This is a genomic window from Cribrihabitans neustonicus (assembly GCF_048820895.1).
Classification (GTDB): Bacteria; Pseudomonadota; Alphaproteobacteria; order Rhodobacterales; family Rhodobacteraceae; genus Cribrihabitans_A; species Cribrihabitans_A neustonicus.
Genome location: NZ_JBMERQ010000003.1, coordinates 331,910 through 389,373 on the forward strand (window position 1 = coordinate 331,910; position 57,464 = coordinate 389,373).

The 57,464-nt window shown below is 66.4% G+C and carries 47 protein-coding genes (1 of these 47 cut by a window edge); 30 read left to right on the forward strand and 17 right to left on the reverse strand.

Annotation, left to right across the window (positions count from 1 at the left end):
- Positions 1–453: 453 nt before the first annotated feature.
- Genes mraZ through mraY form a run of 7 tightly spaced genes read left to right on the forward strand, consistent with a single transcriptional unit; the run spans position 454 to position 8,100 of the window.
- Positions 454–957, forward strand: a complete 504-nt coding sequence (gene mraZ / locus ACOHWE_RS11085; protein WP_083792689.1) for a division/cell wall cluster transcriptional repressor MraZ — start codon at positions 454–456, stop codon at positions 955–957.
- A 3-nt stretch (positions 958–960) separates the two neighbouring features.
- Positions 961–1,953, forward strand: coding sequence for a 16S rRNA (cytosine(1402)-N(4))-methyltransferase RsmH (gene rsmH, locus ACOHWE_RS11090; RefSeq protein WP_420666359.1), 993 nt, complete (start codon positions 961–963; stop codon positions 1,951–1,953).
- The gene (gene ftsL, locus ACOHWE_RS11095) at positions 1,950–2,315 is read left to right on the forward strand and encodes a cell division protein FtsL (protein ID WP_420666360.1); all 366 of its coding nucleotides are present in this window, start codon (positions 1,950–1,952) and stop codon (positions 2,313–2,315) included. Before rsmH ends, ftsL begins: the two co-directional genes overlap by 4 nt.
- A complete protein-coding gene (locus ACOHWE_RS11100) occupies positions 2,312–4,096 on the forward strand; it encodes a peptidoglycan D,D-transpeptidase FtsI family protein (protein ID WP_420666361.1) in 1,785 nt (594 codons plus the stop codon). The genes ftsL and ACOHWE_RS11100 overlap by 4 nt, the downstream gene beginning before the upstream one ends.
- Positions 4,097–4,112: 16 nt before the next feature.
- Entirely contained in the window at positions 4,113–5,600 is a 1,488-nt protein-coding gene (locus ACOHWE_RS11105; protein ID WP_420666363.1) for a UDP-N-acetylmuramoyl-L-alanyl-D-glutamate--2,6-diaminopimelate ligase, read from the forward strand.
- Positions 5,597–6,997, forward strand: coding sequence for a UDP-N-acetylmuramoyl-tripeptide--D-alanyl-D-alanine ligase (locus tag ACOHWE_RS11110; RefSeq protein WP_420666365.1), 1,401 nt, complete (start codon positions 5,597–5,599; stop codon positions 6,995–6,997). Before ACOHWE_RS11105 ends, ACOHWE_RS11110 begins: the two co-directional genes overlap by 4 nt.
- Before the next feature lie 20 nt (positions 6,998–7,017).
- Positions 7,018–8,100 (forward strand): phospho-N-acetylmuramoyl-pentapeptide-transferase, encoded by a 1,083-nt coding sequence (gene mraY / locus ACOHWE_RS11115; RefSeq protein ID WP_420666366.1) that lies wholly within the window; start codon positions 7,018–7,020, stop codon positions 8,098–8,100.
- A gap of 71 nt (positions 8,101–8,171) precedes the next feature.
- On the opposite strand, the gene ACOHWE_RS11120 is transcribed toward mraY, so the two are convergent.
- Positions 8,172–9,086, reverse strand: a complete 915-nt coding sequence (locus ACOHWE_RS11120; protein WP_420666368.1) for a glutaminase — start codon at positions 9,084–9,086, stop codon at positions 8,172–8,174.
- A 130-nt stretch (positions 9,087–9,216) separates the two neighbouring features.
- Here ACOHWE_RS11120 and murD point away from each other — a divergent pair, with 130 nt between their 5' ends.
- Positions 9,217–10,614 (forward strand): UDP-N-acetylmuramoyl-L-alanine--D-glutamate ligase, encoded by a 1,398-nt coding sequence (murD, locus tag ACOHWE_RS11125; protein ID WP_420666369.1) that lies wholly within the window; start codon positions 9,217–9,219, stop codon positions 10,612–10,614.
- Positions 10,615–10,855: 241 nt separating this feature from the next.
- Here the strand turns inward: murD and ACOHWE_RS11130 are convergent, their stop codons facing one another.
- Entirely contained in the window at positions 10,856–12,037 is a 1,182-nt protein-coding gene (locus tag ACOHWE_RS11130) for a BaiN/RdsA family NAD(P)/FAD-dependent oxidoreductase (RefSeq protein WP_420666371.1), read from the reverse strand.
- A gap of 162 nt (positions 12,038–12,199) precedes the next feature.
- Between ACOHWE_RS11130 and ftsW the strand changes: the two genes are divergently transcribed.
- The 14 genes from ftsW (at position 12,200) to ACOHWE_RS11200 (ending at position 29,151) form a co-directional block, all read left to right on the forward strand.
- Complete coding sequence (gene ftsW / locus ACOHWE_RS11135; protein ID WP_420666372.1) at positions 12,200–13,372, forward strand: putative lipid II flippase FtsW; 1,173 nt, start codon at positions 12,200–12,202, stop codon at positions 13,370–13,372.
- A gap of 131 nt (positions 13,373–13,503) precedes the next feature.
- Positions 13,504–14,595, forward strand: a complete 1,092-nt coding sequence (locus tag ACOHWE_RS11140; protein ID WP_420666374.1) for a UDP-N-acetylglucosamine--N-acetylmuramyl-(pentapeptide) pyrophosphoryl-undecaprenol N-acetylglucosamine transferase — start codon at positions 13,504–13,506, stop codon at positions 14,593–14,595.
- Positions 14,596–14,599: 4 nt separating this feature from the next.
- Positions 14,600–15,997, forward strand: coding sequence for a UDP-N-acetylmuramate--L-alanine ligase (gene murC / locus ACOHWE_RS11145; RefSeq protein ID WP_420666375.1), 1,398 nt, complete (start codon positions 14,600–14,602; stop codon positions 15,995–15,997).
- A gap of 62 nt (positions 15,998–16,059) precedes the next feature.
- Positions 16,060–16,308: a DUF2484 family protein gene (locus ACOHWE_RS11150; RefSeq protein ID WP_420666377.1), complete on the forward strand. Its 249-nt coding sequence runs from the start codon at positions 16,060–16,062 to the stop codon at positions 16,306–16,308.
- 111 nt (positions 16,309–16,419) lie between these two features.
- Complete coding sequence (murB, locus tag ACOHWE_RS11155) at positions 16,420–17,361, forward strand: UDP-N-acetylmuramate dehydrogenase (RefSeq protein WP_420666379.1); 942 nt, start codon at positions 16,420–16,422, stop codon at positions 17,359–17,361.
- A gap of 306 nt (positions 17,362–17,667) precedes the next feature.
- Positions 17,668–18,558 (forward strand): D-alanine--D-alanine ligase, encoded by an 891-nt coding sequence (locus ACOHWE_RS11160; RefSeq protein WP_420666452.1) that lies wholly within the window; start codon positions 17,668–17,670, stop codon positions 18,556–18,558.
- Positions 18,546–19,442, forward strand: a complete 897-nt coding sequence (locus tag ACOHWE_RS11165) for a cell division protein FtsQ/DivIB (protein WP_420666381.1) — start codon at positions 18,546–18,548, stop codon at positions 19,440–19,442. The genes ACOHWE_RS11160 and ACOHWE_RS11165 overlap by 13 nt, the downstream gene beginning before the upstream one ends.
- A gap of 1 nt (position 19,443) precedes the next feature.
- Complete coding sequence (gene ftsA / locus ACOHWE_RS11170; RefSeq protein WP_420666383.1) at positions 19,444–20,778, forward strand: cell division protein FtsA; 1,335 nt, start codon at positions 19,444–19,446, stop codon at positions 20,776–20,778.
- 372 nt (positions 20,779–21,150) lie between these two features.
- Positions 21,151–22,896, forward strand: a complete 1,746-nt coding sequence (gene ftsZ / locus ACOHWE_RS11175; RefSeq protein WP_420666385.1) for a cell division protein FtsZ — start codon at positions 21,151–21,153, stop codon at positions 22,894–22,896.
- Positions 22,897–23,108: 212 nt separating this feature from the next.
- A complete protein-coding gene (lpxC, locus tag ACOHWE_RS11180; RefSeq protein ID WP_420666387.1) occupies positions 23,109–24,044 on the forward strand; it encodes a UDP-3-O-acyl-N-acetylglucosamine deacetylase in 936 nt (311 codons plus the stop codon).
- 254 nt (positions 24,045–24,298) lie between these two features.
- Positions 24,299–25,150: an outer membrane protein assembly factor BamD gene (locus tag ACOHWE_RS11185; protein ID WP_420666389.1), complete on the forward strand. Its 852-nt coding sequence runs from the start codon at positions 24,299–24,301 to the stop codon at positions 25,148–25,150.
- A 27-nt stretch (positions 25,151–25,177) separates the two neighbouring features.
- A complete protein-coding gene (gene recN / locus ACOHWE_RS11190; protein ID WP_420666391.1) occupies positions 25,178–26,827 on the forward strand; it encodes a DNA repair protein RecN in 1,650 nt (549 codons plus the stop codon).
- Positions 26,828–26,952: 125 nt separating this feature from the next.
- Positions 26,953–28,635, forward strand: coding sequence for a chloride channel protein (locus ACOHWE_RS11195; protein WP_420666393.1), 1,683 nt, complete (start codon positions 26,953–26,955; stop codon positions 28,633–28,635).
- A 324-nt stretch (positions 28,636–28,959) separates the two neighbouring features.
- Complete coding sequence (locus tag ACOHWE_RS11200; protein WP_420666395.1) at positions 28,960–29,151, forward strand: hypothetical protein; 192 nt, start codon at positions 28,960–28,962, stop codon at positions 29,149–29,151.
- A gap of 425 nt (positions 29,152–29,576) precedes the next feature.
- On the opposite strand, the gene ACOHWE_RS11205 is transcribed toward ACOHWE_RS11200, so the two are convergent.
- The 3 genes from ACOHWE_RS11205 to cobT all read right to left on the reverse strand — a co-directional run bounded on the left by ACOHWE_RS11205 (position 29,577) and on the right by cobT (position 33,946).
- Positions 29,577–29,918, reverse strand: a complete 342-nt coding sequence (locus ACOHWE_RS11205; protein ID WP_420666397.1) for a DUF427 domain-containing protein — start codon at positions 29,916–29,918, stop codon at positions 29,577–29,579.
- Positions 29,919–29,981: 63 nt separating this feature from the next.
- Positions 29,982–31,772: an aminopeptidase P family protein gene (locus ACOHWE_RS11210; protein ID WP_420666399.1), complete on the reverse strand. Its 1,791-nt coding sequence runs from the start codon at positions 31,770–31,772 to the stop codon at positions 29,982–29,984.
- Positions 31,773–32,068: 296 nt separating this feature from the next.
- Complete coding sequence (gene cobT, locus ACOHWE_RS11215; protein WP_420666401.1) at positions 32,069–33,946, reverse strand: cobaltochelatase subunit CobT; 1,878 nt, start codon at positions 33,944–33,946, stop codon at positions 32,069–32,071.
- Between the two features lie 65 nt (positions 33,947–34,011).
- On the opposite strand from cobT, the gene ACOHWE_RS11220 reads away from it, so the two are divergent.
- Entirely contained in the window at positions 34,012–34,284 is a 273-nt protein-coding gene (locus ACOHWE_RS11220; protein WP_420666403.1) for a hypothetical protein, read from the forward strand.
- Between the two features lie 194 nt (positions 34,285–34,478).
- On the opposite strand, the gene cobS is transcribed toward ACOHWE_RS11220, so the two are convergent.
- From cobS to ACOHWE_RS11235, 3 genes are all read right to left on the reverse strand, one after another.
- The gene (gene cobS, locus ACOHWE_RS11225; protein ID WP_420666404.1) at positions 34,479–35,465 is read right to left on the reverse strand and encodes a cobaltochelatase subunit CobS; all 987 of its coding nucleotides are present in this window, start codon (positions 35,463–35,465) and stop codon (positions 34,479–34,481) included.
- 715 nt (positions 35,466–36,180) lie between these two features.
- Positions 36,181–36,588 (reverse strand): BLUF domain-containing protein, encoded by a 408-nt coding sequence (locus ACOHWE_RS11230; RefSeq protein WP_420666405.1) that lies wholly within the window; start codon positions 36,586–36,588, stop codon positions 36,181–36,183.
- A 484-nt stretch (positions 36,589–37,072) separates the two neighbouring features.
- Positions 37,073–37,696 carry a DnaJ domain-containing protein gene (locus tag ACOHWE_RS11235; protein ID WP_420666406.1) on the reverse strand — a complete coding sequence of 208 codons (624 nt, stop codon included), beginning with the start codon at positions 37,694–37,696 and terminating at the stop codon, positions 37,073–37,075.
- Between the two features lie 106 nt (positions 37,697–37,802).
- Between ACOHWE_RS11235 and ACOHWE_RS11240 the strand changes: the two genes are divergently transcribed.
- Positions 37,803–38,057, forward strand: coding sequence for a BolA family protein (locus ACOHWE_RS11240; protein ID WP_420666408.1), 255 nt, complete (start codon positions 37,803–37,805; stop codon positions 38,055–38,057).
- A 16-nt stretch (positions 38,058–38,073) separates the two neighbouring features.
- Here ACOHWE_RS11240 and ACOHWE_RS11245 read toward each other — a convergent pair whose 3' ends face one another.
- The 3 genes from ACOHWE_RS11245 to gatB form a co-directional block, all read right to left on the reverse strand.
- Positions 38,074–38,643, reverse strand: coding sequence for a DUF4177 domain-containing protein (locus tag ACOHWE_RS11245; RefSeq protein WP_420666409.1), 570 nt, complete (start codon positions 38,641–38,643; stop codon positions 38,074–38,076).
- A 167-nt stretch (positions 38,644–38,810) separates the two neighbouring features.
- The gene (gene pepT, locus ACOHWE_RS11250; RefSeq protein WP_420666411.1) at positions 38,811–40,058 is read right to left on the reverse strand and encodes a peptidase T; all 1,248 of its coding nucleotides are present in this window, start codon (positions 40,056–40,058) and stop codon (positions 38,811–38,813) included.
- 499 nt (positions 40,059–40,557) lie between these two features.
- Entirely contained in the window at positions 40,558–42,069 is a 1,512-nt protein-coding gene (gene gatB, locus ACOHWE_RS11255; protein ID WP_420666413.1) for an Asp-tRNA(Asn)/Glu-tRNA(Gln) amidotransferase subunit GatB, read from the reverse strand.
- Between the two features lie 220 nt (positions 42,070–42,289).
- On the opposite strand from gatB, the gene ACOHWE_RS11260 reads away from it, so the two are divergent.
- The gene (locus ACOHWE_RS11260; RefSeq protein ID WP_420666415.1) at positions 42,290–44,638 is read left to right on the forward strand and encodes a Tex family protein; all 2,349 of its coding nucleotides are present in this window, start codon (positions 42,290–42,292) and stop codon (positions 44,636–44,638) included.
- A gap of 125 nt (positions 44,639–44,763) precedes the next feature.
- On the opposite strand, the gene ACOHWE_RS11265 is transcribed toward ACOHWE_RS11260, so the two are convergent.
- From ACOHWE_RS11265 to pepN, 3 genes are all read right to left on the reverse strand, one after another.
- Entirely contained in the window at positions 44,764–46,062 is a 1,299-nt protein-coding gene (locus ACOHWE_RS11265; protein ID WP_420666417.1) for a hypothetical protein, read from the reverse strand.
- 191 nt (positions 46,063–46,253) lie between these two features.
- Complete coding sequence (locus ACOHWE_RS11270; RefSeq protein ID WP_420666418.1) at positions 46,254–46,712, reverse strand: hypothetical protein; 459 nt, start codon at positions 46,710–46,712, stop codon at positions 46,254–46,256.
- The gene (gene pepN / locus ACOHWE_RS11275; RefSeq protein ID WP_420666419.1) at positions 46,705–49,272 is read right to left on the reverse strand and encodes an aminopeptidase N; all 2,568 of its coding nucleotides are present in this window, start codon (positions 49,270–49,272) and stop codon (positions 46,705–46,707) included. Before pepN ends, ACOHWE_RS11270 begins: the two co-directional genes overlap by 8 nt.
- 123 nt (positions 49,273–49,395) lie before the next feature.
- On the opposite strand from pepN, the gene ACOHWE_RS11280 reads away from it, so the two are divergent.
- The 3 genes from ACOHWE_RS11280 (at position 49,396) to ACOHWE_RS11290 (ending at position 52,539) form a co-directional block, all read left to right on the forward strand.
- Entirely contained in the window at positions 49,396–49,602 is a 207-nt protein-coding gene (locus ACOHWE_RS11280; protein WP_420666421.1) for a flagellar basal body-associated FliL family protein, read from the forward strand.
- A gap of 254 nt (positions 49,603–49,856) precedes the next feature.
- Complete coding sequence (locus ACOHWE_RS11285; protein WP_420666423.1) at positions 49,857–52,004, forward strand: malate synthase G; 2,148 nt, start codon at positions 49,857–49,859, stop codon at positions 52,002–52,004.
- Between the two features lie 106 nt (positions 52,005–52,110).
- The gene (locus ACOHWE_RS11290) at positions 52,111–52,539 is read left to right on the forward strand and encodes a GlcG/HbpS family heme-binding protein (protein WP_420666424.1); all 429 of its coding nucleotides are present in this window, start codon (positions 52,111–52,113) and stop codon (positions 52,537–52,539) included.
- A 363-nt stretch (positions 52,540–52,902) separates the two neighbouring features.
- On the opposite strand, the gene ACOHWE_RS11295 is transcribed toward ACOHWE_RS11290, so the two are convergent.
- A complete protein-coding gene (locus ACOHWE_RS11295) occupies positions 52,903–53,385 on the reverse strand; it encodes a fasciclin domain-containing protein (protein WP_420666425.1) in 483 nt (160 codons plus the stop codon).
- A 157-nt stretch (positions 53,386–53,542) separates the two neighbouring features.
- Here ACOHWE_RS11295 and ACOHWE_RS11300 point away from each other — a divergent pair, with 157 nt between their 5' ends.
- Both ACOHWE_RS11300 and ACOHWE_RS11305 read left to right on the forward strand, forming a co-directional pair.
- Positions 53,543–54,163 (forward strand): helix-turn-helix domain-containing protein, encoded by a 621-nt coding sequence (locus ACOHWE_RS11300; protein ID WP_420666427.1) that lies wholly within the window; start codon positions 53,543–53,545, stop codon positions 54,161–54,163.
- Between the two features lie 124 nt (positions 54,164–54,287).
- Positions 54,288–55,067, forward strand: coding sequence for a gamma-glutamyl-gamma-aminobutyrate hydrolase family protein (locus tag ACOHWE_RS11305; RefSeq protein ID WP_420666429.1), 780 nt, complete (start codon positions 54,288–54,290; stop codon positions 55,065–55,067).
- Between the two features lie 33 nt (positions 55,068–55,100).
- Here the strand turns inward: ACOHWE_RS11305 and ACOHWE_RS11310 are convergent, their stop codons facing one another.
- Positions 55,101–55,568, reverse strand: a complete 468-nt coding sequence (locus ACOHWE_RS11310; protein ID WP_420666454.1) for an SRPBCC family protein — start codon at positions 55,566–55,568, stop codon at positions 55,101–55,103.
- Between the two features lie 130 nt (positions 55,569–55,698).
- Positions 55,699–57,464 carry the 3' portion of a xanthine dehydrogenase family protein molybdopterin-binding subunit gene (locus tag ACOHWE_RS11315; RefSeq protein ID WP_420666430.1) on the reverse strand. 475 nt of this gene lie beyond the right edge of the window, so the window shows 1,766 of its 2,241 coding nt (coding positions 476–2,241); its start codon lies beyond the right edge, outside the window; it ends in the stop codon at positions 55,699–55,701.

Consider the following 57,464-nt stretch of genomic DNA (forward strand, 5'->3'; position numbering starts at 1 on the left):
TATGGGAAAAAAAATCGGGAGGCAATCGGCATCTATATGTTGTGTCGCAGCTTAAATGCGCGTCAACACTGGCCAAATTGTTGCAGAATTTGCCCCGAATCTCTTGCAGAATCTGTGCGATCCTGACACCGGCTTACCGATTCTGTGCAAAAAACAGTTGCGGGGCCATCAATTCCCATAGTATCCCTTATTCATCGGATGAGACGAGGGACGGGGCGCACAAAAGACCCCAGCCAAAAACAACAAAGCAGGTTTCATACAGGCCTTCGCTTTCATCAGACAAGAAGAGATCCGGCGCGCGGGCGAGCAGACATCCCCCCAGGTGGCGCGCGCAGTCGGACATCCCGCACGGCGGGTCAAGGCGGCGGGTTGATCGGTGGCAGCAGATCAACCCGCCGCTTTTTATTCTGGGGAATGTTAAGGCGCGCGGGGCGCGGGAAAGGGGCAGAAAGCTTGGGCCGCAGGTTCAGAGGCGAGAGCCACCACAAGGTGGACAGCAAGGGGCGGGTGTCTATCCCGGCCTCTTTCCGCCGTGTGCTGGAGGCTTCTGACCCCAATTGCGACCCTGGCGGCAACCCCGAGCTGGTGATCGTCTACGGTGACCACCGCCGCCAGTTCCTGGAGTGCTATACGATGGAGGCGATCGAGGAGGTCGACGCCAAGATCGCGGCGCTGCCACGTGGCTCCAAGGGCCGCAAGATCCTCGAACGCATGTTCAACGGCCAATCTTTGCCGACCACCGTCGATGAAACCGGCCGCCTTGTCCTGCCCGCGAAACTGCGGCAGAAGATCGGTCTTGAGGGCGAGGCCTTCTTCATCGCCTCCGGCGACACCTTCCAGATCTGGAAGCCCGAGACCTACGAAGAGGTCGAGATGGCCGAAGCGGAGAAGCTGATGGAAGAGCTTCCGGAAGACTTCGACCCCCTTGAATTTCTAGACGGCGCCGGAGGCGCATAGATCATGACGGACCGCCCCTCTGCTCCTTCCGGTCCCCACATCCCCGTTCTGCTGAGGCCGCTTCTGGCGGCGGTGGCGCCGGTGTCGGGCCGCTGGCTCGATGGCACCTTCGGCGCCGGCGGCTACACCCGCGGCCTTCTGGAAGCCGGCGCTGAACAGGTGATCGGCGTCGACCGCGACCCGCTTGCCTTTGAACTCGCCAAGCCCTGGGCCGGGGAGTATGGCGAGCGGCTGGTTCTGCAGCAGGGCGTGTTCTCGCGCTTGGACGAGTATGCGCAGGACCTCGATGGCGTGGTGCTGGATCTCGGTGTCTCCTCCATGCAGCTGGATCTGGCAGAACGCGGCTTCTCTTTCATGAAAGACGGGCCGCTGGACATGCGCATGTCACAGTCCGGGCCTTCAGCAGCGGACCTGATTGCCGAACTCACCGAAGCCCAGATCGCCGACATCCTGTTTCACTACGGCGAGGAACGCGCGAGCCGCCGCATCGCCAAGGCCATCGTCCGCGAACGCGAGATCGAACCGATCACCACCACCCTGCGCCTTGCGGGCATCATCGAAAGCTGCCTGCCGCGCCCCAAGCCCGGCCAGTCGCACCCGGCGACCCGCAGCTTCCAGGGCCTGCGCATTGCGGTGAACGCCGAATATGACGAGCTGTTCGAAGGGCTCCTGGCGGCCGAACGCGCGCTGAAGCCCGGCGGGCTCCTTGCCGTGGTCACATTCCACTCGGTCGAGGACCGGATGGTCAAGCGCTTCTTCCAGCACCGCGCAGGCAAAACCGGCCGCGCCAACCGCTATGCGCCGGAACAGCAAGAGGTCCCCGCCCAGTTTGAGCTGGTGACCCGCAAGGCGGTGGGGCCGGATGAGGACGAGTTGGCCGAAAACCCGCGCGCGCGCTCCGCCCGGCTGCGCGTCGGCCGCCGCACCAATGCCGAGCCCGGCCCGATCACCGCCAAGGAACTGGGCATGCCGCAGTTGAAAGAGGCCCGGAAATGAAGACCTTGCTCTATGCTGCCACCGCGCTCGCCGTTTTTGGCCTCGCGTTCTGGGCCTACCGTGAGAACTACGCCACCCAGCAGGTGCTGAAGGAAACCCGCGCGCTGCAGCGCCAGATCGGCGCCGCGCAGGTGCGGCTGAGCGTTCTGCGCGCCGAATGGGCGTACCTCAACCGCCCGGCGCGGCTGCGCGACCTTGCCGAGATCAACTTCGACCGGCTGGGCCTGCTGCCGCTGCGCCCGGACCAATTCGGGCGCGTGGACGAGGTGACCTATCCCGAACCGCCAGAGTTGGAAATTGATGGGGGCATCGAGGTTTCCTCTGCCAATGCAGCCCTCAGCGCTGGGAGCCAGCTGCCATGATCCGCACCCCGCTGCGCCCGCTCGCCCGCGTCCTTCACGCCCGCGCAACCGGCGCAAACCCGGATGCGATCGAAAAGGAAAACATCAGCCTGCGCCATCAGGAGATGCAGGCCCGTGCGCGTCAGCGGGCCGAGGGGCGGCTCTTGATGCTGGGGCTGTTCTTCCTCTGTGCCTTCGGCGCGATCGCCGGGCGGATGGGGATCATGGCAGTCTCCGAGCCGGCCGAGCCGGTGGCCCGCGCCCCGGGCAGCATCATCGCCATGCAGCGCGCCGATATCGTCGACCGCAACGGCACGCTGCTGGCGACAAACTTCGAGACCCACTCGCTCTACGCCCAGCCGCCGCAGATGATCGACCCGGTGGGGGCGGCGGATAAACTGGTGGAGATCTTCCCCGACCTTGACCGCGAGCGCCTGGTCAAAGACTTCACCGGCAAGCGCAAGTTTCTGTGGGTAAAGAAGAAGATCAGCCCAGAGCAGAAGCAGGCAGTGCATGATATCGGCGATCCTGGCCTGATGTTCGGCCCGCGCGAAATGCGGCTTTATCCCAACGGCAGCCTGGCCGCGCATGTGCTGGGCGGCGCCGGTTTCGGCAAGGAAGGCGTGAGCGCCGCCGAGGTGATCGGCGTTGCCGGGGTGGAGCGGCAGTTCGACGACTACCTGCGCGACCCGGCCAATGCGGGCCAGCCGCTGCAACTGTCGCTTGACGTTTCGGTGCAGGCTGCGGCGGAGCAGGTGCTGCATGGCGGTATGAAGCTGATGAACGCCAAGGGCGCCACTTCGATCCTCATGGATGTGCACACAGGGGAAGTGATCTCAGTGGTGTCGCTACCGGATTTCGACCCCAACAACCGCCCGCGTCCGCCGGCCTCGGGCTTTGACCCTTCGGTCAGCCCGCTGTTCAACCGCGCGGTGCAGGGCGTCTACGAGCTGGGCTCTACTTTCAAGATCTTCACCACCGCGCAGGCCATGGACCTCGGCCTGGTGGAAGAGGACACCATCATCGACACCCGCGGCCCGCTGCGCTGGGGCCGCTTTGCGATCCGTGATTTCCGCAACTACGGCAACGAAATGTCGGTGACCAAGATCATCGTCAAATCCTCCAACATCGGCACCGCACGGCTGGCGCAGCAGATCGGAGTGGAGCGGCAGAAAGCCTTCCTCGAAACGCTGGGCATGCTGGAGCCGACACCGTTCGAAATCACCGAGGCGCAGGGCGGCAAGCCGCTGCTGCCCGCGAACTGGTCCGAGCTGTCGGCGATGACGATCTCCTACGGCCATGGCATCTCGACCACGCCGATGCACCTGGCGGCGGGCTATGCCGCGATTGCCAATGGCGGCCGTTACGTACGCCCGACGATTCTGAAACAGAACGGCCCGCAGGCCGGCGAGCGGGTGCTGAGCGAGGCCTCGGCCGAGGCCGCGCGCAGAATGTTGCGTAAGGTGGTAACCAGCGGCACAGCCAGCTTTGCCGAGGTTCCGGGCTATCAGGTCGGCGGCAAGACAGGGACTGCCGATAAGCCGAGACCCCGCGGCGGCTACTACGAGGACAAGGTGATAGCCACTTTTGCCTCTATATTCCCGGCGCATGACCCGAAATACGTGCTGATCGTGACGCTCGATGAGCCCTCGATCATCGCCCATGGAGAGGAACGCCGCACTGCGGGCTGGACTGCCACGCCGGTCGCGGCGGAGATGATCGGCCGCGTCGCACCGCTCCTGGGGCTGCGGCCGCAAGTTGAACCCGCAGAGGTGACTGGTATAACCCTTACCTCGAACTAGACAGGTGAGGGCCGCCATGAGCAGCACGAGACCAGACCAGCCTCTGAGCCAATTGGGGCTGACCGCCCGCGGCGGCGCCGACCCGCAGATCAGCGGGATTGCAGTGGACAGCCATCAGGTCCGCCCAGGCTTTCTTTTTGCTGCCCTTCCGGGCAGCCGGCAGCATGGTGCCAAGTACATCCCGGCGGCGCTGGAGAGGGGTGCGACCGCGGTGCTGACCGATGCCGCGGGCGCAGAGATCGCCGCCATGGTACTGGGCGAAAGCCACGCCGCGCTTGTGGTGGTCGAAGACCCGCGCCAGGCGCTCGCCTATGCCGCGGCGCTGTGGTTCGGGGCGCAGCCGCAGACCGTCGTCGCAGTCACCGGCACCAACGGCAAGACTTCGGTGTCCAGCTTCGTGCGCCAGATCTGGATGGAGCTGGGCCACAAGGCCGTCAACATGGGCACCACAGGGATCGAGGGCGCCTGGAGCTACCCGCTCTCCCATACCACTCCGGAGCCGGTTACCCTGCACCGCGCGCTCGCGGCGGCGGCGGAGGAAGGCGTCACCCATGCGGCAATGGAGGCGTCGTCGCACGGGCTCGACCAGCGGCGGCTGGACGGGGTGCAGCTGGCTGCGGCGGGCTTCTCCAATTTCACTCAGGACCACCTCGACTACCACGAAACATTTGAGGCCTATTTCGCTGCCAAGTCCGCGCTGTTTTCGCGGGTCTTGCCGGACGAGGGCGTGGCCGTCATCAACATGGCCGATCCCCGCGGCGCCGACATGCGCGCGGTGGCAGAGGCACGCGGCCAGGAGATCATCACCGTGGGCCGCGGCGAGGGCGATCTCAGCCTCTTGGGCATGCGCTATGACGGCACCGGCCAGGACATCCGCTTTGCCTGGCACGACCGGCCGTTCCAGCTGCGGCTGAACCTCATCGGAGGGTTCCAGGCGGAAAACGTGCTCCTGGCCTGCGGGCTGGTGATCGCCGGAGGCGAAGACCCTGAGCGTGTGTTTGAGACTTTGCCGCATCTCACCACCGTGCGCGGCCGGATGCAGCTTGCCGCCGAGCGGGGCAATGGCGCCGCAGTCTATGTAGACTATGCCCATACGCCAGACGCGGTGGCCAGCGCTTTGCGGGCGCTGCGCCCGCATGTGCTCGGCCGGCTCATCGCTATCGTGGGTGCAGGCGGCGACCGCGACGCCTCAAAACGGCCGCTGATGGGGCAGGCCGCGCATGAAAACGCCGACGTGGTGATCGTTACCGACGACAACCCGCGCAGCGAAGACCCGGCCGCCATCCGCGCGGCGGTCAAGGGCGGCGCGCCCGAGTGCGTGGAGATCGGCGACCGCGCCGAGGCGATCCTGCGCGGCGCGGGTATGCTGGGGCCGGGCGATGCGCTCATCATCTGCGGCAAGGGGCACGAAACCGGCCAGACAGTGGGTGACAGCGTGCTGCCCTTTGATGACGTGGAGCAGGCCAGCATTGCCGTGGCGGCGCTCGACGGGAGGATCGCATGACGCTTTGGACCGCGGCCGAGGCCGCTGCCGCCACTGGCGGCCGCGCGCAGGGCAACTGGACCGTATCGGGCCTTTCGATCGACACCCGCACCATCGAACCGGGCGACATGTTCATTGCCCTCAAGGCCGCACGCGACGGGCATGATTTCGTCGCCCAGGCGCTGGAGAAGGGCGCTGGCGCCGCGCTGGTGTCCCGCATTCCCGGGAACCTGCCCGCGGATGCGCCGCTGCTGATCGTGGACGACGTGCAGGCGGGGCTTGAAGCCCTGGGCCGCGCCGCCCGCGCCCGCACGCAGGCGAAGGTCGTTGCCGTCACCGGCTCGGTCGGCAAGACCTCGACAAAGGAGATGCTGGCGCGGATGCTGATGGACCAGGGCCGCACCCACGCGGCGGTGGCCAGCTACAACAACCACTGGGGTGTGCCGCTGACGCTGGCGCGGATGCCGCGCGATACCGAGTTCGCGGTAATCGAGATCGGCATGAACCACCCTGGCGAGATCGCGCCGCTGTCCCGCTTGGCCCGCCCGCATGTGGCGATGGTCACCACCGTGGCGCCGGTGCATCTGGAAGCATTCGACGATGTCGCGGGTATCGCCCGGGAGAAGGCCGCGATCATGGAAGGGCTGGAGCCCGGTGGCCTGGCCGTTCTGAACGCCGATATTGCCGAGGCCGGCGTGCTGCGTTCTGTGGCCGATGACCTTGGCGCCGCGGTGCGCTGGTTCGGCAGGAACGCGGAGGACTGCATCCTGCACTCCGCCGGAATCGAGGGCGGCGAAACCGTGGCCCGCGCCACCGCGGGCGGCAGGGAAGTCGAACTGCGCATCCAATCGCTTGGCGCCCATTTCGCGATGAACGCCCTTGGCGCGCTGGCCTGTGTCCAGGCCCTTGGAGCGGACCCCGTGAAGGCCGTCGGGAGCCTTGCGATCTGGTCGCCGGTCAAGGGCCGCGGCGTGCGCGAGGCCGTCCAGACCGAGGACGGAGACATCATCCTGCTGGACGACAGCTACAACGCCAACCCGGCTTCGATGGCGGCGGCGCTGGCGGTTCTGGCAGCCACCCAGGGCGAGGGCCGCCGCATTGCCTACCTCGGCGATATGAAAGAGCTCGGCCCGCAGGAGCTCGCGCTTCACGCGGGGCTGGCAGAGCTGGACGCCATGCAAAGCATCGACTGCATCCATTGCATCGGCCCGCTGATGCGGGCGCTGCACGAAGCCCTGCCGGAAGACAAGCGCGGCGCGTGGTACGCCACCAGTGCCGATGCGCTGCCGGACCTCGCCCGGAAACTCGCGGGCGGCGATATCGTGCTGGCCAAAGGCTCGCTCAGCATGGCGCTGGCGCGGATCGTTGACGGCATCCGCGAATTAGGCCATGGCAACGGCGCAGCAGAAAAAACATAAGAATTGAGAGAGGGCCGCAGATGCTCTATTGGCTGACCGCTTTGTCGGACGGGGGCGATTTTTTCAATCTGTTCCGCTATATCACTTTCCGCGCTGGCGGTGCCTTCATGACCGCGCTGGTGTTCGGCTTCCTGTTCGGCAAGCCCTTGATCAATGTGCTGCGCAAGCGTCAGGGCAAGGGGCAGCCGATCCGTGACGATGGACCGGAAGCGCATTTCACCAAGGCGGGCACCCCGACCATGGGGGGCTTGCTGATCGTGGGCGCGCTCGTGACCGCGACGCTGCTGTGGGCGCGCTGGGACAACCCGTTCGTCTGGCTGGTGCTGTTTGTCACCCTGGCCTTCGGCCTCATCGGTTTTGCCGATGACTATGCCAAGGTCTCCAAACAGAACACGGCGGGCGTGCCAGGCAAGCTGCGGCTTGCGCTTGGCATCCTGATCGCGGTGATCGCGGCGGTTTGGGCGGCTTACAATCACCCGGAGAACCTGCAGAATCAGCTGGCGCTGCCGGTGTTCAAGGATACGCTGATCAACCTCGGCCTGCTCTACGTGCCGTTCTCGATCTGCGTCGTCGTAGGGGCGGCCAACGCGGTAAACCTGACCGACGGGCTGGACGGGCTGGCGATCATGCCGGTGATGATCGCGGCCGGCACCTTGGGGGTCATCGCCTATGCGGTGGGACGGGTCGACTTCACCGAGTACCTGGACGTGCATTACGTGCCCGGCACCGGCGAGATCCTGATCTTCTGCGCCGCGCTCTTTGGCGGCGGGCTGGGCTTCCTGTGGTACAACGCACCGCCAGCGGCGGTGTTCATGGGGGACACCGGCTCGCTGGCGCTCGGCGGCGCGCTGGGGGCGATTGCGGTGGCCACCAAACACGAGCTGGTGCTGGCGATTGTCGGCGGGCTTTTCGTGGTGGAGGCGCTGTCGGTGATCGTGCAGGTGCTCTACTACAAGCGCACCGGCAAGCGCGTGTTCCTGATGGCGCCGATCCATCACCACTACGAAAAGAAGGGCTGGGCCGAGCCCACCATCGTGATCCGCTTCTGGATCATCTCGCTGATTCTCGCGATGATCGGCCTCGCGACCCTGAAGGTACGCTGAGGCGCCAACAGGGGCGGTGCCATGCGCCGCCCTTGCGCTCCTTCCGGCAGCGCCCCGGTGCGCGCCCTGCTTCAGAACACCGACCAGTCCATCTCCCGCGCCAGCCACTCCATCGCCTCGGTGCCAAGCTTGGAGTTGCCGTTGTGATCCAGCCCAGGGGACCACACCGCCACGCTTGCCTTCCCCGGCACGATGGCGAGGATGCCGCCGCCGACGCCGCTCTTGGCGGGCAGGCCGACGCGGTAGGCGAACTCTCCCGAGCCATCGTAATGGCCGCAGGTCAGCATCAGCGCATTGAGCCGCCGGACCCGGCCCTGCGACACCAGGCTCGGCCCGTTCTCCGCTCCGATCAGGAAGCGCCCCGCCTTGGCGAGCTGCACCGCTGTCATCTCAATGGCACATTGGTGGAAGTAGGTGCCGAGCGTCTTTTCCGGTGTGTTCTTCAGATTGCCGAATGAGGCGAGGAAATTGGCGTGAGCGAAGTTTCGGTGGCCGTGGCGGGTTTCGGAACTTGCCACCGCTTTGTTGATGTGGATGTCCTCGTCTCCCGCCGCCGCGCGGATGAAGCCGAGGATTTCTGCCAGCGCGTCCTTGGGTTCCCGACCGGCCAGCAGCTCGTCTGTGGTGACGATGGCGCCTGCATTCACGAAGGGGTTGCGCGGGCGGCCGCGCTCGTGCTCGAGCTGGACGATGGAATTGAAGGCGGTACCCGAGGGCTCGCGCCCGACCCGCTGCCAGAGCTGGTCGCCGGAACGGCCGAGCGCAATCGCAAGGGTGAAGACCTTGGTGATGCTCTGCGCCGAGAACCGCTTATGCGCATCCCCGGCTTGGTACAGCTGGCCACCGGCCGTCGCCACTGCGATGGCAAACTGATCCGGGTTCACCTGGCCGAGTTCGGGGATGTAGCTTGCCACCTCGCCCCGGTCGGCCCGGCTGCGCATCTCCGCGCCGATCTGGTCAAGCAGCTTTTGCAAATGCGGTGCCACCCGCGGCTCCTCCCTTTGCCTGAGCAGGAAATCTCGGGCATGGGGCAGGGCTTGTCAATCTGAGGAGACTGGCAAAGCCGCGAGGGATCGGGTAGCGGTTCCGGCAAGAGTTTAAGTGGGAGTGCAGGCAATGATCCCGGTGAAAGGGTTTGAAGGCGCCAGGGTGGCGGTTCTGGGTCTTGGGCGCTCGGGGGTGGCGACGGCGCGCGCGCTTAGGGCAGGCGGGGCGGAGCCCATCTGCTGGGACGATAACCCCGCCGCGCGTGAGGCCGCGGAAGGCGAGGGTTTTGCCTGCGCGGACCTTCTGCACCAGGGCGCGTTCGACGCGGTGGCAGCACTGATCGTCTCGCCCGGTATCCCGCATCTGTACCCCAAGCCGAACCCGGTGGTGCGGGCCGCGCTCGAGGCCGGGGTGCCGGTCGACAATGACATCGGACTGTTCTTCCGCTCCATCGCGGAAGGTGACTGGGGCATGATGGAGCAGCCGCCCAAGGTGGTGGCAGTGACCGGTTCCAACGGGAAATCGACCACGGTGGCGCTGTTGCACCACATCCTGCAGCAGGCGGGCCGGGAAAGCCAGCTGGCGGGCAACATCGGCCGCGGCGTGCTGGACATTGACCCGCCGGGCGAGGGCGGCGTGGTGGTGCTGGAGCTGTCGAGCTACCAGACCGAACTGGCCCGTGCGCTGACGCCCGATGTGGCGGTCTTCACCAATCTCTCGCCCGATCACCTCGACCGGCACGCCGGCATGGGCGGCTATTTCGCCGCCAAGCGCAGGCTGTTTGCCGAGGGCGGCCCGGACCGGGCGGTGATCGGCGTCGACGAGGACGAGGGGCTATTTCTCGCGGGGCAGCTTTCCGAAGGCGCGGGCGATGACCGGGTGATCCGCACGTCGGTGACCCGGAAGCTCACCGGCGCCGGCTGGCAGGTCTTTGCGCGGAAAGGGTTTTTGAGCGAATACCGCAAGGGCCGTCAGGCGGCCTCGATCGACCTGCGCGGGATGACCGGCCTGCCGGGCGCGCACAACCACCAGAACGCCTGCGCGGCCTATGCGGCGGCGCGCACCCTGGGGCTGGCGCCCCGGGTGATCGAGGCGGGGCTTGCGGGCTACCCTGGCTTGCCCCACCGCAGCCAGACCATCGCCGACGCCGGCGGGGTGCGCTACGTGAACGATAGCAAGGCCACCAACGTCGACAGCGCGGTGAAGGCTCTGAGCGCTTTCCCCCGCATCCGCTGGATCTGCGGCGGGCTGGAGAAGGACGGCGGACTCGACGCGCTCAAGGGGCAGACCGGCAACGTGGTGAAGGCCTACGTAATCGGGCGCGAGGCGGCGGGTTTTGCCATGCAGCTTGAGGTCGAGGCCGAGGTCTGCACCACCATGGCGGCCGCGGTGGAGCGGGCAATGGCCGAGGCAGAGCCGGGCGACACTGTGCTGCTGGCCCCGGCGGCAGCCAGTTTCGATCAATACGACAACTTCGAGCGCCGCGGCGAGGATTTTGCAGCAGAGGTGCGGAAGCGTCTGGAGTAGAGGCGGCAGGATAGGGAAAGGAGCTTCAGGCTCACTAAAGCGGACAATCCGCTCCGAAGCCGCCTTCACTTGTCCCCTGCCTGCCAAGGCCATCTCCCGCCCGCAAGCCCAATGGCCGTCTCCCGCCGGGGCGGGGCCCCTCGGCAATTCCGCTTGCGCCCATCGTCTGTATCCGGAAGCCGATGTCCAGGCGAAGGCGGCTCTGAAGCAGTTAATCCTGAAGGTGGGCGGGACGATCCTGTCAGATGGTGGCCGCGATGGCAGTGCCCGCCGCATAGCCGGAGGCCCAGGCCCATTGGAAGTTGTAGCCGCCGAGCCAGCCGGTCACGTCCACCGCCTCGCCGATCGCATAGAGCCCCGGGACGGTCTTGGCTTCCATGCTGCGCGACGACAGCGCATCGGTATTGATGCCGCCCAGCGTGACTTCGGCGGTGCGGTAGCCTTCGGTGCCCGCGGGCAGCAGCGCCCAGTCCTCCAGCCTGTCACAGAGCGCCCTGAGCGACGCGTCGGACTGGTCGGCAAGCCGGCCGCTGAGGCCCAGTTCCGGTGCAAGGAACTCGACCAGCCGGGCGGGCAGGTGGCGGGCGAGCTCGGTAGTGAAATCACGGCCGCCCCCGGCTCGGCGCTGCTCGCGCAGGAGGTCGTAGAGCGGGATGTCCGGGATCAGGTTGGCCCGGATCTCCTCGCCCTCGCGCCAGTAGGAGGAAAGTTGCAGCACAGATGGCCCCGAGAGGCCGCGATGGGTGAATAGCAGCGCCTCGTCAAAACTGGCCTGCGCGTTCGACAGCCGCGCGGGCAGAGCCACGCCCGAAAGCGGTTTGAAGCGGCCGTCAGGGAAGGTGAAGGGCACCAGGGCGGGGCGGGTCTCGGTGACCTCCAGCCCGAACTGGCGGGCGAGGTCATAGGCCAGCCCGGTGGCGCCCATCTTGGGGATCGACTTGCCGCCGGTGGCCAGCACCAGGTTGCGGCAGGTGACGGTCTGCGGCTTGCCCTCGCGCAGGAGGCTGACCTTGAAGCCGTCTCCGCTGCGCTCGACGCGCTCCACCGAGGTTTGCAGCCAGAGACCGGCGCCTGCGTTCGTCATCTCCTTCACCAGCATCTGGATGATCTGCTTGGCCGATCCGTCGCAGAACAGCTGGCCCAGGGTCTTTTCGTGCCAGGCAATACTGTGGCGGTCCACCAGTCCGATGAAATCCCACTGCGTATAGCGCGCCAGCGCCGACTTGCAGAAATGCGGGTTGGCGGAGAGGTAGTTCTCCGGGGCCGCATACATGTTGGTGAAGTTGCAGCGCCCGCCGCCGGAGATGCGGATCTTCTCGCCCGGGGCCTTGGCGTGGTCAATCACCAGGGTGCGGCCGCGGGTATGGGCGGCGCACATCATGCCGGCCGCGCCGGCGCCGAGAATCAGGGTATCCATCTGCATGGCGGGCATCGACCACGGAACGGGGAACGGCGCAAGCGGCCCCTGTGCGATTTCCCGCCGCGCGGGGCGGAAGAGGCTGGCTTGATTATCTCTTTCCGGTTAGGCTTTCGTTCATAGACCCCGGCAAAGGGGCGGAACGAGGCAGATAGTGGCGGTATTTCCATGACTGAGATGGTCTATGGCGCGGTTCCCGTGCAGACGGGCGAGCCGATTCTCCCGAAATGGTGGCGGACGCTCGACAAGTGGACGATGTCCTGCATCCTGCTGCTCTTCGTGCTCGGCCTGCTGCTGGGGCTTGCTGCCTCTGTGCCGCTGGCGGCGCGCAACGGGTTCGACAATTTCCACTATGTGCAGCGGCAGGCGGTCTTTGGCATCACCGCGCTGGTGGCGATGCTCATCACCTCGATGATGTCGCCCGTGCTGGTGCGGCGGCTGGCAGTGATCGGCTTTGCCGCGGCCTTTGTCGCGCTGGCCTTCCTGCCGGTCTTCGGCACAGATTTCGGAAAGGGTGCAACACGCTGGTACTCGCTTGGCTTCGCCTCGCTGCAGCCGTCGGAGTTCCTCAAGCCCGGTTTTGTGGTGGTAGCCGCCTGGATGATCGCTGCGAGCCAGCAAATCAACGGCCCCCCGGGCACAGCGATGTCGTTTGGCCTATGTGTGACGGTGGTGCTGATGCTGGTGATGCAGCCGGACTTCGGTCAGGCCTGCCTGATCCTGTTCGGCTGGGGGGTGATGTATTTCGTGGCCGGGGCGCCGATGCTGCTTCTGGTCTGCATGGCAGCGGTGGTGGTGCTGGGCGGCGTGCTGGCCTATTCCAATTCTGAGCATTTCGCCCGCCGCATCGACGGCTTCCTGAACCCGGACGTGGACCCGACCACCCAGCTTGGCTATGCCACCAACGCAATCCGCGAGGGCGGGCTGTTTGGCGTCGGTGTGGGTGAGGGGCAGGTGAAATGGTCGCTGCCGGATGCCCATACCGACTTCATCGTCGCCGTGGCTGCCGAGGAATACGGCCTGGTGCTCGTGGTGGTCTTGATCGCGCTTTATGCGATGATCGTGGTGCGCTCGCTGTTCCGGCTGATGCGCGAGCGCGATACCTTCATCCGCCTTGCGGGCACCGGGCTGGTCTGTGTCTTCGGGGTGCAGGCGATGATCAACATGGGGGTTGCTGTGCGGCTCCTGCCCGCCAAGGGCATGACGCTGCCGTTTGTGAGCTACGGCGGCTCCTCTCTGATTGCGACCGGCATCGCGGTGGGGATGCTGCTGGCCTTCACCCGGGCACGGCCGCAGGGCGAGATTGCCGACTTCCTGGGCGGGCGCTCCCGCAGGACCTGAATGCGCCGCCGCGCGGGTGGCAAGGGTAGCGAACGGAACGGAATACGGAAAATGCCACCTGAGCTGGAACCGGGGCGGTGCCGTCGCGGTTGAGCACAGGTGCAGGCAAACAAAGAAAGAGACCATCACGGATGGCACAAAAACTGCTCTTGATGGCGGCGGGCGGCACCGGCGGACACATGTTTCCGGCGCAGGCGCTCGCCGAGGCGATGCTGAAGCGCGGCTGGCGGGTGAAGCTCTCGACCGACGCACGCGGCGCGCGCTATACCGGCGGCTTCCCCCATACAACGGAGATCACCCAGGTTTCATCGGCCACCTTCGCCCGCGGCGGGCTGGCCGCGAAGGCGCTGGCGGGGCCGAAGATCGTGGCCGGCGTGCTGTCGATGGCGCGTCAGATGCGCAAGGACCGCCCGGATGCGGTGATCGGCTTTGGCGGCTATCCCACGATCCCGGCGCTGGGGGCGGCGGTGCTGTTGAAGCTGCCGCGGATGATCCACGAGCAGAACGGTGTTCTGGGCCGGGTGAACCAGCTTTTTGCCAAGCGCGTCTCGGGCGTGGCCTGCGGCACCTGGCCCACGGACCTGCCCGCGGGCGTCGCGCATGAGCACGTCGGCAACCCGGTGCGCGCCGCCGTGGCCGAGCGCGCAGGCGCGGCCTACATCCCGCCCGGGGACTATCCGATGTCGGTGCTGGTAATCGGCGGCAGCCAGGGCGCGCGGATCCTTTCGGATGTGGTGCCCGCGGCGATGGCGGCGCTGCCGGAGCGCATCCGCGGGCACCTGCGCGTTTCCCACCAGGCACGCGAGGAGGACCGGCCCAGGGTGGCGGAGTTCTACGCCAGCCACGGCATCGACGCCGATGTGCAGAGCTTCTTCACGGACGTGCCCGCCCGCATGTCGGAGGCACAGCTGGTGATCTCGCGCTCGGGCGCGTCCTCGGTTGCGGATATCGCCGCAATCGGGCGGCCTTCAATTCTGATCCCCTTCGCTGCGGCCGCCGGCGACCACCAGACCGCCAACGCCCGCGGGCTGGCCGAAGCCAATGCTGCCGTTATGATCCCGGAAAGCGCGCTTGATGTTCCGGTCCTGGCGGAGCATATGGGCGCAATTCTGAGTAACCCGCAGGCCGCCGCGCAGATGGCGGCTGCCGCACTGAGAGCCGGCGTGCCGGATGCCACCGAGAGGCTGGTGGCCCTGGTCGAACGACTGGCCGAGGAAGGATAAGAGTATGAACCCTGCAACCAAACTGCCCGGTGATGTTGGCCCAATCCATTTCGTGGGGATTGGCGGTATTGGCATGTCGGGCATCGCAGAGGTGCTCTTGAACCTGGGCTACACCGTGCAGGGCTCAGATCTGAAGGCTTCCAAGATCACTGGGCGCCTGGAGGAGCTGGGCGCGCGCATCTTCGTGGGTCAGCGGGCGGAGAATCTCGAGGGCGCCGCGGTTGTGGTGATCTCCTCGGCAATCAAGCCGGGCAACGCCGAGCTGGACGAGGCCCGCCGCCGTGGTCTGCCGGTGGTGCGCCGGGCGGAGATGCTGGCTGAGCTGATGCGGCTGAAATCGAACATCGCGATCGCCGGCACCCACGGCAAGACCACCACCACCACGATGATGGCCGAGCTGATGGTGGCCGGCGGTTTCGATCCGACCGTGGTCAACGGCGGCATCCTCCACGCCTACGGCTCGAACGCGCGCATGGGGCAGGGCGAGTGGATGGTGGTGGAGGCGGATGAGTCCGACGGCACCTTCAACCGCCTGCCCGCGACCATTGCGGTGGTCACCAATATCGACCCGGAGCACATGGAACACTGGGGCGATTTCGACCGGCTCCGCGACGGCTTCCTCGAATTTGTCTCCAACATCCCCTTCTATGGCATCGCGGTCTGCTGCACCGATCATGCCGAAGTGCAGGCGCTGGTGGGGCGGATCTCGGACCGCCGCGTCGTCACCTACGGCTTCAACGCGCAGGCCGATGTGCGGGCAGTTAACCTCGCCTACAAAGGCGGCATCGCGCATTTCGACATCGTGCTGCGCGCCGAGGACCGGGTGATCGAGGGCTGCACCCTGCCGATGCCGGGCGATCACAACGTCTCCAACGCGCTGTCCGCCGTCGCCGTGGCGCGGCATCTTGGTATGAACAGCAGTGAAATCCGCACCGCGCTGGCCGAGTTCCGCGGCGTGAACCGGCGCTTTACCAAGGTGGGCGAGGTCGATGGCGTCACCATCATCGACGACTACGGGCACCACCCGGTGGAAATCGCCGCGGTGCTCAAGGCAGCGCGCCAGGCCTGCGACGGGCGGGTGATCGCGGTGCACCAGCCGCACCGCTACTCGCGCCTGTCGAACCTGTTCGACGATTTCTGCGCGTGTTTTAACGAAGCCGACGTGGTTGCCATCGCCGAGGTGTTCCCGGCGGGCGAAGATCCGATTGAGGGCGCCGGGCGCGACGACCTGGTGGCAGGCCTGATCCGCCACGGCCACCGCCATGCCCGCGCGATTCTCAGTGAGGAGGATCTGGAGCGGCTGGTGCGCGAACAGGCGCGGCCGGGCGACATTGTGGTCTGTCTCGGCGCCGGCACCATCAGCGCCTGGGCAAACGCGCTGCCTGCGCGGCTGGAGGCCTGACGGTTGCGGCGCCGCCGGGCGGGACATTCCACTCAAGCCCGCGGGGCAGGGGAGGCGGCGCGATGACCGCGTCGCTTATTCTGGCTGCGGTCTGGGCGCTGGCGGCCAATGTGCTTGCGATTCTGCCAAGCCGCGACAATCACTGGACCCGTGCATATGTGCTGATCGCGTTCGGAATTCCGCTCCTGGGCTATGTAACCTATGAAAACGGCCCCTGGTGGGGGCTGGCACTGCTGCTTGCCGGCATGTCGATATTGCGCTGGCCACTCATCTACCTCGGCCGCTGGCTGCGCGACACCTTCAGCCGCTGAGCCACCCTTAGCGGCCCGCGGCGCTGGCGTGCGTTGCCCCTTTATCTTGGCGCCCGGCTCGGCTAGGGAATAGGGCCGCAGAGGCTCTGCAAAAGAGGGACAGACAATACGATGGCGGCAATCTCCGGCAAGGAGCTGCCAGACGTCCGCGGGCGGCTGGCAGCGGGCAAACAGCTTTCCGAATTGACTTGGCTGCGCGTCGGCGGTCCTGCCGACCATTTTTTCCAGCCTGCGGATACCGAAGACCTGGCGCAATTTCTGCGCCATCTGGATCCGGATGTGCCGGTTTTCCCGATCGGCGTCGGCTCCAATCTCATTGTGCGCGACGGCGGGTTGCGGGCGGTGGTGATCCGCCTGGGGCGGGGTTTCAACGGAATCGAGGCCGAAGGCGATACCGTTGTGGCGGGCGCGGCGGCGCTGGATGCCCACGTGGCGCGGCGCGCTGCGGATTCGGGCATCGACCTTACTTTCCTGCGGACCATCCCCGGCACCATTGGCGGCGCGGTGCGGATGAACGCAGGCTGCTACGGCAGCTACCTGGCCGATGTCTTCCAGTCCGCCACTATCGTCACCCGCCAGGGCGAGATCCGCGAGATCACGGCGGAGGAGTTGCGCTTCCGCTACCGGCAGACCGATTTCCCGGACGGCGCAGTACTGGTTTCGGCGGTTCTGCGCGGCCCCAAGGGCGCCCCGGAGGCGCTGCACGCGCGCATGCAGGCGCAGCTTGAGGCTCGCGACGCCAACCAGCCGACCCGCGAACGCTCGGCGGGTTCCACCTTCCGAAACCCGGCGGGCTTTTCCTCGACCGGGCGGACGGATGACGTGCATGACCTCAAGGCCTGGAAGGTGATCGACGATGCCGGCATGCGCGGCGCCCGCCGCGGCGGCGCCCAGATGAGCGAGAAACACTCAAACTTTCTCATCAATACCGGTGGTGCCAGCGCCGCGGATCTTGAGGGGCTGGGCGAAGATGTGCGAAAAAAGGTTTACGAAGATTCTGGCATCACGCTAGAGTGGGAAATCATGCGGATTGGCGATCCGCTTCCCGAATAAGTATTGGAAACCAAAGGCATCGGCCGGCCTTCGCCCTGCGGCGCGCGGGCCGGGATGCGCGGCGGGGCAGCGGCCGTCTTAATCTTGGTAAAGGCAGTGTTAACGCCCCGGTAAGGAATTCGGCGCTACTGTGCCGGAACCCGGGCGCAAAGCGGCCGGAGTGCTGCGGCGGAGGCTTCCAGATTGCCTGGCTGCGGCGCAGGGAACCAAGGGCGGGTCCGAGGATCTGCTCCAACAATCAGGGGCGTCAAAGCCCCTAGCAAGAAGGCGCGAGTGGTGAGTAAGTCGAGCAAGACACTCCCGAAAGTGGCGGTGCTGATGGGCGGCCCTTCGGCCGAGCGCGAGGTGTCGCTGTCAAGCGGCCGGGAATGTGCGGCCGCGCTGCGGGGCGAGGGATTCGAAACCGTTGAGATTGACGCGGGCAGGGACCTCTGTACGCGGCTGCAGGACGCGAAGCCGGATGTGGTCTTCAACGCGCTGCACGGGCGCTGGGGTGAGGACGGCTGCGTCCAGGGCATGCTGGAATGGCTCGGCCTGCCTTACACCCACTCCGGCGTGCTGGCCTCGGCGCTGGCGATGGACAAGCAGCGCTCCAAGGAGGTCTACCGTGCCGCCGGGCTTCCGGTGGTGGAGAGCGGGCTTTTCGCGAAGGAAGCGGTCAGCGCGGGCCACGTAATGCCGCCGCCGTATGTGGTGAAGCCCAACAACGAAGGCTCCAGCGTCGGCATTTACATCGTGCAGGAGGCCGCAAACGGCCCGCCGCAACTGTCGGACGACATGCCTGCGCAAGTCATGGTCGAGACCTACGCGCCAGGCCGCGAACTCACCACCACGGTGATTGGCGGCCGCGCGCTCACCGTGACCGACATCCTCACCGACGGCTGGTACGACTACGACGCCAAGTACAAACCCGGCGGCTCCCGCCATGTGCTGCCCGCGGATATCCCGCAGGAGATCCGCGACCTCTGCCTGGAGTATGCGCTGGCGGCGCACCGGGCACTGGGATGCCGGGGCGTAAGCCGTACCGATTTCCGCTGGGACGAGAGCCGCGGCGCGGGCGGGCTGATCCTCTTGGAGACCAACACCCAGCCGGGCATGACGCCGACTTCGCTGGTGCCCGAACAAGCCGCCCATTGCGGCATCAGCTTCGGCGAGCTCTGTGCCTGGATGGTGGAGGATGCTTCATGCAATCGCTGAAGCGGCGCCTGCGCGGCAGCAGCGGCGAGGGGCGTACGGACCCGGCGCCCTCGCGGCTGAAGTACCGGCTCCAGCGCTGGATGCTGACGCCCGGCATCCGCTTCGGCCTGCGTTTCGGGGTGCCGCTATGCCTGATGCTCGCAGCAGGCAGTGCCTACCTTGCCGACGAGGCGCGCCGGGACGGGCTGCAGCAGCTGGTCAACAGTGCCCGGGCCGCGATTGAGGAGCGGCCCGAGTTCATGGTCAAGGTGATGGCGGTGGACGGCGCCGGGACTAGCGTTGCTCAGGACATCCGCGAGGTTGTGCCGATCGATTTCCCCGTCAGCTCCTTCGATCTCGACCTCACGCAGATCCGCGACGTCATCACCGGGCTCGACCCGGTGAAGACCGCCAGCGTGCGCATCCGCCCCGGCGGCGTGTTGCAGATCGACGTGGAAGAGCGCAAGCCGGCTGTGATCTGGCGCAGCCGCGAGGGGCTGGCGCTCCTCGACGAAAACGGCATCCACGTGGCCGAGCTGGGCCGCCGCAGTCTGCACCCGGATTTGCCGCTGATCGCCGGGCGCGGCGCCAGCGCTGCAGTCCCAGAGGCCCTGCAGCTCTTTGCCGCGGCACAGCCGCTGGGGCCGCGCCTGCGCGGGCTGGTGCGCATCGGGGAGCGGCGCTGGGACGTGGTTTTGGACCGCAAGCAGCGCATCATGCTGCCCGCACGCGACCCGGTGCCGGCGCTGGAGCGGGTGCTGGCGGTCAGCGAGGTGCAGGACCTTCTGGAGCGGGACGTGGCGGCTGTCGACATGCGCCTGGCCGCCCGCCCGACCGTGCGGATGAGTGAAAACGCAGTGGAAAACTGGTGGCGCATCAGGCAGCTGAATGGGGGCGGGCAATAAGATGACGGATCTCTACCAATCTCAGCGGGCGATGCGTCAGATACGCCGTCAGGCCTTGCAGCGCGGCGTGGTGGCGATCCTCGACATTGGCAGCTCGAAGATTGCCTGCCTGGTTCTGCGCTTCGACGGCAGCGCCAAGCTGAGCGAGGACGGCTCCATCGGCTCACTTGCCGGGCAGTCCGGCTTCCGGGTGATCGGCGCCGCCACCACGCGTTCGCGCGGGGTGCAGTTCGGCGAGATCACCGCGATGCAGGAGACAGAACGCGCCATCCGCACCGCGGTGCAGGCGGCACAGAAGATGGCGGGCGTGCGGGTCGATCACGTGATTGCCTGTTTTGCCGGCGCCAACCCGCGCTCCTACGGGCTCGACGCCAAGGTGGAGTTGCAGGGCCAGGTGGTGTCGGAGAACGAGGTGGCCCAGGTGCTTGCCGCCTGCGAGGTGCCGGAATACGGCGCGGGCCGCGAGGTGCTGCACGCGCAGCCGGTGAACTTTGCGCTCGACAACCGGTCGGGACTTGCCGATCCGCGCGGCCAGATGGGGCAGACGCTGGCCGTTGACATGCACATGCTGACCGTCGATGCGATGGCGGTGCAGAATCTGGTGCGCTGCATCCAGCGCTGCGACCTCGAGCTCGCGGGGATTGCCTCCTCCGCCTATGCGGCGGGTTTCTCAGCGCTGGTGGAGGACGAGCAGGAGCTTGGTGCCGCCTGCATCGACATGGGCGGCGGCTCCACGTCGATCTCGATCTTCATGAAGAAACACATGATCTATGCCGACGCGGTGCGGCTTGGCGGCGACCACATCACCAGTGACATCTCGATGGGCCTCAGTGTGCCGATGGCAAGCGCTGAGCGGATCAAGACGATGCACGGCGGCGTGCATGCCACCGGCGCCGACGACCGCGAGATGATCGACATTGGCGGCGACACCGGCGACTGGGAGCACGACCGCCGCTCCGCCAGCCGGGCCGAGCTGATCGGCATTATGCGGCCGCGGGTGGAGGAGATCCTCGAGGAGGTGCGGGCGCGGCTCGACGCGGCTGGGTTCGAGTACCTGCCGAGCCAGCAGATCGTGCTGACTGGCGGCTCCAGCCAGATCCTCGGGCTCGACGGGCTGGCGAGCCGCATCCTGGGCCAGCAGGTGCGCCTGGGCCGCCCTTTGCGCGTGCATGGCCTGCCGCAATCGGTGACCGGCCCGGCCTTTGCCGCGGCAGTGGGGCTCAGTCTGTTTGCCGCGCATCCCCAGGATGAATGGTGGGATTTCGACATGCCGGTCGACCGCTACCCGGCCGGCACCCTGGGCCGGGCAATCAAGTGGTTCAGCGACAATTGGTAAGCTGCAGCCGGATTCGCGCGTAGCGCGCAATGAGGGCGTGACACTCCCCGCTCCAGGCGTTAGGGTGCCGTTAACGTCCGCGAAGTGCGGCGAGTCAGCAGGCCGGGCAGTGGCCAGCCAGAGATCAACATAACGGACCCCGCAGCAGGAGTGCAGCGGGCTGCGGTGTCATGTTGTGTGTGGGTTCGGCTAAAACCGCAATATCTGCTAGATTCGGCGAATTGCTGCAGGAGCCGTGTCAGAACATAGCTGTATTTTGTGGTTCCTTACGCTTTTTGGGATGACGCAACATCTGCGGCGCGGTAGGATTGAAGCGGACAGGACAGAAAAAAGCCCTTTGCGGGAGGGCACGCAAACACAGGCGGGAAGAGCATGACGTTGAACCTTTCGATGCCCGGGCATGAAGAACTGAAGCCGAAGATCACCGTATTTGGCGTGGGCGGCGCTGGCGGCAACGCCGTCAACAACATGATTGCCAAGGAACTGGACGGCGTGGAATTCGTCGTTGCCAACACGGACGCCCAGGCGCTGCAGCAGAGCGCTGCGAAAAGCCGCATCCAGCTTGGCATCAAGGTGACTGAAGGTTTGGGCGCAGGCGCCCGCCCGCAGGTGGGCTCTGCCGCCGCCGAAGAAAGCATCGAACAGATCGTCGACCACCTGGCGGGCGCGCATATGTGCTTCATCACTGCGGGCATGGGCGGCGGCACCGGCACCGGTGCGGCACCGATCATCGCACAGGCCGCACGCGAGCTGGGCGTGCTGACAGTGGGCGTGGTCACCAAGCCGTTCCAGTTCGAGGGCGTGAAGCGGATGCGCCAGGCGGAGTTCGGCGTCGAGAGCCTGCAGAAGGTCGTCGACACGCTGATTATCATCCCAAACCAGAACCTGTTCCGCCTGGCCAACGAGAAGACCACCTTCACCGAGGCGTTCTCGATGGCCGACGACGTGCTCTACCAGGGCGTGAAGGGCGTGACAGACCTGATGGTGCGCCCGGGCCTCATCAACCTCGACTTCGCCGACGTGCGCGCCGTGATGGATGAGATGGGCAAGGCGATGATGGGCACTGGCGAGGGCGAAGGCGAAGACCGCGCCATCCAGGCCGCCGAGAAGGCGATTGCTAACCCGCTGCTGGACGAAATCAGCCTCAAGGGCGCCAAGGGCGTGCTGATCAACATCACCGGCAGCCACGACCTCACCCTGTTCGAGCTGGACGAGGCCGCCAACCGCATCCGCGAGGAAGTGGACCCGGACGCCAACATCATCGTCGGCTCGACGCTGGATACCGACATGGATGGCCGGATGCGTGTCTCCGTCGTCGCCACCGGCATCGACGCAACCGACGTGAATACCGAAATGCCGGTGCCGCGCCGCCCGATGTCCTCGCCGCTGCGCCAGACCGTGAGCGCCGAGGAAACCCGCGCTGCGCCGCAGGACGCCGCCCCGCAGTCCCTGCAGCCGGCTGCCGCACAGGAAACGCCCGCGCCGGCTGCCCGGCCTGCGCCCGCGGCGCATTCCGCCCCGGCCCAGCCTGCCGCCGCAGCGCCCTCCGCTCCCGAAGAGCCGTCACTCTTTGCCGAAATGAACGTGCCGCAGGCGCAGGACGACGCAGGCGAAGTCTTCGAGGAGGCTGAGCCGCTTGCCGACGACGGCCTGCCGCCTCCGGCCTACCGCCCGCAGGTGCCCGAGTTCCGCCCGCAGGCGGATGTGGCGCCGCAGCAGCCTGAAACCTTCGTCGCTCCCAAGGCGCCAGCCCCGGGCACGCCGTCGCAGGATGCGATCGTTCGCCTGCAGGCCGCGACCCAGCGCGCTCAGACCCAGCACGCGCAGCCGCGCCAGGCGCCCGCCGCGCCTGTGCAGCAGGCGCAGCACCACCAGCAACAGCCGCAGCAGCAGGCTCAGCCGGAAGGCCAGCGCCGCTTTGGCCTGAACTCGCTGATCCATCGGATGACCGGCAGCGGCGCTGACGCTCAAGCCGCGAAGCCGCAGCAGCCGGTGCGCCAGCAGCCCTCTATGCAGGCTCCTGCGCAGCAGCAGCAGCAACAGCAGCAGCAACACCAGGCTGATCCGGACCAGGAACGCATCGAAATCCCTGCTTTCCTGCGCCGTCAGGCCAACTGAACATTCACGAATATGACCAGAACAGGCCGCCGCAAGGCGGCCTTTTTTCTTTCAAACCAATATGTTGTGCCGAGATGCGCGGGGAATTGCCACCAGCGTTTGCCCATGTTTCAAACCGTTACAAAGATTGAGTTGTGAGAATGTCGGCAAAATCTTACCTGTTTGTCGCAACACGGTCACATCAGGCCGGAAATAGCTCAAAGAGGCGCAAGGTGCAGAATACGCTCAAAGCAGCAGTCGCATTTGAAGGGGTCGGTCTCCATACCGGCAAGCCTGCGCGCATGGTCGTGAACCCGGCCCCGGCTGGACATGGCATCCGCTTCAAGCGCACTGACATCGCATTGGGCAACACCATTGTCCCGGCGCGCTGGGATATGGTGGAGCGCACCGCGCTCTGCACCCGGCTGGTCAATGCCGCCGGAGTCAGTGTCTCCACGGTCGAGCATATTATGGCCGCGCTGGCGGGCTGCGGCATCCACAATGCCCTGATCGACATTGACGGTCCGGAAGTGCCGATCCTCGACGGCTCCTCGGCGCATTTCGTGCGCGGCATCATGCAGCAGGGCGTGCAGCGTTTGGGCGTGCCTGCCACTGCTTTCGAGGTGCTGAAGCCGGTCACTGTGGAAAAGGACGGCGCCCGCGCAACGCTTCTGCCCTGCGACCGCCTAATGATCGAGTTTCACATCGAATTTGCCGAAGCCGCCATCGGCCGCCAGAGTAAGGTGCTGGACCTTCGCAACGGCGCCTTTGCGCGTGAGCTCTGCGACAGCCGCACGTTTTGCCGCCGCGCCGATGTAGAGGCGATGCAGGCCAATGGGCTGGCTCTCGGCGGTGTTCCCGGCGAAAACGCGGTTGTGTTCGACGGTGACCGCATCGAAAGCGGCGCCGGGCTGCGCCACGCAGATGAGCCGGTGCGCCACAAGATGCTCGACGCGCTGGGGGATCTTGCGCTGGCCGGGGGGCCGATCCTGGGCCGCTACGTTGGCGAGCGTGCGGGGCACGCGCTGACCAACACTCTGCTGCGGGCCTTGTTTGCGGAGCCGGGGGCGGTCCGCGAAGTCACCTGTAATGCAGCAATTGCGGCGCGGCTGCCGGGCCAAGGGCTGGTCTGGTCGGAAATTCCGGCGGAAAGCCGGCGCGTCGCCTAAGGCGGAGAACCTGGAACGAGCGGCAAACTGGCCCGGGACAATGTCCCGGGTCTTTTCCGCCGCAGGAGCGCCCGGCAATCTGGCGCGCGGCCAGCCGCGCCTCCGGGAGGACGCCAGCTGCCTTGACCCCGGCGCGCTTTCTCTGCCAATTGAGTGCGGACGCGTTTATGGCGTTTTGCAGGACTTTTGGATGTGCTAGACCCGGTGCAACCGGGGCGCACACCCGCAAGTCGAAGACGGTGAGGTTAGGCAAGATGAACGGCATCAGGGCAGCAGCCAAAACGCTGGGCACGGTTCTACTGGTGGCGGCCTTGGCGGGTTGCGGCGGCGCCGACGGCGACGCGGTCAGGCGGGCCGAGTCGCTGGAAACCTACTCGCCGGAACAGATCTACGAGCGCGGTGAGTTCGAACTCGCCCGCGACCGCACGAAGGACGCGGCCTATTTCTTCTCTGAGATTGAACGTCTCTACCCGTATTCCGAATGGGCCAAGCAGGCGCTGATCATGCAGGCCTTCGCCTATCACCAGGCGCGCGACTACGAGAACAGCCGCGCCGCCGCGCAGCGCTTCATCGACGTCTACCCGGCGGATGAGGACGCTGCCTATGCCCAGTACCTCCTGGCGCTCAGCTACTACGACCAGATTGACGAGGTTGGCCGCGACCAGGGCCTGACCTTCCAGGCGCTGCAGGCGCTGCGCACGGTGATCGAGGTCTACCCGGAAAGCCAGTATACGACCTCGGCGATCCTGAAATTCGACCTCGCTTTCGACCATCTGGCGGCGAAGGAGATGGAAATCGGCCGCTACTATCTGCGCCGCAAGCATTTCACTTCCGCCATAAACCGCTTCCGCGTCGTGGTGGAGGACTTCCAGACCACCAGCCACACGCCCGAGGCGCTGCACCGGCTGGTTGAGGCGTATCTGTCGCTGGGGCTTACCGATGAGGCCCAGACCGCGGGCGCTATTCTGGGCCATAATTATCAATCGACCGAATGGTATCGGGACAGCTACAAGCTGCTGACGGGCCAGGGGCTTGAGCTCAAGGACCGCGGCAACAACTGGCTGAGCCAGATTTACCGCCAGGCGATCAAGGGGCAGTGGCTGTAACAGCAGCCGTTGTGTAGGGGCGGGGCCATGCTGCGCGCGCTGGATATCCGGGATATTCTGATCATCGACCATCTGGAGCTGAACTTTCAGCCCGGACTGAACGTGCTGACCGGGGAAACCGGGGCGGGGAAATCGATCCTGCTCGACAGCCTGGGTTTTGTGCTCGGCTGGCGCGGCCGCGCCGAGCTTGTGCGCCAGGGTGCAGCCCAGGGCGAGGTAGTGGCCGAGTTCGATCTGCCCGAAGGCCACGCTGCGCACCGGGTGCTGGAGGAGGCGGGCCTGCCTGGCGGGCGCGAGCTGATCCTGCGCCGCGTAAACACTGCCGAGGGCCGCAAGACCGCCTGGGTCAACGACCGGCGCTGCTCGGGCGAGGTGCTGCGCGCGTTGTCGGAAACCCTGGTGGAACTGCATGGCCAGCACGACGACCGCGGCCTGTTGAACCCGCGCGGCCACCGCGCGCTGCTCGATGACTTCGCCCGTGCCGGCCCCGAGCTGGAGGCGGTGCGCACCGCCTGGACCGCGGCTGCCCGGGCCCGTAAGACGGTGGCGGAAACCCGCGCCGCCCTCGACGCCGTGCGCGCCGAGGAAGAGTTCCTGCGCCACGCAGTGGCGGAGCTCGATAAGCTCGATCCGCAGCCGGGCGAGGACGCCGAACTGGACGCGCGCCGCCGGGAGATGCAGGCCGCCGAACGCATCCGCGGCGACATCGCCCGCGCTTTTGCGCTGCTGGGCGAAGGTGCCGAAACCGCGATGGGCGAAGCGCAGCGCTGGCTCGAAAGCGTCGCCGGCCGCGAGGAGGATACCGGTCTGGACGAACCGCTTTCTGCCCTCAGCCGCGCGATGATCGAGCTGGGCGAGGCACAAAGCGGCGTCGAGGCGGTGCTGGAGCGGCTGGAATTCAATCCGGGCGATCTGGAGGACTGCGAGGAGCGCCTGTTTGAGATCCGGGCCCAGGCCCGCAAGCACGGGGTGCAGCCTGACGATCTGGGCGATTACGCCGACAGCCTGCGCCAAAAGCTCGCCGCGCTGGATGCGGGCGGGCAGAACCTGGCCGATCAGGAAGCTGCGCTCAAGGCGGCCGAGGATGCCTATACGGCCGCCGCCGGCGCGCTGAGCGATACCCGCCGAAAAAGCGCCGCCGCGCTCGATGCCGCGGTGATGGCCGAGCTTGCACCGCTGAAGATGGAGCGGGCGGTTTTCGAGACCCGTATCGAGGATGCAGAGCCCGGCCCGGAGGGCAAGGACGCGGTGGCTTTCACCGTCGCCACCAACCCCGGCGCCCCGGCAGGCCCCTTGAACAAGATTGCCTCCGGTGGTGAGCTCAGCCGCTTCCTGCTGGCGCTGAAGGTCTGCCTGCGCGGCGAGGAAGGCGGCAGGACGCTGATCTTCGACGAAATCGACCGCGGCGTCGGCGGCGCGACGGCCAACGCCGTGGGCCGCCGGCTGCGCGATCTGGCAGCGGGCGGCCAAGTGCTGGTGGTCACGCATTCGCCGCAGGTGGCGGCGCTTGGCGGCCATCACTGGCAGGTGCGCAAGCAGGTCGTCGAGGGCATGACGCTCTCGGAGGTGGTGCCGCTGGCCGCGTCCGAGCGGGTGGATGAGCTCGCGCGGATGGTCTCGGGCGACACTATCACCGAAGAAGCCCGCGCCGCCGCCCGCGCCTTGTTGGCGGGCTGAGCCACGGCAGGGGGGCTCGGGCCGGCGTTATGCCCCCCGCTTCGCGGAGCGTGCCGGGAGTGATGGATTATTAACTGCCGCGGTGGCAGTGTAATGATTTATAAGACGAAAAGACCATCGGCCCCATGGTGCAAGATCTGCGTTCCTTCCTCTCAGCCCAGCACGCGCAATGGCGTGCGGGGCTCAAAGACGTGTGGCGCATTCTGCGCAGCCGCGGCCCCAGCCAGTTCCAGTTCTGGCTGATCGCCTTGCTGATCGGCATCGCGGCGGGCTTTGCCGCACTGTTCTTCCGCAAGGGAATCGCCGCACTGCAAGCCTGGGTCTATGGCGCGCCGGACCTGCAATACCTGCACAGCTATGCGCAGGGCCTGCCCTGGTACGTGCTGGTCGGGATCGCCACCGGCGGCGGGCTGATCGTGGGGCTGATCCTTGACCGCTTCACTCCAGACGGGCGCGTCCGCTCGGTCGCGGATGTGATCGAAGGCGCGGCGCTGCACGACGGCAGGGTAGAGCAGAAGGAGGGGCTGGCCTCGGCCCTAGCCTCCTTCCTCACGCTGTCGACGGGCGGCTCGACTGGGCGGGAAGGGCCGGTGGTGCACATGGCGGGGGTGATCTCCACCTGGGTCAGCAACCGCATCAACGCCGACGGCATCACCGGGCGCGACCTCCTGGGCTGCGCGGTGGCGGCGGCCGTCTCTGCAAGCTTCAACGCGCCGATCGCGGGGGCGCTGTTTGCGCTGGAGGTGGTGCTGCGGCACTTCGCAGTCAACGCCTTTGCACCCATCGTCATTGCCTCCGTCGCGGGCACGGTGATCAACCGGCTGGAATATGGCGATGTTACCGAGTTCACCCTCAGCACCCCCGGCGCGCTGCAATTCTATGTCGAACTGCCGGCCTTCCTGCTGCTCGGGCTGATATGCGGGCTGGTGTCGGTTGTGGTGATCCGCTCAATCTTCCTGGCCGACCGTATCGGCACCACCGTGCAGGAGCGTATCCGCCTGCCGCGCTGGCTGCGCCCGGCGGTCTCCGGCGCGGTGCTGGGAGTTATCGCGGTCTGGTATCCGCATATCATCGGGGTCGGCTATGAAACCACGGTGCTGGCGCTCACCGGCGGGCTGCTGCTGGGGCAGGCGATAATCTTTGCGGTAATCAAGACCGCGGCGCTGGCGATCACTATGGGCGGACGCATGGGCGGCGGCGTGTTCTCGCCTTCGCTGATGATCGGTGCGCTGACTGGGCTGGCCTTCGGGCTGATTGCCACTTCGGTGCTGCCGGATGTGTCGGGGACCCATACGCTCTACGCCTTTGCCGGTATGGGGGCCGTGACCGCCGCGGTACTGGGCGCGCCGATTTCCACCACACTCATCGTGTTCGAGCTGACCGGCGACTGGCAGATCGGCCTGGCTGTGATGGTGTCGGTGTCGATGTCCACAGCGCTCGCTTCCCGGCTGGTGCACCGGTCCTTTTTCCTGTCCCAGCTGGAGCGGCGCAATATCCACTGTGCGGCCGGCCCGCAGGCCTACCTCCTGGCGCTGATCCGCACCGGAGCGGTGATGCGGCCTCTGGGCAGCAGCCGATGCGCCAGCCGGGAGGAGTGCGAGGCCCTGGTGAAAGAAGGGCTGTTCCTGCGCGGTGCAGGCTCCCTGGAAGCCGCGATGCCGGTATTCGACCGCGCCGAAGTCGCCTTCCTGCCGGTGCTGACAGCGGAGGCCGACGGCAGTGAACTGATCGGCGCGCTTTACCATGTGGATGCGCTCAAGGCCTATACCCGCGCTCTCGCCGCCACCGCCGCGGAAGAGCATCGCTGAAGCGGCAGGCGAACGCCGAAGCTCGCAAGCGGGCCCGCCGCCGATTTGCAGAATTCGTGCATTTTCTGCGCCGTGCAGATTCGCAGATCCGGGCTTTCCTCGTGCATCCGGCCGCTTTTGGGGGCCGTTAGGAAGCATTACCGAGGCGGCATCCGCCGCGGGTGCGGCGGCGCCGGCGGAAGAACGCCGCTTTTTTGCCACGGTTTTGCCCCAGATTTACCCGCTCCAGCCAGCGGTTGCAGATTCCAATTGATCGAAATCGCCCCGGCACCAAAAATGTTAAGCAGGCAATAATAAAGGTTAACAACCTTCGGCAGGAACATAATGCGCAATACCGCAGCTGGCCCGCAAGAGGCCGAAAACCAGAAGAAAGCGAACAAATCGGAGAACGAGCGCGCGGCCCTGATGGCCGTGATCGACTACACCCTGCAATGCGCACGCGACCGGGACGGGCTCGGCTGCGGCGAGGCGGTGGAAAAGGCGCGGCTCTATCTCAGCAACTCCGTTCTGGCCTGAACCGGGATCGGTTCTGACCCGAAACGAGCGCTCCGGCGCACCGGGACATGCCATGGCCGCCTCCGGGACGCGGCGGCCATGGCAGCAAACCGCAAAGATGCACGGTTTTAGATACGCCAGGGTTCAGGACACAGCCGCGGCTCTGTGCCGCGTAAGGGGTGAGCCCAATCCCAGAAGAAGGGCGCTTTCCCTGATCGCCTGTTGCGCTTTGGCGATCAAACACGAACTCTCTTTCGGGGTCATGGCCGACCTCAGCCACACCGCCGGCGCATCCGCTTGCGCGCGTTGGGGATGCAGGTCTCGCCGCTGGCCTTTCCGGAGTGGGTGGGTGCTTGCCTAGAGAGCCGGCACGGTTTGCGCATTCCTCCAAAGGAAACGGCGGCCCTCAAGCAGGCCGCCGTTGCAGGGTCTCGCCGCTCGCTGGCTCAGACCTGCTCGACCTTAACCGAGTCGCTGAGGCGGAAGGCCACGTGGTCCTTGATTGCCGCGGCTTCGCCGACCGGGTGCTCGTAGCTCCAGGCGGCGTCCGGCGTGATCGAAGACTTGTTCACGATCGAGAAATAGGTGGCATCGCCCTTCACCGGGCAGTGAGTGGTCTTCTTGCTGCGGTCGAGGAAGGCCATCGCGATATCGCCACGCGGGAAGTAGATTACTGGCGCGTGCCCGTCCTCCGTCAGCTCCAGCGCATTCCCGGTTTCGCCGAGAACGGCGCCGCCGGAGCGGACTACCCAGGTGCCTTCGGATTTACGGATTCGGATCGCGGTCATATCTTATCTTCCCATCATGTTCGTTCGTTTCGGACAGTAGCCGGGCAAAGTGACGCCCGGGTCTTAAATCGCGGCGGTCGCGGCATTGAGCCACGCCTTCGCCGGAGCGCTCACCCGGGGGGCGATCTGTGCCCGCACTTCCTGGTGATACGCGTTAAGCCAGCCTTCTTCTTCGGAGCTGAGCATTGCCACATCGATCAGCCGCCGGTCCACAGGGGCGAAGGTCAGTGTGCGCCAGCACATCATGTCGCGCTCTGGGTCGCCGGTGTCAAGGGCAGGGGCCTCTTCCACCACCAGAAGGTTCTCGATGCGGATGCCAAAGGCGCCTTCGCGGTAGTAGCCGGGCTCGTTCGACAGGATCATGCCGGGCTCCAGGGCGACGTGGCTGGTGCGGCTGAGCCGCTGCGGGCCTTCGTGCACGCTGAGATAGGCGCCGACGCCGTGGCCAAGCCCGTGATTGAAGTCCTGGCCTGCCAGCCAAAGGGGCATCCGGCCGACTGCTTCGATGTCGCGGCCCGCGAGCCCCTTGGGCCAGCGCAGGCGGGACATGGCGATCATGCCATTCAGGACGCGGGTGTAAGCAGCGCGCTCCTCGGGCCCTGGCGTGCCGATGGCGATGGTGCGGGTGATGTCGGTAGTGCCGTCCAGATACTGGCCGCCGCTGTCGAGCACCAGCAGGTGGCCGTCCTCCAGCCGCGCGTTGCTCTCGGTAGTGACGCGGTAGTGCATCACCGCGCCGTTCTCGCCGGTGCCTGCGATGGTTTCGAAGCTGATGTCGCGCAGCGCAGGGTCCTGCCGCCGCAAGCTCTCGAGCTTCTCCACCACCTCGATTTCCGTGAGGGTGCCAGCAGGCTGCGCGTCGAGCCAGGCCAGAAGTTCCACCACCGCGGCGCCGTCGCGCAAATGGGCGGCGGCGCTGCCTGCGATCTCGGCGGCATTCTTCCGGGCCTTCGGCAGCGCGCAGGGGTCGCCGGAGGCCTCCAACCGGTCCCCGAGCGCGTCCGCCACGATCTGCGGCAGGGTCTGCGCATCGGCGGCCACCCGGCCGTTGAGGCCGGCCACGGCGGCGAGGAAGGCCTCAGGCGGCTCGACCCGGACCGACTCCGCGAAATGGCTGCCGAGCCCTTCAAGCTTGGCCCTGGCCATGAACAGGTCCACACGGCCGTCGCAATGCAGGATGGCAAAGCCATGCGCCACCGGGTTGCGGGCGATATCGGCGCCGCGGATGTTCAGCAGCCACATGATGCTGTCTGGGAGGGTAATGACGGCCGCGCTTTGGCCCGCGTCCTGAAGCCCGCGCGCCAGGCGCGCGCATTTGCCGGCCGCGCTTTCGCCTGCGTATTCGATCGGGTGGGCCGAGACCGGCGCCATCGGCGGGGCGGGCTGGTCCGGCCAGATCCGGTCCACCAGGTTGGCGCATTGCACCAGAGTGATGCCGCTGTCCGTGAGCTCGCTGGCAAGACTTTTGATTTGCCCGGCAGAATGCAGCCATGCATCAAAGCCGACCTTGCCGCCTTCGGGGAGTTGTTCCTTCAGCCAGTCCGCGAGCGGTACCTCGGGCCAGGGCACGGGTGTGAAATCGGCTGCCACCTGGCGCTTCACCTGGGTGCGGTAACGGCCATCGACGAAGACTCCCGCGGCCTCCGCCAGCACCGCGCAGAAGCCGGCCGAGCCTGTGAAGCCGGTGAGCCAGGCCAGGCGCTCGTCCCGCGGTGCCACGTATTCGCCCTGATGCGCATCGGCGCGCGGCACCAGAAAGCCGTCCAGCCCTTCGGCCGCGATCTCTGCCCTGAGGGCGGCCAGCCGGGGCGGGCCCTGCTCCGGGCGGGCAGTCACGTCGAAACTCTGGAACATGGGCGTCTCTCCTGTCGGGATAGGCCGCTGCCTGCGCGCCCGCCATTAAGCGATGCACGCGGACGCGGCAGGGCTGCCGGCCTTTTGTTCCAAACTCCCGCGCTGGTGGCAAGTCCGCTGAAGGGCGCTCCATCCGGAAAGACAGGCGAGCGCCCTTCGGGCGCGGCCTCCGGCGGAGGTATTTGGGGTCAGAAAGTGGCTGAGGCGGAGGGTTTCGGTGGCCGAAAAGCAGCGCCCCCGCCAGAGGGGGCGGGGGCTGAATTTTCTGTTCGCGGGATTTTCGAGAAGGCGGCAGCTCAGACCGCGCGCTTCATGCCCATCACCCGGGCGCGGGCGCGCGGGTCGCTGTCGAAGAGCGCCGCGAGTTGTTCAGTCATCGCGCCCGCCAGCTGCTCGACATCGGTGATGGTCACCGCGCGGTCGTAGTAGCGGGTGACATCGTGGCCGATGCCGATGGCCAGGAGCTCCACCTGCTTGCGCTTCTCTACCATGGCGATCACGTCGCGCAGGTGTTTTTCCAGGTAGTTCGCCGGGTTCACCGAGAGTGTCGAGTCATCTACCGGGGCGCCGTCGGAGATCACCATCAGGATCTTGCGCGCCTCGCGCCGGCCCACCATGCGGCGGTGCGCCCATTCCAGCGCCTCGCCGTCGATGTTCTCCTTCAGGAGGCCCTCTTTCATCATCAGGCCGAGGTTGGTGCGGGTGCGGCGCATCGGGGCGTCGGCGCCCTTGTAGATGATGTGGCGCAGGTCGTTGAGGCGGCCAGGCTGCTGCGGGCGGCCCTCGTTCAGCCAGGCCTCGCGCGCGAGCCCGCCTTTCCAGGCGCGGGTGGTGAAACCGAGGATCTCGACCTTGACGTTGCAGCGTTCCAGCGTGCGGGCGAGCACGTCGGCGCAGATTGCAGCGATGGAGATCGGGCGGCCGCGCATTGAGCCGGAGTTGTCGAGCAGCAGCGTCACCACGGTGTCGCGGAACTCGGTGTCTTTTTCGACCTTGAAGCTGAGCGGCGTCGTTGGGTTGGCGACGACACGGGCGAGGCGGCCGGCATCCAGGATGCCCTCCTCGCGGTCGAACTCCCAGGAGCGGTTCTGCTGTGCCTGCAGGCGGCGCTGCAGCTTGTTGGCCAGCCGCGATACTGCGCCTTTCAGGGGCTCCAGCTGCTGGTCGAGATAGGCGCGCAGGCGTTCCAGCTCGGCAGGCTCCGCGAGCTCCTCGGCGCCGATTTCCTCGTCGTGGGTGTTGAGGAACACCTTGTAGTCCGGATCGGCCTCGGACGCCGGCGGCGGCGCGGGCGGCTCCAGCGGCGCCTCGCCGTCCGGCATCTCGGTTTCCTCGGCCAGATCGTCCTCGGCCATGTCGTCCATCGAGACCTGGGCCTGGCTTTCGTCCTGCTGCTGCTCCTGGCTCTGCTCGGGGCTGGCGTCGGCCTGCTCGTCCTCGTTGTCGTCCTGGCCGGTGCTGTCGGGATCGTCCTGCTCTTCGGCGCTGTCCTCGGCCTGGTCGTCCTGGTCGTCGTTCAGTTCGTCCGGGTCATCGCCGAGCTGGTCGCCGTAGCCGAGATCGGAGATCACCTGGCGGGCGAACCTGGCAAACTCGGCCTGGTCGGAAATCTTGTCCTGCAAGTCCTCCAGCGTGGCGCCGGCCTGGGCCTCGATGAAGCCGCGCCAGAGTTCCATGATGTTGGCAGCACCTTCCGGCAGCGGGCGGCCGGTGGCGAGGTGGCGGATCAGATAGCCGGCCGAGGCGGCAAGCGGCGCCTCCGAGGAGGATTTCATCTGGTCATAGCCGCGCCGGAGCGCCTCGTTGCGGATCTTCACGTCGATGTTGGACGCGGTGCCGGGCATGTGGCGCGCGCCCACCGCTTCGCAGCGGGCGGTTTCCATCGCCTCATAAAGGTCGCGGGCCATTTCGCCCTGCGGGACGTATTTGGCGTGGGTGGCGTCGTCGTGGAACTTGTGGCGCAGCGCCAGCGCATCCGCGGTGCCGCGGGCCAGCAGCACTTCCTCGCGGGTCATACGCCGGGAGACCTGCGGCAGCCGCATCGAGTCGCCCGACAGCCCCGAGGGGTCGACCGTGTAGCTGACCGAGAGTTCCGGGTCGTCGGCCATCACCTTGGTGGCTTCGGCCAGCGCCTTCTTGAACGGGTCGGCGGGGTTGTCGTTTGGCTTTTTCATGAATTTTAGTCCCCTCGCTTCGCCCATGACTTCTTGGCAGCGCGAATTGACTTCGATGATGCCCAATGTTCCCGCCCGAAAGAGTCGGTGAAACCGAACTTAACGACTTCCGAGTAGTTGTTTTCATCTGGGCGCAGAAACTGATCCATGCTCTCTCCAACTTCAAGTACTCGGGGCAACTGGAAGCCACCGACGAAGTGTTGGTTCAAATCGTAAGGCCACTCCCCGTAGGTCTTGAGGATGGCACCATTCGCCCTTCGAATGAAGGTCTTGCTCTTCAAGCGTCCAACCGTCTGTTGAATAGCTATCTGACCGGGGCCGTGGTTAACAGCGTGTAGTCGCAACACGTGCTGACAGACCGTTGAGGAGGCGCCAGCATCGAAAGCTAACGTATGACACAGGCTTACCTGTAGCTTCGGCTTCGGATACAGAAACTTGGACCAAATGTTCCAACCAAGAGAGAAGAGTGAAATAGCCGCGGAGCAAAGGCTGACTATCAAAGCATAATCAGCCGTTGTCCACGCTCCCTCCATCACCCCAGGCTCGCGCTGGCCGCGCTCTCCGGCAGCTCCTCGTCGAAGCAGCGCTGGTAGAACTCGGCCACGGTCTGGCGCTCCAGCTCGTCGCATTTGTTCAGGAACGACAGGCGGAAGGCATAGCCCACGTCGCGGAAGATCTCGGCGTTCTGGGCCCAGTTGATCACGGTCCGGGGCGACATCACGGTCGACAGGTCGCCGTTCATGAAGGCGGTGCGGGTGAGATCGGCAACCGAGACCATCTGGCTGATCGTCTTGCGGCCCTTCTCGGTGTTGTAGTGCGGCGCCTTCGACAGGACGATGGCGCTTTCGGCATCGTGGCTCAGGTAGTTCAGGGTGGAGACCAGCGACCAGCGGTCCATCTGCGCCTGGTTGATCTGCTGGGTGCCGTGATAGAGCCCGGTGGTGTCGCCAAGGCCCACGGTGTTGGCGGTCGCAAACAGGCGGAAGTAGGGGTTCGGGGTGATGATCTCGTTCTGATCCAGCAGGGTCAGCTTGCCGTCATGCTCCAGCACCCGCTGGATCACGAACATCACGTCGGCGCGGCCCGCGTCGTATTCGTCAAACACGATGGCAACCGGGTTGCGCAGGGCCCAGGGCAGGATGCCCTCGTGGAACTCGGTCACCTGCTTGCCGTCGCGCAGCTTGATCGCGTCTTTGCCGATCAGGTCGATGCGGGAAATGTGGCTGTCGAGGTTCACCCGGACCGCAGGCCAGTTCAGCCGCGACGCGACCTGTTCGATATGGGTCGACTTGCCGGTGCCGTGGTAGCCCTGGATCATCACCCGCCGGTTGTGGCTGAAGCCGGCCAGGATGGCGAGCGTGGTCTCGGGGTCAAACTTGTAGGTCGGATCCAGCGCCGGCACGCGCTCGGAGCCCTCGGCGAAGCCCTTGACCGTCATGTCGGTTTCGATGCCGAACACATCGCGGACCGAAATCGTTTCGGTCGGTTTCGCATTCATATCCACAAAGCCATCGGTCATCGCCGTCGATCCTTATCCTTCCGCCCTGCGTCCAGGGGCCAAATCTGGGGGGATTGGTGCCTGATCTGGGGCGCAAGGGCAAGGGGAACCGTGCCATGGAACCAGCTGACGCGGCGATTGGCGCAATCTGGAGCGGCAGAGGGAAGGGGGTGCCCGGCAGGCGCGGCGGAGGCGCGGGACACGGGGCAGGGCGCCCCGGCCTGAACCGGGGCGCCCCTCACACCGGACGGCAGTTGGATTTTGGGAATGCCGCCCGGTGTGCGTGGCAGCAGCGGCCTGCGCTGCCGCACCTAAAAAACTAAGGGAAAACCTGAATGGACGCGCGGGCGCGAAGGTATATGAAGGTATATCCGGCGGCCCGTGCGGCGCGCAGATGCTGCGGGTTGTGACCAAACGTATAGTCCGCCGCGACTTGGGTTCGCGCTGCGATCCGCTTTGGCGCTGCGGGCCTGCCCCGGACGCCTGCCAGAGCCGGAAAGCCGCGCTTCGACCGCGGGGCAGTCCGAACGGGCGTGCCGGGCAGCTTATCCCGGCCAAGTCCGGGCTTCTTTCCGATGGTGTGTCCAGCCTGAACCAAATTCGCCGCCCCGTGCCAAAGGGGCGGCAATGCGCGGCGCCTCTCGGCCTTGTTCCGCGATGTGTGGGGCAAAACGGCAAGGCGGGGCGCCCCGCCTTCACCGGGGCACCCCTTGCGCTGGGCAGCAGCTGCAGGCGGTCAGGCCGCAGCCTGGGCGTGAGTGGCGACAAAAGCCTCGGCTGCCTGTGCCTGCTGGGCCTCGCTGCCGGCGCCAGCCAGGACGGCGAAGCTCGTGCGGACCGCCGGGGCCAGGTAGGCCGGATTGGCATAGACAACGTTCAGCATGTCGAAGGCGCGCGCCTTGGCGGGGCGGGAGGAGATCACCCGGACCGAGGCAAAGCGGCCATCGGCGTGCAGCTGCTCCAGCATCCCGGTCAGAACGTCCTGAGGGCCTTCCAGCACTTGGTAGTAGCAGGCCCCGCCGCCGGTCATCATGCCGGTCACCCCGCAGGCCCGGGCGCGGGGGCGGGTGGCGGCGATGAGCTTGCCGATCTCCAGCGGGCGCAGGGGGGAGGCGGACTGGATGGCGATGACGAAACGGTGCATGTGAACTCTCCTGACTGGTCTGATGCCCGAGGCGGGCGCTGGAAGCGGATCCGGGTGGCGGACCGTGTCGATGTCCGTCTTCGGAGTAAGTTCAAATTAGCGGAAAATCCGCCGTGAGGCGCCGGCGCGAAGGTATGGGCAAGGACCTGGGCGGCGCGCAGATGCCGCGGGGTGTGACCGGAAGGATAGGCTTTCCGCGCCTTTCGTCAGTGCTTTGGTCTGCATTGGTGGTGCAGGGCAGGGCCAGGACGCTTTTCAGAGGCGGTTTCCGGACTTGTTCCGCGCTTGGGAAGATTAGGGCGGGGGGCATGGAACGTGCCGGATGGGAGTGCGCCGGGAGAGGCATGGAGGCGCCAGTTGCCTGCGGGGGCTGCGCGCGACGGATGGCTTCCCTTGAAGGAAGGCTCGCCGGACGCAAACAAAAGGGGCGGCCAGTGCCGCCCCCTGATCCAGTTTGCAAAGCCCGGGCCGCGCCCGCGGGGCTTCACTTGAAGCTGCGGCTGTCCTTCAGCTGGTCCCAGGCCCACATGACTTCCTGCAGCTGCTCCTCCTGACTGCGGTCGCCGCCGTTCATGTCGGGGTGCAGCACCTTGATCAGCTTCTTGTAGGCCTTGCGGATGTCTGCCTTGGACCAATCGTCCTTGGCTTCGAGGATCTCGATCGCGCGGCGCTCGGTCGGCGGCAGCCGGCGGCCTGCGGAGGCCGAGCGGCCGGGGTTGCGGGTGGCATTCGCGCCCAGCACCTGATGCGGGTCCTCGATGCCGAGCCGGGCCCAGGCGCGCGCTTCCGGATCGCCCAGCGGGCGGGTGGTGCGCTCCCACACCTTGTCCTTGGACTGCTGCGCGTTCAGCTCGGCCTCGGTGGTGCCTTCGAAGAAGTTCCACGAGTTGTTGTACTCGCGCACGTGGTCCTGGCAGAACCAGTAGTAATCATCCAGCACATCCGGCGCCTTAGGGGCGCGGAACTTGCCGGGCTCATTGCAGCCGTCCTTGTCGCAGATGCGGACGGAGGTCTCGGACGCGCCGGTGGCGGCCCGCCGCCCGCGCGGATTCTTCTTCTTCGCGGATCGGATGGACATATCGAAACCGAAGGGATCGGATTTGCTCATGGGGCGCACCTTCTAGACGCATCTGTTCGACTCGGAGGCAGCAGTTTAGTCTAAGGGGCGGGAGATAGAAGGGGGGCGGCGGCACTTTTTATGAGGATGAGCGGAAATGAACGTGAGCAGCGAAATCGAAGCGCGGCTGCAAAAGGCCTTTGCGCCGGCCGAGCTGGAGGTGGAAAACGAAAGCCACAAGCACGCAGGCCATGCGGGCGATGACGGCTCGGGAGAAAGCCACTTCCGGGTGCGAATCCGCGCCGGCGCCTTCGAGGGAATGAGCCGGGTGCAGCGGCACCGCGCGGTGCACAAGGCGCTGGGCGATATCGTCCCGCGCATCCATGCGCTGGCGCTCGACATCGGCGCTTAGGAGGCAGCCGGGCCGTTCAGTCCCTGTCTCGGGGCGCCCTGCGGAAAGCGTCAACACGGGGCTGGGCTTCCTGCGTATCCGGCAGGGCCTCTGCGGAGGGGCCGCCGGTACTGCTCTGGGCAGTCAGGTCCGGGGCCGTGCCGGCGTCCGGGGCCGTGCCGGCGTCCGGCGCCGCTGCTGCTGTGGCTGCACCGGCCGGCCGGGCCGGCTCGGCTTTGCGCAGCGGCGGTGCTTCCCGGGGCTCCCGCTCTGCCGTCAGCGGCGAAGCGGGCGCCTCGCTGTGACGGAAGGACACGGCTGGCGCCGTCGGTTCCTTGCGGCTGAAGCCCGCGTCTTCCGCGGAGACTTCCTCCGCCACGGGGCGCCGGAACACCAGGAGGTTGCGCCAGTTGGTGGTGGAGCCCGTGAGGCCCGCGCGCTCCTCGCTCGGCAGCAACTCGGCGCGCTGGAACTCCCAGCCCTCGGCCGCCATCTCGTTCAGCAAAAGCTCGACTGAATGGGCAAAGCGCGCCTCCGGGGCCTTGATCCCCTTTGCCTTGGTGCCCTTGGCGGGGGCGGGGACAACCTTGTACTCAAAAGCTTGCATTGCGGTCTCCTGGCTGGCTCCGTGAGGTTTAGCGGAATGGGGAGAGGGGTCAAGGCACGCGGAATTGCGCCAGGATTGCCAGATCGCCGTGCGTCAGAGATGAAAATGGCGTGGAAGAATGAAATTCCCCGGGTCGGTAGTTCCGCAAAACTGCGCCGCCACGGGGACTAGGTACCGGCCTCTTCCGCTGCCATCTGGACCAGCGTCAGGCAGACTTCCGTGGCCTTGGCCATATCCTGCACCGAAATCCATTCCAGCGGCCCGTGCACGTTCTGCATGCCGGTGAAGATATTGGGTGTTGGCACGCCGAGCTCCGTCAGCCGCGAGCCATCGGTGCCGCCGCGGATCGGGGCGGAAATGGGTTCGATCCCATGCGCCTTGCAGGCTGACAGCGCCAGTTCCACCGGGGTCATGTCGTTCTCCAGCCAGTAGCGCATGTTGCGGTATTGCGGGTAGATTTGGAAGGTGATCTCCGCCCGCGGCTCTGACGCCTGCACCGCGTCGCAGACCTTCTTCAGCAGCTCGCCCTTGGCTGCCAGCCCGTCCAGTTCGAAATCGCGCAGGATCAGCTTGATCTCCATCTCCGAGGAGCCGCCGTTCATGTCGGTGATATGAAGGAACCCCTCGCGGCCCCCGGTGGTCTCCGGCGTCATCGCCGCCTGCGGCAGGGTCTGCACGATCTTCGCCGCCAGGTGCGCGGCATTGACCATCTTGTCCTTGGCCCAGCCGGGGTGGATCGACACGCCCTTGACCGTCACCACTGCGCGGTCGGCAGAGAAACTCTCAAAGACGATCTCGCCCGCCTCGCCGCCATCGAGCGTATAGGCGAAGTTCACACCCAGGTCCCTGGGCAGCTGTTCGCCGACGCCGCGGCCGATTTCCTCGTCCGGGGTGAAGGCGAGGCGGATCTTCGGGTGCTTGATTTCCGGGTGTGCCAGCAGGTGCCGGGCAAGCGTCATCACGATGGCGACGCCCGCCTTGTCATCAGCCCCCAGCAAGGTGAGGCCTGAGGCGGTGATGAGGTCATCCCCCTGTTTGGAGGCGAGGTAGGCGGATTTCTCCGGTGACAGCACCAGCGCCGGGTTGTCGGGGTAGGTGATGTCACCGCCGCCGTAGCCTTTGATCACCCGCGGCTTGACGCCGGTGGCCCTGAACTGCGGCGCGGTGTCGACATGGGCGAGGAAGCCGATCGCCGGCCCCGGCGCGGTGGCCGGAACAGTGGCCAGCACCACGCCGTAGTCCGTCAGCTCCACATCCTGCGCGCCGATCCCGCGCAGCTCGCTCTCCAGCAGGCGCAGCATATCGAACTGGATCGCGGTGCTGGGCGTGGTGGGCGAGTTCTCGTCGCTCTGGCTGTCGATGGCGGCGTAGCGGACGAGCCGGTCCTCGAGTTCCTGATCGAAATTGTGTTGCATGGAGCCTCCTTGCCGTTTGGCCGGAGCAAAGCGGCTGGTGCGGGGAAGGTCAAGGCGGGCGTTGCTGCGCAACAGGGAGACGGCAGTTTGCAAGCCGCTAAGGGCGGCGCCTGACCGCGGGTGGGGGCAAAGCCCCCGCCCATGGGGGCGGTCGGGGGCTGCCCGGCGTGCCGCCGGGCGAAACCAACGACACGCCTTTCTGCCTCGCTTCCGGTCATTGCCTGGCTGGCGCGGGATAAGGCCGACGGCCGCCGCATCGCCGGCGCGCCCCCACGCGGCGCGATTTGGGGAGGCTTGGCGGTCCCTTGATAGGGCGTACGGGCTGGGCAGGGATAAACTGCCAGTCATGCCCGTTCGCATCACCACCGCGCGCGCCGCCGATGCGCGGCTCATCGCTTCGGGGCAGGCATTCGGCAGGTTGGGCGTACAGGGCAGCGGGCGCCCACCACGAAAAAGGGCGCCGCGAGGGGCACCCTTTTGAAATCAGCAATAGCAGTGATCAGCCGCCCAGTTTCTTGGCGACCAGTTCGTTTACTGCCTTGGGGTTAGCCTTGCCGCCGGTGGCCTTCATCACCTGGCCGACGAACCAGCCTGCCAGTTTCGGATTCACCTTGGCCTTTTCAACCTGCGCCGGGTTGGCGGCGATAATTTCGTCCAGGGCGGTCTCGATGGCGCCGGTATCGGTCACCTGCTTCATGCCGCGCTCTTCGACGATCTGCGCCGGGTCGCCGCCTTCGGTATAAACGATCTCGAACAGATCCTTGGCGATCTTGCCGGAGATAGCATCCGAGGCGATCAGGTCGATGATGCCGCCCAGCTGCGCGGGCGTTACCGGCGACTCGGTGATCGTGTGGTCTTCTTTCTTCAGGCGCCCGAACAGTTCGTTGATCACCCAGTTCGCAGCCAATTTGCCATTGCGGCCCTGGGCCACGGCCTCGAAATAGGCCGCCGATTCCACATCCGCGGTCAGCACCGAGGCGTCATAGTCGCTAAGGCCGAAGTCTTCGATGAAGCGTGCCTTCTTCTCGTCCGGCAGTTCCGGAAGGCTGGCTTTGATGCCGTCCACCCAATCCTGATCGATTTCCAGCGGCAGAAGATCCGGGTCAGGGAAATAGCGGTAGTCATGCGCCTCTTCCTTGGAGCGCATCGAGCGGGTTTCGCCCTTGTCCGGGTCGTACAGACGGGTTTCCTGCACGATTTCGCCGCCGCCTTCGAGGATGGCGATCTGACGCCGCGCCTCAACCTCGATAGCCTGCTGGATGAAGCGCATCGAGTTCATGTTCTTGATCTCGCAGCGGGTGCCGAGATGCGAGAAATCCTGGGTCTCCTGGTACTTCTCATAAGCGCCCGGGCGGCAAACCGAGACGTTCACGTCAGCCCGCAGGTTGCCGTTCTGCATGTTGCCGTCGCAGGTGCCGAGGTACTGCATGATCTGGCGCAGCTTGGCGATATAGGCCGCCGCTTCCTCCGGGCCGCGGATGTCGGGGCGGGAGACAATCTCCATCAGGCAGACGCCGGTGCGGTTCAGGTCGACGAAGGACATGTTGGGGTCCATGTCGTGGATCGACTTGCCCGCGTCCTGTTCCATGTGAATCCGTTCGATCCGCACCTTGCGCGCGGTGCCGTCGCCCAGTTCCACCAGCACTTCGCCCTCACCCACGATCGGGTGGTAGAGCTGCGAGATCTGGTAGCCCTGCGGCAGGTCCGGGTAGAAGTAGTTCTTGCGGTCGAAAGCCGACCACAGGTTGATCTCCGCCTTCAGCCCCAGCCCGGTGCGCACCGCCTGCTCGACGCAGTATTCGTTGATCACCGGCAGCATGCCCGGCATCGCCGCATCCACGAAGGCGACGTTGGAGTTCGGCTCGGCACCGAACTTGGTGGAGGCGCCGGAGAACAGCTTGGCATTGGAGCTGACCTGGGCATGCACTTCCATGCCGATGACCAGTTCCCAGTCATGCTTGGCGCCCGCGATCACCTTGGGCTTGGGGAGTTCATATGTCAGGTCGAGCATGGTTTTCCGCCGTATCCGAGTGTCTCTGTTTGGCAAGCGTTCTAGGCGCAGGCGCGCAAAGGGGCAAGGGGCAGTCGCGCCGGGCGGGGAGCAGCCTGCGCGCGGCCATGCGGTCCGGGCGTGCCGCCAGGCGCGGGCACCCGCCCACGGCAAAACAGGCTCTTGGCCGGTCCGGGCTGCCCCGCTAAGAAAGACCTCCGGACCAGAACAGGAGCCCGCCTTGGACACTTCCGCCCGCATCAATCAGACCATTGCCGGAGAAATCGGCGCCGCGGCCAAGCAGGTGAGCGCCGCCATCGCGCTCCTGGACGAGGGCGCCACCGTCCCCTTCGTCGCGCGCTACCGGAAGGAAGCAACGGGAGGGCTGGATGATACCCAGCTGCGCACCCTGTCGGAACGGCTTGACTACCTGCGCGAGATGGAAAAGCGCCGCGCCGCCATCCTCGAGTCGATCAAGTCCCAGGACAAGCTGACTGACGGTTTGGCCGCCGCGATTGCCAAGGCGGAGACCAAGGCGCAGCTCGAGGACATCTACCTCCCCTATAAGCCCAAGCGCCGCACCAAGGCGATCATCGCCCGCGAAAACGGGCTGGAGCCGCTGGCCGATGCCATTCTGGCTGACCGCAGTGCCGATCCGGAGAAACTGGCGGAAGGCTATATCACCGAGGCTGTTCCGGCAGTGAAGGACGCCCTGAACGGCGCCCGCGACATCCTGACCGAGCGGCTGACCGAGAACGCGGCGCTTCTGGGCCGCCTGCGGGAGTTCCTGCAGCGCGAGGCCGTGCTCACCGCCAAGGTGGTCGAGGGCAAGGAGCAGGAGGGCGCCAAGTTCTCTGACTATTTCGAACATTCCGAGCGTTGGCGCGATGTGCCCTCGCACCGCGCGCTGGCAATGCTGCGCGGCTCCAACGAAGGCGTGCTGACGCTGGACGTGGGACCGGAGCCCGAGGAAGGTGCCGCCAGGGCCGAAGCCATGGTCGCGGCAGAGCTCGGCGCCTCCGGCAAGGGACCGGGCGACGTCTGGCTGCGCAGGGTCGCGGGCTGGGCCTGGCGGGTGAAGCTGTCGCTGTCGATGATGCTGGAGCTGATGGGCGATCTGCGCGCACGCGCTCAAGAGGATGCCATTCAGGTCTTTGCCCGCAACCTCAAGGACCTCTTGTTTGCAGCACCCGCCGGTGCGCGGCCCACCCTGGGCCTGGACCCGGGAATCCGCACCGGCGTCAAGGCAGCAGTGGTTGATGCAACCGGGAAATTGGTGGCCACCGAGACCTTGTATCCGTTTCAGCCGAAGAACGATCTGCGCGGCGCGCAGGTTGCCATCGTCAAGCTGATCGCCGAGCACGGGGTGGAGCTGATCGCCATCGGCAACGGCACCGCCAGCCGCGAGACCGAGCGGATGGTGGCGGAGGTACTGAAGAACCTGCCCGCCAAGATTAAGGCGCCGACCAAGGTGGTGGTGAGCGAGGCCGGCGCCTCGGTCTATTCCGCCTCGGAACTTGCGGCGCGGGAGTTCCCGGACCTCGACGTTTCCCTCCGCGGCGCTGTTTCTATCGCCCGCCGCCTGCAGGACCCGCTGGCGGAGCTGGTGAAGATCGAGCCCAAGTCGATCGGCGTCGGCCAGTACCAGCACGACGTCGATCAGCACAAGCTGACCCGCGCGCTGGAAGCGGTGATCGAGGACGTGGTGAACGCGGTGGGCGTGGATCTCAACATGGCCTCTGCCCCGCTGCTTGCGCATGTCTCGGGCCTGGGCCCTGTGCTGGCCGAGGCGATCGTCGCGCACCGGGATCAGAACGGCGCCTTTGCCTCCCGCCGCGAGCTTCTGAAGGTGGCGCGTCTCGGTCCGAAGGCGTTTGAGCAATGCGCGGGCTTCCTGCGCATCCAGGGCGGCAAGGAGCCGCTGGATGCCTCGGCCGTGCACCCGGAATCCTACGCTGTCGCGCGCCGGATCGTGGCCGCCTGCGGCCGTGACATCCGCCAGATCATGGGCGGCGATGCGGCGCTGAAATCCCTGCGCCCGGCAGATTTCGTCTCCGACGATGCGGGCCTCCCCACGGTGCGCGATATCTTCGCAGAGCTGGAAAAACCCGGCCGCGACCCGCGCCCCTCCTTCGTGACCGCAAGTTTCACCGACGGGGTGGAGGACATCAGCGACCTGAAGCCCGGCATGGTGCTCGAAGGCACGGTGACCAATGTCGCGGCCTTCGGGGCCTTCGTCGACATCGGCGTGCACCAGGACGGGCTGGTGCATGTGAGCCAGCTTGCCGACCGCTTCGTGAAGGATCCGCATGAGGTGGTGAAGACCGGCCAGGTGGTGAAGGTTACGGTGGCCGAGGTCGATGTTCCGCGCAAACGCATCGGGCTGACCATGCGCAAGGACGGCGGCGCCTCGGCCCGCGAGGACCGCGCTGCGCGTGGGGCGGGACGGGACGGCGGCAAACCCAAAGCCGGCGGCCGCAGCGGCAGCGGCCCGCGCAATGGCCAGAACCGTGGCAGCAAAAGCCAAGCCAAGCAGCAGGAAACCGGCGCGCTGGGCGCTGCCCTGATGGACGCCTTCAAGAAGCGATGAGGCCGTGAACGGCAGGGTGGCACGTCTTGCTCCGCGAAGATCCGACCGCCGCTTCCTCTTGCCCCAAATATCCCGGGGGAGGCCCGTCAGGGCCGGGGGCAGAGCCCCCTGCCGCTGCCCGCGCCTTAGCCCGGCAGGACGGGCTGGCGGCCGGGTTTGAATGCCGCTTGCGTGCCTTCCGCCGCCCGGTCCCCTAACAGATCCGCCAGCGCGGCGCGCGCGACGGTCTCGCCGCGGCTGGCAAGGCGCGGGTCCGAGTGGACCCGGACGATATTGTCGAAGCCCCCGGCGGCATGAGCCCAGACCAGGGGGTGCAGTTCGGTCAAATGGTCCCGCACCAGCCAATGGGCAGCGCCGCAGATGCGCAGGCGCTCGGCGGTGCCCGTTTTCCCGGTGCCGGAGGGGAGGGCGACGGTGCAATAGGCCGCGAGCAGGTTCACCATGCCCTGCGAGGCGTCGGTTTGCAGGATGTTGCGCAGGCCCTCCAGGAAAAGCTCCGCATCCACATGGGCGCAGGCCTCTGGGTCCCGCGCCAGGGCGTCGAAATAGACCCAGGCATAGCCGCCGGCCCGCCAGGCGTGGGCAGTGGCGGCGGCGGTGCGGCGGGCGGCCTGTTCCAGCATGTCGTAAGAGCCGCCGGCGCGCGGCAGCAGCTGCGCTCCCAGCGCCCGCATCGGGCGCGGGTTTCGCGGATCGAGCGCGATAAGCCGTCCGTAGTTTTCCGCCGCTGCCGCGGCCGTGTCGGAACCGGCCGGGCGTCCGGCCAGCAGGGCGCAGTGTGCGGCTTGCAAGAATGGGCTGTCGAGGCAGCGTGCGTCGTCCCTAAATGGTGCGATAAGCGTTTCTGCCCGCGCGAAATGCGCTGCAGCGCTGCGCTTGGCGGCCGCGCCGCGGCGGCGCCAGGCCCAGGCGATATCGACGTGGGCCAGCGCCACCAGCGCGGTCAGGTAGGCGTCGCGGCAATGGCCTGCGCGCAGGGCTTCGAACTCCATCACGCCGCGGATCAGCCCGCGGCCCGCCGAGGAGGCATCGACACTCAGCGCATCTTCGGCGGCACCCACCACGTCGGCGCGCGCGCCATAGGCGATGAGATCGGCCAGCGGCAGGGCGCCGCGGGCGGCTTCACGGGCGGCATCGGCGGCGCGGATCAACCCGGAGAGATCCTCCCAGCGTTCCTGCCGCGCCAGGAACTGGCCGCGGTCCTGTGCCTGGGTGGCGGCCGGGTCGGCGGGTTCGGCACAGGGCGGAAGCGGAACAGGTGCGCCGGCCTCTGGTGCGGCGGCCGCGGATGCAGGGCGGCGGACCGTGCGGGGGATTGTCTGCAGAGGCCCCGGCAGGGCCCGGGGCGTCACGGGAGCGGCGGCGGCAGTTGCGGGGGCGGCCGCTCTGCCCTGGCTGGGCAGGAACTGGGATACAAGGGACATCAGGTCCCGCGCCCGGGGAGAGGTTTTCAGCATGCGCGCGTCCGGTAGTGTGGCGTTCTTTCTGGTTGAGTTCACGCTTGCGCGGCAATGGGGCGCAAAGATGGCGGCAGTGGGGAAGTTGCGGCCCCAATCGGCAAAATTGTACCGCTTCGGTTCCGCCTGGCGGAAAGCCGCCAAGCTGCTGCGCTGTCTCAGAAAATCACGAAATGATGGCGCTCGGTCCTGAGCCCGCGCCGGGACAGCTCGCGCTCCATCTCCCTATACGGCGGCGTGGCCTCCTGCGGCAACCGCAGCTGCTTGCCTCCGTGCATAACCAGCGTGGTCCGGACCGAGAAATCCCAGCGCGTGTCAAACCGCACCCGCTCGATCTCCGCCAGCGGGGCAGTATCCTCGAGGCTGCCGGAATACCAGGAAATCCGCTCCTCCGAGATGGTCAGCCCGGCGGAAGGATTGCGCATCAGGTCCAGCACCGCCGGGATGACCGGCAGAGCCAGCAGCGCCACCAGCCAGCCCGCGGCGCCCAGCCCGAACCACAAGCCGGCCAGCCCTGCGAGCCAGGCCGCCGTTGCCAGCAGGGCCGCGGTGGAGCGACCCTCGCGGGTGAAGCTGAAGCCGCCGCTGTCCGGCATGCCCGGGAAGGGGTCAGGCATTGAGAATACGGCTCACCATCTCGGTGGTGTCGCGGCTCAGCCCTTCGGCATCCGCGATACGGGTGAGCTGGGCGCGGATCAGCGACTGGCGCGCGGCATCGTAGCGCTTCCAGGTCTGGAAGGCCGCGCACATGCGGGCGGTGGTCTGCGGGTTCAGCTTGTCGAGCGCGATGAGGTTGTCTGCAAGCAGCCGGTATCCTTCTCCGCTGGCATGGTGGAAGCCCGCGTGATTGCCCGCCAGCGCGCCAAAGACCGCGCGGAAGCGGTTGGGATTCTTGATGCTGAACAGTGGATGCCCGGTCAGAGCCTTGGCCGCAGCCGCGGCCTTTGCCGGAGCGGCGCAGGCAATCTGCAAGGCAAACCACTTGTCCATCACCAGCCGGTCGTCTTGCCACTGGTCAAAGAACGCCTGTGACTGCACCTCGCCCTTCTCCGCCTTCATCAGGCAGGAAAGCGCGGCATATTGCTGGGTCATGTTGTCCGCCGCTTCGAACTGGCGCGCTGCTTGAGCGCCGCCGTCAAGCCGGGTGAGGAGCGACAGCACGCGGCCATTGAGCGCGCGTTTGCCCGCGCCCTCGGCATCCGGGACATAGGGGCCATCGACGGTGGTGGCGGCGTATAGACGGGGCAGGCTGTCTTCCAGCTGCTGCGCCAGGGTCTGGGCAAAGGTCTCTGCCGCGTCATAGATCTTTTGCGGATCGGGGGTGAAGCCACGCTCATGCAGGGTCTGGGCGATGTCGGGTTGGCTGGGCGGCGTCAGCACCAGCGCGCGGAAGGCCGGGTCCTGTTCGTCGTCGCGCACCAGCTTCTCCAGAGCGTCCAGATAGGCAGCATCGGGTGCGGTGCCATCCAGAACCATAGCCACGCGGGTCTCCTTGGCCAGCGTGTTGCCGGCCTCCCAGCGGTTGAACGGGTCGGTGTCGTGGGCCAGCAGGAAGGCGCGCTCGGCGTTGGTGGTCTCGCGTTCCAGGATCACAGGGGCGGAGAACTCGCGCAGGATCGACGGCACCGGTTTGGAGGCGAGGCCGCCAAAGGTAAAGCTCTGCTTGGCCTCGGTCAGTTCCAGAACTTCCGTGCCACGCACCTCGTCACCATTAGGCGACAACAGGCCGACCGCTACAGGGATCACCCGCGGGGCTTTGTCCGGCTGGCCGGGGGTGGGCGGCGTCGATTGCTCGAACGTCAGCGTGTAGGTGCCATCGGCATAATCTTCCGAGACCTTCACCCGCGGGGTGCCGGCCTGGCTGTACCAAAGCTTGAACTGGCTGAGATCGCGCCCGGTCGCATCCTCGAACACTTTCAGCCAGTCCTCGATCGTGCAGGCCTGGCCATCGTGGCGTTCGAAGTAGAGGTCCAGCGCCTTGTAGTAGTTGTCATCCCCCACCAACCGCTTCAGCATCCCGATCACCTCGGCGCCTTTTTCATAGACGGTTGCAGTGTAGAAGTTGTTGATCTCCTGGAATTGTTCGGGGCGCGGCGGGTGCGCAAGGGGGCCGTTGTCCTCTGGAAACTGGCGGGCCCGCAGGGCCATCACGTCCTCGATCCGCTTCACCGGCTCAGAGCGCATGTCGGCGGTGAATTGGGCGTCTCGGAAGACCGTCAGCCCCTCTTTCAGGCACAGCTGGAACCAGTCGCGGCAGGTGATGCGGTTGCCGGTCCAGTTGTGGAAATACTCATGCGCGATGATCGCCTCGATGCGTTCGAAATTGCCGTCGGTGGAGGTTTCGGGCGAGGCCAGCACGCAGGAGGAGTTGAAGATGTTCAGCCCCTTGTTCTCCATCGCGCCCATGTTGAAATCATCCACCGCAACGATGTTGAAGATGTCGAGGTCGTATTCCCGGCCATAGACATCCTCGTCCCATTTCATCGACTTCTTTAGCGCCTCCATTCCGAAGGCACATTTGCCCTTGTCCGGGCCGGGGCGGACCCAGATGTTCAGCTCCACCTCCTTGCCGGACTTGGTGGTGAAACTGCCGGGGTGGTTGACCAGATCGCCTGCGACCAGAGCAAAGAGGTAGGCCGGTTTCGGCCAGGGGTCGTGCCATTCGGCCCAGCCCTCGCCCTGGCCGGTGGGATTGCCGTTGGACAGCATCACCGGCTCATCGCCTTCGATGCGCACGGTGAAGGTTGACATCACGTCCGGGCGGTCCGGGTAGAAGGTGATCTTGCGGAAGCCTTCAGCCTCGCATTGGGTGCAGTACATGCGGTTGGACATATAAAGCCCCTCCAGCGCGGTATTGCCGGCCGGGTTGATCTCCACCTCGGCCTCCCAGGTGAAGGGCGCGCTGGGCACGCTGCATTCAAGGCCGCCCTTCACCAGCTCCGGCGTCACCTCCTTGCCGTCGATTTTCGCCCAGATCAGCTGCAGCTCCTCGCCATGCAGGAAGAAGCTTTTGTCTGCGGCATCCGGTTTCGGCGTAAAGCGGATCCTGCTGATGACCCGGGTGGTCTCCGGTGCCAGCCGGAAGGTCAGGTGGACCGATTCCACCGCGTAGCCGAACGGCGTGTAGTCTTTCAGGTAGAAGGTCTCGGGAGCGGTGGCGGGGGATGCGTCTTTCACGGCAGAACCTCGTTGTTGGGGAACCGGAGCGGGGTCCGATGCGTAGTTACCATAGTGGTAGGCAACAGCGGGCAGCGCGGCAAGCGCCCTGCCGGCAGCAACGATTCGAAAGGGAGGTCAGCGATGTCCGCACCGGATACCAACACCGAACGCCAGAAAAAGCGGCACCGGCCGGCACTGTTTGGCATCTGGGGGGTGGTGATCTTTGCGCTGATCCTTCTGGTAGGCTGGCTGATCCTGGTCTTCGCCCGCGGCGGCGAGCAGGACAAGGCCGAGGAACCAGCCAGCGCGGCCGAAGTGCAAACGGTAATCGAGGGCGCTTCGGATTGACCGCGGTGCTATCCGGGCGACCCGGCAGGGCGGGCAGGGCGGGCAGGGCAACCTGCGCGCCCTTTTTGTTGTTGTCCAGACCTTGGCCACTGGTCAGCCGCCGCCTCCGCATATTCGGAAATCCTTTCGGCACTTTCTTGGAAATCAAGAAATTGCGTTTGGTTTCAATTGGAGGCTGTTTTGTTGCTGACTGGAAACTTCTGCCCTAGTTAGGGGGTCAGCATGCAGTGGTGTACCGCCGGAAGGAGCAAGTCATGAACCGGGTCGAAAAACAGGGAATTCAGGTTGCGCCGGAGCTGGCGGACTTCGTCGAAAACCAGGCGCTGCCCGGCACCGGGATCGCGGCGGATGTTTTCTGGAATGGCCTTGCTGAGCTGGTGAACGGGTTCGGGCCGGAAAACCGGGCGCTGCTCGCCAAGCGCGCCGAAATGCAGCAGAAAATTGACGCCTGGCACATCGCCAACCGCGGCAGGCCGCATGATCACGAGGCCTACAAGGCTTTCCTGGGCGAAATCGGCTACCTGCTGCCCGAGGGCGGCGACTTCGAGATCGGGACGCAGAACGTCGACCCCGAGATCGCCTCGGTGCCTGGGCCGCAGCTGGTGGTGCCGATCACCAACGCGCGTTACGCATTGAACGCGGCGAATGCACGCTGGGGCAGCCTTTATGATAGTTTCTATGGCACCGACGCGATGGGCACGTCTTCGCCCAAGGGCGGCTACGACAAGGGCCGCGGCGCCCGGGTGGTGGCGCGTGCGCGGGTGTTCCTGGACGAGGCCTTCCCGATCAAGGGCGCAAGCCACGCCGACGTGCGTCGCTACCATGTGCAGGACGGCCAGCTGCTGATCGACGACCTGCCGCTGGCGCAGCCGGAGAAATTCGCAGGCTTCCGCGGCAACCCCAAGGCGCCGGAAGCCGTTCTGCTGCGCAACAACGGGCTGCATGTCGAACTGGTCTTCGACCGCGCCCATGCGATCGGCGCCCGCGATCAGGCCGGGCTTGCGGATGTGCGGCTGGAAAGCGCGATGTCGGCGATCATGGACTGCGAGGACTCGGTTGCCTGCGTCGATGCCGAGGACAAGGTGCAGGCCTATTCCAACTGGCTCGGCCTGATGAAAGGCGATCTGGAGGCCAAGCTGGAGAAGGGCGGCAAGACCGTCACCCGCCGCCTCAACCCCGACCGCGGCTACACCGCGCCCGACGGAAGCGCGCTGACGCTGAAGGGCCGAGCGCTCCTGTGGGTGCGCAACGTGGGCCATCTGATGACCAACCCCGCGGTGCTCGACAAGGACGGCAACGAGGCTTTCGAAGGCCTGCTCGACGCGCTGATCACCGTGATGATTGCGATGCATGACCTTAAGCGCGACGGCGGCAACTCCGCGCATGGCTCGGTCTACGTGGTGAAGCCCAAGATGCACGGGCCCGAGGAAGTCGCCTTTGCCGACCGTATCTTCGGCAAGGTCGAGGATATCCTCGGCCTGCCGCGCCACACCGTGAAGATCGGCATCATGGACGAGGAACGGCGCACCTCGGTGAACCTCAAAGAATGCATCCGCGCCGCCAAGCACCGGGTGGCTTTCATCAACACCGGCTTCCTCGACCGCACCGGCGACGAAATCCATACCTCGATGGAAGCGGGCCCGTTCTCCCGCAAGGACTTCATCAAGCGGAAGGCGTGGCTGGGCGCCTATGAGGCGCTGAACGTCGATATCGGGCTGGAGTGCGGGCTTTCGGGCAAGGCGCAGATCGGCAAGGGCATGTGGGCAATGCCGGACATGATGGCGGCGATGCTGGAGCAGAAGATCGAGCACCCGAAATCCGGGGCCAACTGCGCCTGGGTGCCGAGCCCGACCGCCGCCACCCTGCATGCGCTGCATTACCACAAGGTCGATGTGTTCGCGGTGCAGGAGAAGCTCAAGGCAGGCGGCCGTCGTGCCCATGTGGACGGCATCCTCGACATTCCGCTCGCGGCCTTCCGCAAGTGGACCCCCGAGCAGATCCGCCGCGAGGTGGAGAACAACGCCCAGGGCATCCTCGGCTACGTGGTGCGCTGGATCGATCAGGGCGTCGGCTGCTCCAAGGTGCCGGACATCAACAACGTCGGCCTGATGGAGGACCGCGCCACCTGCCGGATCAGCGCCCAGCACCTGGCCAACTGGCTGCACCACGGGGTGGTCTCGCAGGAGGACGTGATGGCTGCGATGCAGAAAATGGCCGCGGTGGTGGACGAGCAGAACGCGGGCGACCCGGCCTACCGGCCGATGGCGCCCGGCTTTGACAGCATCGCCTTCCAGGCCGCCTGCGACCTGGTCTTCAAGGGCCGCGAGCAGCCCTCCGGCTATACCGAGCCGGTGCTGCACGCCCGCCGCCTGGAATTGAAGGCCGCAGCTGCGGCGAACTGACCGGGAGGAAACAGTTTCCGCAATTTCGCGGGTAGTCAAAGGGGGCCGTTTGGCCTCCTTTTTCGTTCCGTTACGCAACGTCATGGAATCGGGAGGACAACCACGGATGGCGGAACTGACTTTGACACAAGCGCGCGGCATCATCCGCGCTGCCTTGGAGGCAGGCCGGGCTCAGGCACTGAAGCCTTTGTCGGTAGTGGTGCTGGACGGCGGCGGCCATGTGCTTGCCTTCGAGCGCGAGGACGGCGCCGCGCCGGGCCGCTTCGCCATAGCCCACGGCAAGGCTTATGGTGCGGTGATGCTCGGTATGGGCGGGGTGGCGCAGATGGCGCGCGCGGAAAGCCAGCCCTATTTCATGGCCGCGGTGAACGGAGTCTATGGCGGCCGGGTTGTACCAGTGCCGGGCGGTGTGCTGGTCCGCGGCCCGGAGGGGCAGGTGATCGGCGCGGTTGGGGTCACGGGCGATACCTCCGAAAATGACGCCAAGGCGGCTCTTGCCGGCATCGACTTTGCAGGCCTGCAGGGCGAGGCCTGAGAACTCACCCGCAGGCCGGCCAAGTATTGGCGGTGAACGTGCGGCGGCGCCGGTCCACCTGAAATCGGCGCCTGGCAGTGTGCCCGCGTGCGGCACGTGAATCCAAGTTTTCTACTTCAGAAGCCACATACGGCGGCTTGGCCGGGAAACACTGCAAAAAGCACAGCCCCCTCCCGCCCGGGCGGAAGGGGGCGCGGCCGGCCGGTGTGCGCTTGCGGGATAAATTTCGCAGACCGGCGGCTGGGCGGCGGCGGTTCCTGCCGGACCCCGGTCGCCCCAAGGGCAGCCAGGGCGTGGGGGAGAGATACCGGCTGGCCCTGCCTGCCTGCCGCCCCGTCCTCAGTCAGTCCCGGCCGCCGCTGCTCAGGGCAGAATCACTGAATCCACCACGTGGATCACGCCGTTCGAGGTTTCGATATCTGCCTGCACCACGTTGGCGTCATTCACCTTCACCCCGTCCGCGGTGTTGAAGGTCAAATCGTCGCCCATCACCGTGGCCGCGGTCATCCCGTCGCTGAGGTCGGAGGACATCACCTTGCCCGGCACCACGTGATAGGTGAGGATGCGCGTCAGCTGTTCCTTGTTTTCCGGCTTCAAGAGCGTGTCGAGCGTGCCTTCGGGAAGTTGGGCGAATGCCTCGTCCGTGGGCGCAAAGACGGTGAACGGGCCTTCGCCCTTCAGGGTTTCCACCAGACCGGCCGCGGTCAGCGCCGCGGCGAGCGTGTCGAACTGCCCGGCCTCGGCGGCGGTGTCGACGATATCCATGGACTCCGCCTGCGCCGCGCCGGAGAAGGTCAGGCTGGCGGCAAGCGCGGCGGCTGCCAGGGAAAGACGTTTGGTGAACATTTAACTTCCTTTCTGTCAGAGCCAGAGAAGAGAACAAAAGCTGGCACACCGAGCTTGCGGTGCAAAAATTTTGCATGTTATGCACGTTTGCGTGATGTGCATGTTTTTTGCACAATGCTAAATTTGGCGCGCGCTCGTTTCCTCTGGAGGCAAAACTATGAGCAAGGCCGGCTTGTCGGACACGTTGCAGGAAGGGCTGGAGGCCTATCGAATCGGCCCCAAGCTGCGCGCCCTGCGCACCGCAAAGGCGATGGGTCTGGCGCAGCTGGGCGAGCACACCGGCCTTTCCGCGGCGATGCTGTCGCGGCTCGAGCGCGGGCAGGTGTTCCCGACGCTGGCAACGCTCCTGCGCATCGCGATGGTGTTCGGTGTCGGGCTCGACCATTTCTTCGGCCCCGGCGAGGACGCGCCGGTGCTGGAAGTAACGCGCGCCCGGGACCGGATGAAGCTGGGTAATACACCGGACGGGCCGGTCTCCTACCTGTTCGAGAGCCTGGACTTCCCGGTGACCGGGGGCCGCTTCCAGGCCTATCTCGCGGAGTTCACCGGCCGGGCCCCGGCCAGCCCGGCGCATACGCATCCAGGCGCCGAGATGATCTATGTGATCGACGGCCAGCTGGAACTGCTGATCCACGGCCGCGCGGAACTGTTGGGCAAGGGCGACAGCATTTATTTCGACGCCGGTTTCGAGCACAGCTACCGCGCAACTGGCGGCGCACGCTGCCAGGTGGTCGTGGTGGTCTCCCCTACACAGGAGCAGGGCGGGACGGAGCCCTGAAGCCAGCCCCCGCCACCTCAGGCGCAGTCTGTGTGCAGGCAAACAAGCGCCTGTGTTGCAGCGCAGTTGAACCGGCGTCCGCGCGCGGCTAGGTTTTCAGAATAAAAACAAGCGAGAGTGGATCATGGCGCGCCCGAAGGTTGGCATTATTGGCAATTCCTATCTGATCGACGATCAATACCCGGTGCATGCGGGCGGGACGATGAACTCGGAAGCGGTCGCCGAAGTTGCGGGCTGCATGCCGCTGATGATCCCTTCCGATCCGCGCTTTGTCACGGTGGGGGAACTGCTTGAGACGTTCGATGGCTTCCTGCTGACCGGCGGCCGTCCCAACGTGCATCCGAATGAGTACGGCGAGGACGAGACCGCAGCGCATGGTGCCTTCGACCGCGCCCGCGATGCGGTGACATTGCCGCTGGTGCGCGCCTGCGTCGAGCGGGGGCAGCCTTTCCTGGGCATCTGCCGGGGCTTTCAGGAGGTGAACGTGGCGATGGGCGGCGCGCTGCACCCGGAAATCCGCGACCTGCCGGGCCGGATGAACCACCGGATGCCGCCCGATGGCACGCTGGAGGAGAAATTCGCACTGCGCCACCCGGTGAGCTTCACCCCGAATGGCCCCTTCCACCAGCTGTTCGGTGCGCGGGAGGTGATGACCAACACACTGCACGGCCAGGGCATCAAGCGGCCCGGCGCGCGGGTGGTGATCGACGGCCACGCGCCGGACGGCACGCCGGAGGCGATTTATATCAAGGACGCGCCGGGCTTCACACTCGCGGTGCAATGGCATCCGGAGTGGGATGCGGTCAACGATCCGGTCTCGCGCCCTCTGTTCGAGGCCTTTGGCAATGCGGTACGCGCCTGGTCCGCAGGCGCACCGCGCGGGGATCTGCAGAAGACGGCCTGAACGCTTAGAGCTGCAGCGCCGGCGAACCGGTGGTCAGGGCAAGGTTTTGGCGTGGGCGTCCAGCTGGTCCGCCACGACGCCCCAGCCTGCTTGGAAGCCCATCTGCTCGTGCCGCTCCCGCGCCTCGGCGGAGCGGTGGCGGGCAATGATCGTGAGGCTGGTGCCGCGGGCCACGGCCGGCTCGAACAGCACGATGGCGGTCATGAACGGATCCGGCGCGGGCTTCCAGCCTTCGCTGTAGGCATCGGTGAAGACCAGTTTCCGCTCCTCCTCCACCTCGAGGAAAACCCCTTTGTTGCGGATTTCGCGGCCTTCGACGTCGAAGGTGGTGTTGAAGCGGCCGCCCGGGCGCAGGTCGATCTCGCAGGCGGTGATGGCGTGCGGCGCGGGGATGAAGAAGGCGCGCAGATGCAAAGGCGTGGTCCAGCAAGTCCAGAGCTGGGCCGGGTCCGCGCCGAGCTGGCGGGTGAAGCTGAGGTCGGTTTCCGGGTCAAGCGTGATACCTGCCCGCTGTGCCGCCGCGCTGCCATCCGTGCCCCTGTTGTCCTGCGCCATTCCCCGTGCCCTCCCTGCAGCTGCAAGCAGCCGCCCGCGCAAGGCGGGCGGTCCGTGCAGGCGATGGGAGCACGGGCTAGACCATCAAGTCAAACGAATGCATCAGCGGCAGCTCCCGCGCCCGCTGCCCGGTGAGGTCGAAGAGCGCATTGGCCAGCGCCGGAGCGGCCGGCGGCGTGCCGGGCTCGCCCGCGCCGCCCAGATGCGTCTGCACCTCAAGCACCTCGACCTCGGTCCGCGGCATCGTATGCATCCGCAGCGCGTCGTAGTCGGGGAAGTTGCCCTGTTCCGCCATGCCATCGGCAAAGGTGATTTCGCCAAAGCAGGCGGCCGAGAGCCCGTAGGCCATGCCCCCGGACATCTGCGCCTTGACGTTTTCCGGGTCGATCGCCTGGCCCATGTCGCAGGCGATCCAGGCCTTGGCGATGCGGATGCCCGGGTCCTCCTGCTGCACTTCGATCACCTGGGCGACCGGCGTGCCGAAGCTGTAGCACATGGCTACCCCGCGGCCCATGCCCTCGGGCGTCTTGCCGGTCCACCCGGACATGTCGCGCACCGTTTCCAGCACCTTGGCCGCGGGTGCCCATTCGCGCCGCGCAAGCTCCAGCCGGAAGGTGAGCGGATCGGCGCCCGCGGCATGGGCCATCTCGTCGAGGAAGCTTTCCACGAAGAAGGCGTTGAAGCTGTTGCCGACCGAGCGCCAGAAGCCGACCGGCACCGCCACGTCGGCCAGATGCCCCGCCATGCGGAAGTTGGGAATGGCGTAAGGCGCATTGAAGAAACCCTCCACATGCACCTTGTCCGGCCCCGCGGGCGAAAGCCCTGCCAGGCGCTGCATCGCCTGCGCTACAGGGGAGGCGGCGGCGACCTTGCCGTCCATCACCACCGCCGCACCGTCCTTCACCGCGCCGCGCATCCGGGCCATCGCGCCGGGGCGGTACATGTCGTGGCGCATGTCCTCCTCGCGCGACCAGGTGAGCTGCACCGGCACGCCCGGCATCTGCCGGGCCACGCGGGTGGCAAGCACCGCGTAGTCGACCTCCGCCCGGCGCCCGAAACCGCCGCCGAGGTAGGTGGTGCGGATGTCCACCTGCTCGCTGTCGAGCCCGGCCTCTTCGGCGCATTTCATCTGGGTGAAGAGCGGCATCTGGTTGCCGCACCAGACCGTCAGCTTACCGTCCTCCAGCAGCGCGGTGGCGTTCATCGGCTCCATCGTGGCGTGGGCGAGGTAAGGCACGCGGTAGTCCGCAGTGATTTCCTGCGCGCCCTCCGGCAGGGCGTCGGCATCGCCATCGTCACGCATCACCGAGTTCGGCTTGGCCTCGAATGCCTGTTCGATCTCGGCAAAGATGCCTTCGGTTGTGGCCGGGTAGGGAGCGGCTTCCCAGCCGATCTCCACCGCCTCCGCCGCCTGCATCGCGATCCAGGTGTTGCGCGCCACCACGGCGATGCCGTTGCCGAGGTCCAGCACCTGCTCCACCCCCGGCATCGCCAGCGCCGCGCTGGCGTCGAAGCCGGCCATGCCGCCGCCCTGGCGCGGGTTCATCCTGAGGCTTGCGAATTTCATTCCCGGCAGCCGCACGTCGATGCCGAACTCCGCGGTGCCGGTGGCCTTCGCCACCATGTCGAGCCGCGGCTGGGTCTTGCCGATCAGCCGCCATTCGGACTTGGGGCGCAGGTCTGCCTGCACCGGGTCGAGCCGGGCGGCCTCTTCCGCGAGTTCGGTGTAGGGGATGCGGGCGCCGTCCGGCGTAATCACCGCGCCGCCCTTCGTCGTAAGCGCGGCCCGGTCCACTCCAAGGCGCGCGGCAGCGGCCTGTTTCAGCGACTCCCGCGCGCTGG

Bases quoted from the DNA above. Each gene is read 5' to 3' on its own strand.
- ACOHWE_RS11220 (WP_420666403.1), top strand. From the start codon at position 34,012: ATGTTCCCGCCCGAAAGAGTCGGTGAAACCGAACTTAACGACTTCCGA.
- ACOHWE_RS11230 (WP_420666405.1), bottom strand. From the start codon at position 36,588: ATGCACCGTTTCGTCATCGCCATCCAGTCCGCCTCCCCCCTGCGCCCG.
- murB (WP_420666379.1), top strand. From the start codon at position 16,420: ATGGCGGCAATCTCCGGCAAGGAGCTGCCAGACGTCCGCGGGCGGCTG.
- murD (WP_420666369.1), top strand. From the start codon at position 9,217: ATGATCCCGGTGAAAGGGTTTGAAGGCGCCAGGGTGGCGGTTCTGGGT.
- ftsZ (WP_420666385.1), top strand. From the start codon at position 21,151: ATGACGTTGAACCTTTCGATGCCCGGGCATGAAGAACTGAAGCCGAAG.
- recN (WP_420666391.1), top strand. From the start codon at position 25,178: ATGCTGCGCGCGCTGGATATCCGGGATATTCTGATCATCGACCATCTG.
- murC (WP_420666375.1), top strand. From the start codon at position 14,600: ATGAACCCTGCAACCAAACTGCCCGGTGATGTTGGCCCAATCCATTTC.
- ACOHWE_RS11295 (WP_420666425.1), bottom strand. From the start codon at position 53,385: ATGTTCACCAAACGTCTTTCCCTGGCAGCCGCCGCGCTTGCCGCCAGC.
- ACOHWE_RS11205 (WP_420666397.1), bottom strand. From the start codon at position 29,918: ATGACCGCGATCCGAATCCGTAAATCCGAAGGCACCTGGGTAGTCCGC.
- ACOHWE_RS11100 (WP_420666361.1), top strand. From the start codon at position 2,312: ATGATCCGCACCCCGCTGCGCCCGCTCGCCCGCGTCCTTCACGCCCGC.
- ACOHWE_RS11105 (WP_420666363.1), top strand. From the start codon at position 4,113: ATGAGCAGCACGAGACCAGACCAGCCTCTGAGCCAATTGGGGCTGACC.
- cobT (WP_420666401.1), bottom strand. From the start codon at position 33,946: ATGAAAAAGCCAAACGACAACCCCGCCGACCCGTTCAAGAAGGCGCTG.
- ACOHWE_RS11240 (WP_420666408.1), top strand. From the start codon at position 37,803: ATGAACGTGAGCAGCGAAATCGAAGCGCGGCTGCAAAAGGCCTTTGCG.
- ACOHWE_RS11110 (WP_420666365.1), top strand. From the start codon at position 5,597: ATGACGCTTTGGACCGCGGCCGAGGCCGCTGCCGCCACTGGCGGCCGC.
- ftsA (WP_420666383.1), top strand. From the start codon at position 19,444: ATGACGGATCTCTACCAATCTCAGCGGGCGATGCGTCAGATACGCCGT.
- ACOHWE_RS11195 (WP_420666393.1), top strand. From the start codon at position 26,953: ATGGTGCAAGATCTGCGTTCCTTCCTCTCAGCCCAGCACGCGCAATGG.
- ACOHWE_RS11150 (WP_420666377.1), top strand. From the start codon at position 16,060: ATGACCGCGTCGCTTATTCTGGCTGCGGTCTGGGCGCTGGCGGCCAAT.
- ACOHWE_RS11280 (WP_420666421.1), top strand. From the start codon at position 49,396: ATGTCCGCACCGGATACCAACACCGAACGCCAGAAAAAGCGGCACCGG.
- ACOHWE_RS11290 (WP_420666424.1), top strand. From the start codon at position 52,111: ATGGCGGAACTGACTTTGACACAAGCGCGCGGCATCATCCGCGCTGCC.
- ACOHWE_RS11235 (WP_420666406.1), bottom strand. From the start codon at position 37,696: ATGAGCAAATCCGATCCCTTCGGTTTCGATATGTCCATCCGATCCGCG.
- ftsW (WP_420666372.1), top strand. From the start codon at position 12,200: ATGACTGAGATGGTCTATGGCGCGGTTCCCGTGCAGACGGGCGAGCCG.
- ACOHWE_RS11130 (WP_420666371.1), bottom strand. From the start codon at position 12,037: ATGCAGATGGATACCCTGATTCTCGGCGCCGGCGCGGCCGGCATGATG.
- ACOHWE_RS11265 (WP_420666417.1), bottom strand. From the start codon at position 46,062: ATGTCCCTTGTATCCCAGTTCCTGCCCAGCCAGGGCAGAGCGGCCGCC.
- ACOHWE_RS11210 (WP_420666399.1), bottom strand. From the start codon at position 31,772: ATGTTCCAGAGTTTCGACGTGACTGCCCGCCCGGAGCAGGGCCCGCCC.
- ACOHWE_RS11140 (WP_420666374.1), top strand. From the start codon at position 13,504: ATGGCACAAAAACTGCTCTTGATGGCGGCGGGCGGCACCGGCGGACAC.
- ACOHWE_RS11245 (WP_420666409.1), bottom strand. From the start codon at position 38,643: ATGCAAGCTTTTGAGTACAAGGTTGTCCCCGCCCCCGCCAAGGGCACC.
- ACOHWE_RS11200 (WP_420666395.1), top strand. From the start codon at position 28,960: ATGCGCAATACCGCAGCTGGCCCGCAAGAGGCCGAAAACCAGAAGAAA.
- ACOHWE_RS11270 (WP_420666418.1), bottom strand. From the start codon at position 46,712: ATGCCTGACCCCTTCCCGGGCATGCCGGACAGCGGCGGCTTCAGCTTC.
- rsmH (WP_420666359.1), top strand. From the start codon at position 961: ATGACGGACCGCCCCTCTGCTCCTTCCGGTCCCCACATCCCCGTTCTG.
- ACOHWE_RS11300 (WP_420666427.1), top strand. From the start codon at position 53,543: ATGAGCAAGGCCGGCTTGTCGGACACGTTGCAGGAAGGGCTGGAGGCC.
- ACOHWE_RS11285 (WP_420666423.1), top strand. From the start codon at position 49,857: ATGAACCGGGTCGAAAAACAGGGAATTCAGGTTGCGCCGGAGCTGGCG.
- cobS (WP_420666404.1), bottom strand. From the start codon at position 35,465: ATGACCGATGGCTTTGTGGATATGAATGCGAAACCGACCGAAACGATT.
- pepT (WP_420666411.1), bottom strand. From the start codon at position 40,058: ATGCAACACAATTTCGATCAGGAACTCGAGGACCGGCTCGTCCGCTAC.
- ACOHWE_RS11305 (WP_420666429.1), top strand. From the start codon at position 54,288: ATGGCGCGCCCGAAGGTTGGCATTATTGGCAATTCCTATCTGATCGAC.
- mraY (WP_420666366.1), top strand. From the start codon at position 7,018: ATGCTCTATTGGCTGACCGCTTTGTCGGACGGGGGCGATTTTTTCAAT.
- ftsL (WP_420666360.1), top strand. From the start codon at position 1,950: ATGAAGACCTTGCTCTATGCTGCCACCGCGCTCGCCGTTTTTGGCCTC.
- ACOHWE_RS11185 (WP_420666389.1), top strand. From the start codon at position 24,299: ATGAACGGCATCAGGGCAGCAGCCAAAACGCTGGGCACGGTTCTACTG.
- gatB (WP_420666413.1), bottom strand. From the start codon at position 42,069: ATGCTCGACCTGACATATGAACTCCCCAAGCCCAAGGTGATCGCGGGC.
- ACOHWE_RS11165 (WP_420666381.1), top strand. From the start codon at position 18,546: ATGCAATCGCTGAAGCGGCGCCTGCGCGGCAGCAGCGGCGAGGGGCGT.